A 57,671-nucleotide genomic window follows, 5' to 3' on the forward strand; every position below is an offset into this window, starting at 1 on the left:
TGACCGCTCAATTTTCAAAACTTTTACCTGTAAAGGTTTCAGCCTTTTTATTTCCAAGATTAAAGAGAGTAACTTTTACCAAAACTTAGGCTTTGTTGCATGAAAGTAGCGTTCTTAACATCCATTGCGTAGCTTAATTGCTCTGTTTGGCGGTTATTGATGTTCTATTTACTATTGTCCAATAGTTATTGCTCTGCACTGCCAAGCGATCGCTCTGTTTGGCGATTATTGATGTTCTATTTACTATTGTTCAATAGTTAGGGCTGACCGCTCAATTTTCAAAACTTTTACCTGTAAAGGTTTCAGCCTTTTTATTTCCAAGATTGATGTTCTATTTATCTATTGTCCAATAGTTACAGCAGTTTCAGCGCGTTATTGTTGTAGATATGCACAAGCAAGTGCGGCAGCTATATACTTTCATGCAACAAAGCCCAAAACTTATATAGATTAGCGTACTTATTGCAGCATTTAGCAGCAAGGGAAAATCATCAATAACGATCGTATCAAACAAAAATACCATGAACAAACAAAAACAGAAAAGCAACAGTCCCGACAATACTGAAACTGCTACTTCCTGCTATCAAGCTGCTTTGAGAGTGTATACCGAATCTGCCTATCCGTTCTACTAAACTTACCCAAACTTACCCGTGCCGGAATTGCACGCAGCTCTGGAGTTAGCTTCCTGCTTTGCTGACGCAATGCTGCGCAAACACAGAAGACCACTGACCGCAGTCTGTAACTTATCTTCTCCACAGGCTTAAAATCGGCGGGAACTCTACCTACTGATAAGTGAGTATAGTAAATTTTTTCTTAACTGTCAAGTCCTCGCTTTCTAAGCGATCGCCTCTATCTAGAGGTTTTAATTGCAGCAAGAGAGAATCATCAATAATTATCGTATCAAACAAAAATACCATGAACGAACAACGCCTAACAGCATACGCACAAATAATTCAACAACTCTTAGAATGTTCCGAAGACCGAAAGGCAGACTTACTGCAAAACCATCAAGACTTAATCGATAAGGAATTCATCACCTTCATGCAGCAATATGCACAATATCTGGCAGAAGCAGGCAATAAAAATAACGCCCGACGGCTAATGAATATGGCTCAAAAACTAACGCAACGGTTAAATCAATCGCAAAATCCTGTTTCTTACACTACCCTACTGCAACAACTACTACAAGCAGAATCGGAAGTTAGGGCAGGTAAAGCAAACAAAAGCATCGTCTACCAAATTCTAGACAATAACCGACATCTCCTCAATGAAAACCTCGCCCACATCCTGCCACAATACGCATCCGACCTCATTACCAACAACTCTCCTGAAACTACGGATACTACTGTTGCATTAATCAAAAACCTGAGTTTTCATATTTGGCAGTTTCCAAGGGGAAACAGAAAAGCACAAATAGAAATAGCGATCTCCGGATATTTATTCACCCTCAGTCACCATGAAGAAAACACCAAAGATTGGGCAATGATTCAAGGCAACCTAGGATCGGCCTACTCTTACTCTAGTAGAATCAAAGGTAACGCAGCCGAGAACATAGAATCTGCCATTGCCTACTTCCAAGCTGCTTTGAGAGTTAGGAAACCTGAAACCTTACCAGCTCACTGTTTAAGAACTGCCTATAACCTAGCAAACTTCGCCTCAACACAAAAAAACTATCAACTCGCCATCGATAACTATGAAATAGCTATTGCCGCCATTGAGCAAAGTCGAGATTGGATACCCGACGAAATTGCTAGGCAAGAAATTTTGCGTAAGAATATATATGTCTATGAAAATATGATTCAAGCTTCAGTTAATGCCCAACAATATGACAAAGCTTTGGAAACTTTAGAAAGATTCCGCTGTCGTCGCTTACTGGATTTAATTCTCACTAAAGATTTATACAAAAATGGGGAAGTGCCTGAAGATATCCGCAAGTTAGAAGCAGAAATGGAAGAGAAACAAAGGGAAATTGACAATTTACGTCGGCAGTTAGAAACCCCAGAGGATAAGCAGGAAAAAGTTGGAGCGAGTCGCCACCTTACCCGCGATGAGTGGGATGATATTACGGAGGATATCCGAAAGTTAATAGCTGAAAAACGGGAAATTTGGCAAAAGATGCGTCGGTTAGACCAGGTTTTAGCGGACGGTATTCAAGCGCCGAGTGTTAGTGTGGAGAAAATGAAGGAGTTGTTGGAAATTAGGCAACAGGGAACAGGGAACAGGGAACAGAGAGAAGATGTTGCTCTCCTGAGTTTCTACACTACTAAAAATGACACTTATATTTTTATCCTCACTCAAGCAGGTGTTAAATTACATCGTTGTCAAGAGCAAGGTTTAAATAATTTGCAACAGTGGTTACAGGATAATTGGTTAACACCCTACTCCCAAATAGATAATTTAGCAGCATTTCAAGCAGCAGCAATTTTAGCCAACTGCGATATTGATGCCATTGAGTCTATTAACCCCAAACCATCTAATGTAGTAGTTAAACTCAAGGATAGTCGGGAAGAGAAAATTAGTCTCTCCGGCTTTAACGCATCCCGCAAACAACAGAAACACCAGTTATACAAACAATGGCAAGACAAAATGGAGGGAATGTTAAAAGAAATAGCAGACAGACTGCAAATAAACCAACTCGTAGAAAAACTCACAGACATCAAAGAAATTATCCTGGTGCACTTTATGTATCTGCATCAAATTCCGTTACCAGCATTACCCCTAGACAACGGCAAATATTTAGGCGATAAATTCCTGGTGAGAATAGCACCCAGCACCCAGGTATTAACATTTTGTCGGCAACAAGCACCATATTCGGAGTCAGACCTACCACGTTACGGTATCGTCGAAAATACCAGAGACGACTTACCATACACTCCCAAAGAATGCGAGTTAGTAGCACAAATTTATGGAGTCGCCCCCGAACACCATCTCAAAGGCAGCAAACAGGCAACCAAAGCTAAGTATAAACAGTTGTTGACGAGAGAGAAAGTATTAGGTTTACTCTCCAGTCACCACGCAAAATCTAATTTAACCGAACCTTTGGAGTCAAAGTTATTGCTAGGAGACACGGACTTAACATTAGGGGAGTTGCTGAATGCGAGCATCCGTTTCCCCCAGTTAGGAGACTTATTTCTCTCCTGTTGTGAAACGGCGTTAGGAAATTCAGAATTAACGGACGATATTTTTACCCTCAGTGCTGCCTTTTTATCAGCAGGAGCGTCGAATGTTATTAGTAGTTTGTGGGCAGTCAATGATTTAGCAACGACAATTTTATCATATTTTTACCACCGCAACCGCGCCGCAGGTATTTCTAGTGCGAATGCGTTATGGCAAGCACAGATGGAGTTGAAGGAGTTAACTTTGGCAAAAGCGGAGGAAAGTTTGGAGAATGCAGAGGAAGTATTAGAAGAGTTTGAAGAAGGGAGCAGAGAGTATGAGGAACAGGAGAAAATAGCTGATAACTGTCAGGAAGTTTTGGATTTAGTCAGCGAAGCTAAAAAATCAATAGGGGGCGAAAAACCCTTTAATCATCCTTATTATTGGGCAGGTTTTGTTTGTCAAGGAGAAGGGTGAATTCAGTTATCAGTTGTCAGGAGTCAGAATTCAGAATTCAGGAGGAAACAAGAGTTATGCTCAAGGAAAGAAGATAAGATGGTACGCTAAAAAGTAGCGATCGTGCTATTATGGGGAGTGTAGGGAGATCGAGAAAGATTTGGCTAAGTATTTAACCGAACATGATATAATATGAACAGGATTTACCGAGTGACACATATAAGACTTAAGCAGTACAACGTATTTTCGTCATTGCGACCTACAGGGTTTACGGAGCATTTCGTCCCGGAAAACAATCTCAAATCCTAATTTTTCGTACCTTATGCGTAAGTCCTGATATAGATATAGGGTTCTGGTGCGTTACGCTACCGCTAACGCACCCTACTGGACTACTGTTTTTTTCAATGGTATAATACAACAGACGAAAAACATGACAGCAATTATTCAAGCAAATAAACTAAATATGATTGATGTTGAGCATAAATTTAGTCTCAACCAAACAGATGATATTCAATTCTTTAGAGAATGGTTTGATAATTTACCCGAAATAACCGATATCGAAAAACAAGTATTAGACCGAGCAAAAGCAAATTATTTGAATGCTATTAAACATCGGGAAATTTCAGAAAATTTGGTAAAAATGACAGTAATTGCTCCCCTACTTGCTTGGGCAGATTTTTATCAGCTTCCTTTTGATATTGTAGATGAAAATTCTATTGATGTTTCTGTGGAAACACAGGATGAAATAATCAAAGGTCGGATTGATATAATAGTTTTTAAACATCATCTATGGTTATTAGTAATTGAGTCAAAAAATGCTGGATTATCTATAATTAATGGTATCCCTCAAGCCCTCACTTATATGATGACTAATCCTCATCCAGAACAACCAATTTTTGGATTAGTAACCAACGGAGATGATTTTCAATTTATCAAATTAGTTAAACAAAATCTACCTGAATATGCTTTATCTAAAAAATTCACAATTTCTAATCCCCAAACTAATGAACTTTATCATGTACTCAGTATCTTAAAAAAATTAGGTCAAGTTATCAATTAAACATTTACAATAATAAAAAATCAAATCAATAATTACCGAATAATTAATTATTAATAATTAAATAATTCGCGCCTTGAAGCCTCCCCTTTTAAGGAAAAAAAAAAGAAAATATTCGTTATATTCAATCAAGAACGGTTTTAACCAGAGGTAATTATCAATTATCCATTATCCATTAATGAAAGCATATTTTGGGCAAATGAGATACAGGGTAAATGATGAAAATATTGTAGTGAGGCAATCTAGCCATCTTCGGGGTGTACCTCGCGGGCAACGGGAAGCGCTGTATAAATTATTTCCCCCTACACAGAACAATCTTGGGACAATTCTTACTCCTATCTCCTCGCTCATTCCCATTTCTCCTGTCTCCTGTCTCCTGTCTCCTGTCTCCTACCCCTACTAAAAGACTTTCCATACACAAACCCTAATTATTATGTTAAAACGTCCTATATATCTCGACTGCAACGCGACTACTCCTCTTGATGAACGAGTATTAAAAACAATGTTGCCCTATTTCACCGAATATTTTGGCAACCCTGCCAGTATCACTCATCAATATGGTTGGGAAGCAGAAGCAGCAGTTAAAAAAGCTAGAGAAATTTTAGCTTCATCTATTAATGCCACCCCCGAAGAAATTGTCTTTACCAGTGGAGCGACAGAGGCAAATAATTTAGCAATAAAAGGAGTCGCTGAAGCTTACTTCAATAAAGGCAAACATATTATTACTATTGCCACCGAACATAATGCCGTTATCGACCCCTGTGTATATTTACAAAACTTGGGATTTGAAGTTACTTATTTATCTGTAAATACAGATGGAATTATTGATTTAACTTCCCTAATAACTGCCATACGTCCCGATACAATTTTAGTTTCTGTCATGGCAGCAAATAATGAAATTGGTGTCTTACAACCCTTGGCAAAAATAGGAGAAATATGTAAAGAAAATTCAGTAATTTTCCATACTGACGCTGCACAAGCTATTGGGAAAATTCCTCTAGATGTGCAGACAATGAATATTGATTTACTATCATTAACTGCCCACAAAATTTACGGTCCAAAAGGTGTTGGCGCTCTCTATGTGCGTCGTCGTCATCCCAGAGTAAAATTAGCACCTCAAATACATGGGGGCGGTCACGAAAGAGGAATGCGCTCTGGCACTTTGTATACTCCCCAAATAGTCGGTTTTGGTAAAGCTGTAGAAGTGGCAGTAACAGAAATGGAGTCAGAGGCAAAACGGTTAACTACTTTGCGACAACGGTTGTGGGAAAAGCTGCAAACAGTGGAAAATATTTTTCTCAACGGACATCCGACTCAGCGTTTGCCAGGAAATTTGAATATTAGTGTTGAGGGTGTAGATGGGCAAGCATTGTTATTGGGGTTACAACCTGTGGTGGCGGTCTCTTCCGGTTCCGCTTGTACTTCTGCAAAAATAGCACCTTCCCATGTTTTGGCCGCTTTGGGACGCTCAGAAAAATTAGCTTATGCTTCCGTGCGTTTTGGTATCGGGCGGTTTAATACTGCTGAAGAAATAGACTTGGTGGCCGAACACGCGATCGCCACTATTACATCTTTGGCGTTGATTAAATGTAATGATAATTAGACATCTACTCCACCCATAGGGAGTAGGCAGCTTTGCTGTAGGCAGTAGGGAACCCACCCGCGGGCCCCGACCATGGAGGGGAAAGAATTGATAATTTCTTTGGGATATAGATATTGATTTTTGATTCTTGGAGATGTCTATTAGCTGAAGGTATAGCGCTGCGCGCAGGGAACAGGGAACAGGCAACAGGCAATAGGGGGAATAAATTGCCGATAATATAAGACTTTTAGCTATTGGACACCTCCTGCAATTTGTAAATATGCCAGCGCGCAGCGCTATAAAATTGAAAAACTGATGTTTTGTGCCCAAAGTTAATCTCAAAATCATTACCACTCAGCAACGCCACATTTTTACGTCAAGCAACCGCAAACATATAGAACCCCCGATCGTATCTTCATAAATATGCGCGTTTTTTTAGCCTTGAGTCAGGAGACAGCTATACTGGAGACAGGAGACAACCCACCCCTAATATCAAATCCGGTTAAACAGCCATAGAATGGTTAAGTTAGGAGGAGTCAACCCACCCCTAACCCCTCCCAGGAGGGGAGGGGAAGTCAGGAGGACCTCCTCAGGAGGAGAAAGAATTACAAAGATAAACGTAGTTATGGCGATTGAAGATTTTTTTTATGTCCAATTAAACGGATTTGATATAACCCCTCCCAGGAGGGGAAGGGAAGAGGGAAGAGGGAAGATGTGGGGAGAAATAATACAAAAAATTCAACACTCCTTCAGATGATTTTTCCTCAAAATTGATGGGCGAAAAGACTTGACTACCATAATTATATAGAACTCAAATGGGTTCTATATAACCCATTTTATATCATCTCCGGTAGCATCGGTATTGTAAGCGCGAAGGTAAGGAAGAAGGAAGAAGGAAGAGGAAAGAAGGTTATTGAGCAAGAAAAAAACCTAAATTTCCTGTAGATATTCACCCTTGGGTTTACACAAACGATACCAAAAGTACATACCGCGTCCAAAGATATAGCAATGTGCGCTGGCATATTTACAAATTACAAGAAGTGTCCAATAGCTAAAAGTCTTATATTATAGGTTTTTTATTCCCCCTTCCGGAGCTGTTGCCTGTTGCCTGCGCACAGCGCTATATAGCACTACGCAAATAGGATGTGAACATTTATAAATGCTCAAAGTTAGTTAGGAATTACTTCTGACTTGCGCGTAGCGCTATACTCCCGTTGTTTGAATTACCAAACTACCTGTAACCTTTCTGCTGCCACTCTCTGATAAACCATATCTGTTTGTTTCGCTATCCTACCCCAACAGAATTTATATTCTAATTCCTGATAAGCATTACTAACCAATTTTTGCATATAATCAGAGTCTCTCAACACCTCTACAATGCCTTGTGCTAAAGAAATAGAATTACCAACTTTCGTGACAATACCTGTTCTACCATGTTCCACCACTTCTGGTAAACCACCCGTATCCGAAACTACCACAGGCACTCGCGCGGCAAAACTTTCTAGGGCAACAATACCAAAAGGTTCGTACAGACTGGGAAATACTGCACAGTCAGCGATCGCTTGAAACTTATCTAAATTTTCTTCAGACATAAACCCGGTAAAATTAAATCTTTCAGAAACTCCCAAATGCCATATTTCTTTTTTCCAAAGGTCTGTTTTTCCGCCACCGATCATAATAAATTTTACCCGGTCTCCCATTTCTGCAATTACTCTCGGTGCTGCATGAATTAACACAGAAATACCTTTTTCTGGGGTCATTCTACCTAAATAGTAGACAATTTTTTCTCGATCTTCTGCAAAATGCCTGCGGAAATTTACTGCATCAAACTCATCTCTACTTGGTTTTTTTTCAGCACAAATACCATTATAAATTATATCTATTTTATCACAAGGACTGTCTAAAGTTCTTGCTACTTCTAGCTTCATATATTTAGAACAAACAATGACTCGCCAAGCATTATAAACTAGCTCTTTTTCCTTCTCATTTATGTACTGTTGGCTATGATTATGAATACCATTGTGACGACCATTTTCTGTGGCATGAATTGTAGCTATTAATGGTAGTTTAAAGATATGTTTAAGAGCGATCGCTGCATCGGTGACTAACCAATCATGGGCATGAATTATATCAAAATTTTTCTCTTCTTTTATTAGTTTCCCTCCATGACGACCCATAGCTTCATTCATATTTGCTATCCAATGAAAGAAGTTTTGACTTGGTCCAACTGGCACTCTATGTACTTCTATCCCTTCTACAATTTCATACATTGGCGCTTCGCCAGACTTGACTGTGATTAAATGCACTTCATGTCCTAATTTCACCATTTCTGGATATAATTCTGCAACATGACGTGCTATGCCTCCAATAATTCTTGGTGGAAACTCCCAGCTTAATACAAGAATTTTCATTACTGCATAACTCCCATTTTTTACAATTCTTAATTTTTAGTAATTTTACTTCAAAGATGATTTTTAATATTTAACATTTTCTCAATAAATTACACGGATGCTTTAATTCAACTATTCTTGGCGATGTGAGTTAATTCTGGTTAATTACTATACCAAAAAATATACTTAATATAATAATGATGTTTATGCAAGTGAGATTTTTATCCCTGGACTATTTTATAAATTTTGTCAAGGCTATTAAATGACTGAAAGACGAACTTGATACTGGGATAGAATTAATATATACACGATCATTTCACTTAATACTAATAACTATTATTCCATTATCTTTTTAAGATATCATTAATTTCCCCTAACTCAAAATCTCAAGCAATCAATAAAAATAAGTATGATTATACAAGCATGAGGAATTATTAAAAAATATTAAGTAACTGCGATCGCTCTATTTAGCCTGTAAGTAATTCTCTGCATTTATCCCCTGAACTCTCAAAATATCAAAATCATAGAAGCCAGAGTTAAATTATAAATTATTGCCATTGCTGCGATGAATAGATCGAAATTTGATATTGTTCTTCCTTTTCGTCTCAAGTCTATATTAATTTCTGATGTTTTTTCGATAATTGATAAATTGTTTAACAATAAAATTGTAATTTCTTAACAAAACTCATTAAACACGGAAGCTTGAATCATCATCTCCTCCTATAATTTTTTAATTCTGGTTTACAACTGCTGAAACCATACTAATATTTAGTATATCACTTACCTTAATATCTCCCTTCTACTGCAGCATTAAAAATTTCTTTTTCTTCTGAGGTAAAATCATCAAGTATTGTCGATAATAACTCTGTTGACATAACTCTCTCAACCCTTTTTTTTTAGTTGTTCATCATTGAGAAATAGGAAAATTTGAGGTGACACTCTATCTAATAATTTCGAGAAAGTCTGAATAAGTTCATCTCGATCTAATTCCTGATCAAGACTATCATTTTCCATTGTTTGGTCAATCATTTATGATATTCTTTTAAGAACTGTATTATTTTCCACGGAAGCTTGAGTTATCATCTCCTACTATAACTTTTTAATTCTGGTTTACAACTGCTGAAACTATATCACTCTGCATCATCTAAATGATGCCAATAAAAAACAATTGTTCCACAATTTATATCGGTGGTTAAAGTCTGATGGGTTATTCTCTTATTTCTCTTTTACACATTGAGAAAAATGTGGTTTTACAGTATCTTTAATTTCCCTATAGACGCTCTCTAGTAGATCATTCCATAAAACAACAATTATTAAAGCATTGTTTTTAATTTCAGATTTTATTTCTTTTAATTTATGCAGCAATGAGCTTCCTGACCGCTCTTTTTTTTCAGTAGAATAAGACCTTTGCAAGACAATGGAACAATCTAATTCTGTTTGTTGTTTAATTTCCTTTTTTAAGTCCTTCAAAAAAATTCGCGATCGCCTCGTTTTAATGTGTCAGGATATAACAAGATAGTGTCAGGAAAAGGAAATTTAGAGTAAGACTTATTTCTGTATAGAGCTGATAATTTACTTGAAGCCCATTTTGTTACTTGATCGTCAAAATCTTTACTTGTTTTTTGAGGAATATTTGAACTCAAGAAAGGTTTATGAAGTTCACCACCACCGTACTCTAAATTTGGAGGGATAAAGACCGTTCTCTCTCTTTTTAAATATTTTTGTTTAATTTCAACTGGTTGATTTTCATACTCCACACCAGATAATTCATCGATAAAACTTGAAATTATACGAACTCGTTTATCAGGACTAACTTGAGGACAAATAGGCCATTTTCGTAATCCTTCATACTCCGTTGTAAAAATTGGAAAAAGACGTGAAATAGGAACAGCTATAAATCTATCTTTATCCAAACGATCTTTTACAAAAACTGCCTCCTCGTGAGGAGATATTTTAAGTTGTGAATACTTTTGACAATAATATTCATAAACAGTCTTACCCAAGTCTTTAACAGTATATTGATTTATCGTTTTTCCTGTAGTACCTACATAACGACTAGCATCTTCAATTTTTACATCCAAAGTTTCTTTAGCCACTTCGATAAAATAAGTCTTATCAGGTACATCTGTTATTTCTAATATCTTTCCTACTTCTGGACTATTTCCATCAGGAATTAGAAAAGCTGGATAACCAAAACGTTTAGTAGGATAAACAGGACAAAATAGTTCTTCTCGCCATAATTTATCCGCCCATCTTTGAAGTCGAATTGGTTGATTATTAGCTTTAGGAATCTTTTCAGTTACTTTAAGTATCCGGAAACGATAGACTTCTTTTTCAACACCTCTTTAATTATAATTGATAATCAAGTCAATAAAAACCAAATCGACTTATGCTTTAGTTTTAACTATTAGTACCCAATAGCATTTTTTAGTATTAGTTTAAGTTCTAATGAAATTGGTAATCTATCAATTTATCTACATAGATTTGATAAAGGTTCACCATCTGATTTTCTCTGTAGATAAACTCCTTTCAACAAAGCTTCTAACCCATACTTTGTCAGTGCATCTGATGCGAGTCCTATTACTCCCAAGAATACGATACCACCAATCATTCCTCCGGGTCCTAACATTGCTAATGCTGCTGTAATTGCTGCAGCACCAGTGAACCCCGTCGTTGCCATTGCAATTAAAAGTATAACACCGGGTAATCCTACACCTGCTATCTTTCTTACAGCTTCATCCATAACTATTTTTTCTTGTTATTAAGTAAAGATTTTTTCTTAGTATAAGAAAAACTGTCTAAATATTTCCTCAGCAATAGTAAAATCACGGAAAACAAACTTATTTTTTATTAATAAAAACAAGAATAATATCATGTCCGGTAGCATCGGTATTGTATAGCAAGGGTAGGGAACACCGGAGCTGGGAACAGGGAACAGTCAGGAATACTTAAGAGCAAGAAAAAAACTTAAATTTCCTGTAGATATTCACCTTTGGGTTTACACAAACGCGCCCCAGCGGACATGATATAAATCCTGAAAAATACTGAAGGGAATTGCTATGAAAATTTAAAAGGTTCCCTATTTCTAGAGAACCTCTTTAATGATAGTTGAAATTTTGAGATAGCTAATAGGCAGATATAGCACTACACACTACAATTAAGACAACTATAAAACTTTAAAGCTTATTATCTGTAAAGTTTTAACTCTAGATGACTGCTGACTGCTGAATGCTAAATGCCGATCGCTATGAAAACTAACCCAATACTTCCTTAGCTTTAGCAACAATGTTATCAACAGTGAAACCAAACTTCTCCAGCACAACACCACCAGGAGCAGAAGCACCAAAAGTATCAACACTCAAAGTTGCACCTTCATCAGTCACATAACGATGCCAACCAAAACTAACACCAGCTTCCACTGCCAAACGCTTCTTCACAGCAGCAGGGAACACAGACTCTTTATAAGCTGCATCTTGCTCTTCAAATAATTCCCAACATGGCATAGAAACCACCCGTACTTTCTTACCTTCCTCACGGAGTTTTTCTGCAGCGTCAACACATTGGTAAGTTTCTCCACCAGTACCAATTAAGATAATATCTGGAGTACCTTCGCCATCACTAATAATATAAGCACCTTTAGCAACCCCATCAATGGAACTACCAGCTAAATTAGGTAAACCTTGGCGAGATAATGCTAACAGAGTAGGTTGAGGATGAGAAGATTTAGCCTTTTCCACTGCAACCTTGTATGCACCAGAAGTTTCATTACCATCTGCAGGACGCATCACAAGTAATTGTGGAATCAAACGTAAAGATGCAATATGCTCAACTGGTTGGTGAGTCGGTCCGTCTTCACCTAAAGCGATAGAGTCGTGAGTCATTACCCAAATAACACCAGCTTCAGCTAAAGCAGACAAACGGATGGAGTTCCGCATATAGTCAGTGAACACCAAGAAGGTTGCACCATAAGGAATTAACCCAGAACCATGGAGAGCAATACCATTACAAATTGCTCCCATACCATGTTCCCGAACACCAAAACGCATATTTCGGTTTTGATATTGACCTTTTTGGAAGTCTCCTAAACCTTTGAGTAGAGTCTTGTTAGAAGGAGCTAAGTCAGCAGAACCACCAATTAACTCTGGTAAAACTCCAGCTATAGCATTTAGTGTTGCACCAGACTGGTTACGAGTTGCATCCTTCTTGCTTTCAGGAGTATATTTAGGAAGTGCATCTGCCCAACCTTCAGGTAACTTACCACTTACCATCCGTTCCAAAGTAGCTGCATCTTCAGGATATTTGGATTTATAGTCGGAGAAAAGTTGATCCCATTCTTCCTGATATTTTGCTCCTCGGTCAACTGCTTGGCGGAAATGACTCAGAGCATCCGCAGGCACTTCAAATTCTGGATATTCCCAACCAAGATTTTTCCTAGTAGCTGCTACTTCATCAGGTCCGAGTGCTGCACCGTGAACATCGTGAGTATCAGCTTTATTAGGAGAACCATAACCAATAAGAGTAGTAACTTTGATCATGGAAGGTTTATCAGTAACCGCTTTCGCTTTTTCAATTGCTTCGGCGATCGCATCTAAACCAGTATTACCATCAGTAACGTGCTGAACGTGCCAACCATAAGCTTCAAAACGCTTACTTACATCTTCAGTAAAGGAAATGTCTGTATGACCGTCAATGGAAATATGGTTATCATCATAGAAAGCAATTAACTTACCTAAACCCCAGTGTCCCGCTAAGGAAGCAGCTTCACCAGAAATACCTTCCATGTTACAACCATCACCCATGATGACGTAGGTATAGTGGTCAATTAGGTTACAGTCTGGCTTATTGAATGTAGCAGCTAAATGGGCCTCTGCTGCAGCTAATCCTACAGCGTTAGCAATACCTTGTCCTAGTGGCCCGGTAGTAACCTCGATACCTTCAGTGATGTGATTTTCTGGGTGGCCAGGAGTTTTAGAATCCCACTGACGGAATTGTTTAATTTCTTCCATAGGTACGCTGTCAAAACCTGTGAGGTGCATGAGAGCGTAAAGTAACATACAGCCGTGGCCAGCAGAGAGAACGAAGCGATCGCGATTTAACCATTTAGGATTTTTGGGGTTAAAGCGCATGAACTTATCCCAGAGGACAAAGGCCATTGGTGCAGCACCCATGGGTAGTCCTGGATGGCCAGAATTAGCTTTTTGAACTGCATCAATTGCTAAGAAGCGGATTGAGTTAATACAAAGTTCTTCCAGTGATTGAGTTGTAGCAACCATAGTTATTGTTTCTATATATTGAAATGTGTGAATGCCGGAGCGAATAAACCAGATATTTGTCCACTGTCATACTACAGTTATACTGCTCTGGAATTGTTCTCAGACCATATACATTACAGATCATCTCACTGTAGGGATCTCTAGGCAAGGGAAGTTATCAAGTCAAAAATTTTAAGGCCCTTATGAAGTTAAACTTATGGTGTGGACTTTAGTTATTATTATGAGGTTAAGGGTATGAAACAGTCTATAAGGTTTTATCTCCCAGCCGCATTCCTAAAAGTATTAATATCTAATGTTTGGAGATACCTAGATGAATCAAGATAACACTACTATAGAAGAACGTCGCTTTGATGATATCCAAACTTGGATGTCAACAGGAAAAGGTACAGATTTACCCGAAGTCTTACAGGGTATCTACTTTATGGATGGAAACGATCTACCAGAGGATTGTCTGACTCTGAATGCTTCTGCTTCATGGAATCCTGAGACTCTAACCTTGTCAGTGAGGACTCACGATCCCTTTCAATGGACATTTCATCCTTCAGTTGCTGGACGAAGACTTCTTCAGCAGAATAAGTCCCAAAAATTGCTCATCAAGATACTTTTTCAGGATAATACTTTGAGACGGGCAGATGTGATTCCCCAATTTTATGGAATACAATTTCCTCGCTGGATTCTTGGCTTTGAGATGATCCAAACGGAAGATAGTGTCGATGGTATGACCTGGTATCGCAGAAATAATATCTTTTTTGGTTTGATTCCTGCAGGGAGCTATATTCTCAGGAAGATTGTGGATAAAAATGGCCAAAAAACTCCTGCTTTTCACGATATGCTTGCTAAAGTTCAGGAAACTTGCATTGTTGTGACTAAAAGTAATAAGTAGCTTTTGCTGAAAAAGTCTTTTGGTGAAGTTAGGGAATAAAGTTATTCGATTGACTACTCCCCTAGCTGAAGCCTAGGGGATTCTAAGTTGATACTACGCAACTTCAAAATCAGCAGTTTCTTCAAATAGTCCAACTTATGGGGAGTCACCAATGACTCAATGCTGCAACTCTGGTTAAATTTGATCGGGTGTTAAAAAGTTTTTAGTGTTACTTAGACATTTTATGGTATAAAAAATGCCTGTTAGCTCCGCATTCCGCCGGAAAACCCGCTTGCTGTTAATAATTCATGCCTTTTTGAGGTAAAAAACCCTGCATGTCTATATTTGAGAATATTTTATGACTCTGTTTTGTCTAAGTTCCACCCATTAGAAGATGTTGTTTAAGTTCCCTTCTCCTTAAAATCAAGATACAAATTATACTAAAATAAGCTTAGTATTTTCTAACGGAAAGAGCAAAAGATGTCTGAAATCCAACTAGCAAATTCTTTATCTAAAAATAGCGAACAAAACACCGCCACGAGTCTAGTCAAATTGGCGGCTTTTTTAGTAGCGTTGTACATCCTAGAGCGTGACAGCCCAGCTGAATATAAATATAATTACAGCTATCTCAATCCTCTGGCGATGACAAATGTACCAAGATACAAAATTATAGAGAAAATTGTAGGTTTTCCTGTAATAAAGCTACCTAAAGGCACATTTCCAACACTGCAATGGCTGATCAAGTTAGCCGAGAATTAGAACAGCAAAAGTATATTGCTACTCCAGTAGCACTATTTGCCGTTCCACCTACTGATAGTTGGTCTAGGTCTTTATTTCCTGTTGCCATTAGTTATCAACGAACAGCTATTAGCACTGAATGGATTTTGTTTACGCCCCTAGATGGGGAATCTTGGATGACTGCTAAAAACATAGTCCAAATGACTGATTCTAACTATCATGAACTCATCAGCCATTTAGGACGCACTCATTTAGTGGTGGAGCCTTTTATTGTCCCTACTAATCACTTACCCGAAGATCATTGTTTAAGAAAACTTTTGGTACCTCATTTCGAGGGGACTGTGCTGATCAATTATGGCGCTCATGCAATATTAGTTGCGCCTGGTGGTACAGTAGACTCTATATTAGCCAGCAGCGTCGGTGGCGATCAAGCTATGGCAGCTAAAGCTGCACAAAGTTATTTGTTTAACTTTAATGAAATTTCATTTCCCCAAACTTTATAAAATCGGGGTGTAGCCGATCCTGACAAGTTACCAACCTATCCCTACCGAGATGACGGGTTACTAATTTGGAATGCCATTGAAATTTGGGTACGGGATTATTTCAACATCTGCTACAGAAACGACTCAGCAGTTGAGAGTGATACCGATTTACAAACTTGGGGCTCAACATTAGTTTCTTTGCAAGGGGGACGGTTGCAAAACTTTGGTGATGATGGACAAGGCAAATTTAACACCATAAATTGTTTAGTCAAAACAATCTCGACAGTGATTTTTACAGCGAGTGCTCAACATGCAGCGGTGAACTTTTCTCAACAAGAAATGATGTACACGCCAGCATTTCCTTTGGCTCGCTATCTTCCAGCCCCAATAAATCCCCAAGATCCTGAGAGTTTCATCAAAGGTTTGCCTTCACTCAGTCAAGCTCAAAGCCAGATTAATACGCTTTATTTACTTGGCTCTGTCTATTACACCCAACTAGGTAAATATTCCCCATCAGCATTTCCAAATAATAATCAATTGCAAGCGGCTTTGAAGAAATTCCAGGATAATTTACAAGCTGCTGAGACCACAATTAAGGACCAAAATCGCCATGCTGACCGTTTAATGCCTTACGAGTTCTTCCTCCCTTCCCAAATTCCTCAAAGCATCAATATTTAGCAGATAGCAAAGTGGGGAAAATGCGATCGCTTTCCATCAGGCTATTCATCTACTAGAGTTGTCCCTAAATAGAGAAAAAAATCGCTCCAACCTAGACAGAGCAACAATTCCAACATCTTTTATCTCATGTCCGGTAGCATCGGTCTTGTATAGTAAATAGGCAACAGGCAACAGCTCATCTGGCAACAGGCAAGAAAAAAACTTAAATTTCTTGTAGATATCCACAAATAGAGGAAAAAATCGCTCCAACCTAGACAGAGCAACAATTCCAACATCTTTTATCTCATGTCCGGTAGCATCGGTCTTGTATAGTAAATAGGCAACAGGCAACAGCTCATCTGGCAACAGGCAAGAAAAAAACTTAAATTTCTTGTAGATATCCACGCTAACTTTTACACAAACGATACCAACAGACATGATATTAGTCGCCAATAGCTACAATCCTTATATAATAGAGTTGTTGGGAATTAAGCAAAAAAAATGGCTAAAACTCTTATTAGTCAAAGTTTATAGCGTTTTTATGTCTAAACTCCTGAAAAGCTTATATAGTAAGCTTTTGAGCATTGTTCAATTCTTATTTCCCAACAACTCTATTTTTCAAATAAGCGTGGGGGATGCCGAAAACGCAGATTTTAGCTGTTTGCGTAGCATCCCGCAGGGAAGCGCTGATAGCTTGTTAAAAAGCGTTTCCGTTCCGGAATCTCCGCAAACAGATACCATTATCTATGCACTACCTTTTTAGGCTGATAGCTGACAGCTAATAGCTAATAGCTAGTAAAAAAGGGGGTGCAAGCCCCCTAAATAATTTCTAGTCCTAACCTCTAGACATATTTCTTAAATGCTAGAGTTACATTATGCCCTCCAAATCCAAATGAGTTGGATAAAGCTGCTTCCACTTTGTGAGCACGACTTATATTAGGGACATAATCTAGGTCACATTCTGGATCGGGATTATCTAAATTGATTGTCGGTGGAATTTTGTCATGGGCGATCGCCATTACTGTTGCTATAGCTTCAATACCCCCAGACCCTGCTAACAAATGACCAGTCATTGACTTAGTTGAACTAATTGCTACCTTATAAGCACTTTCACCTAATGCCTTTTTAATAGCTTTTGTCTCTGTTGGGTCATTTGCTCCTGTACTGGTACCGTGGGCATTTATGTAACTGATTTGTTCTGGAGTTAAACCAGCATCTTTCATGGCCAACTGCATAGCTCTACTTGCCCCCTCTCCATCTGCAGCAGGAGCGGTCATATGATAGGCATCACAAGTCATACCATAACCAACTACCTCTGCATATATCCTTGCCCCACGACTAAGGGCACATTCCAATTCTTCTAGGAGGATAATTCCAGCACCTTCACCCATCACAAAGCCATCGCGATCGCGGTCAAAAGGACGACTTGCATGAGCTGGGTCATCATTACGCCTGGATAAGGCTTTAGCAGAAGCAAATCCTGCCAATCCTAAAGGGGTAATTGCAGATTCCGCCCCACCACAAATCATTGCTTGAGCAAATCCCCTTTGGATCAGACGGAAAGCATCTCCTACAGCATTGGACCCTGAAGCACAAGCAGTCACACAACAAGAGTTAGGTCCTTTGGCTCCAGTGTGAATTGCCGTTAGACCTGCGGCCATATTAGCAATCATCATTGGAATCATAAAGGGGCTACACTTAGAAGGACCACGAGTCAGATATATCTCTTGTTGATCTTCTAATACTTTTAGGCCACCTACCCCAGTGCCAATTATTACCCCCACCTGTTCTGCGTTTAGGTCATTGATTTCAAATTTGGCATCAGTTACAGCCTGTTTGCTCGCTGCAACTGCAAACTGGGAAAACCGGTCCATTCGTTTCGCATCTTTAGGACCAACATAGTCGTGAGGGTCAAATCCTTTTACCTCTCCAGCAATACGACATTTGTGTTTTGAAGCATCGAATCTGGTTATTGGGCCTATACCGTTTTTACCGCTTAATAACCCGTTCCAATAGTCAGATAGGGTGTTGCCAATAGGTGTTAAAGCACCCATTCCTGTGACAACTACCCGTTTCAACTCAGAATTTGTCATAATTTTCGTTTTCAGAAGTTCCATACCCAGAAGGCAGAAACTTTGGGTTTTTGATCGGGATGTTATGCTTTGGCTGTTAGTTCCTGTTCAATATGGTCCACAGCAGCTTGAACGGTAGAAATTTTTTCTGCTACTTCATCTGGAATCTCGATTTCAAATTCTTCTTCCAATGCCATAACTAACTCTACGGTATCTAGAGAATCAGCTCCTAAATCATTGGCAAAATTAGATTCTGGTTTGATTTCTTCTTTTGGTTTTTCTAGCTGGCTGGACACAATTGTCTGTACTTTGTCAAAAATGTCTTCTTGGCTCATAAAATTTTCTCCTTTTTAGTTTGGATGTCGCGTATACAATCTTATCTGAAAACTGAGACCCCTCTATTACGGCACACAGGCAAATGAGTTTTCTAAATGCCTTTTTTTATTTTGTGGTTAAATTTTGTATCAGAATAAGCTTTTAATTATAAATAAGTAACAAAGAAATTATATATACTAATAAGTTATGTCTATGATACTTATCTTCTTTATATAATTAGTTAATGTTATGCCTGTTCAAACACTGAAATATGCTTACTTCCCTGGCTGTGTTGCTCAAGGAGCTTGCCGGGAGCTTTACCAATCGACTCAAGTTCTTACTCAAGCTCTGGGAATAGAGCTAATAGAATTGAAAAAAGCTGCCTGTTGTGGCTCTGGTACTTTTAAGGAGGATTCTCAACTACTAGAAGATACTGTTAATGCCCGTAACATAGCTTTGGCCGAAGAGTTAAATTTAGCCTTACTAACCCACTGTAGTACTTGTCAAGGGGTAATTGGTCATGTCGATGAACGTCTCAAGGAATCTCAACAAGTCAATCCTGACTATGTAGATCAAATTAATGGCCTCTTACAAAAACAGACTTGTTCTCCCTATCAAGGCAGCACAGAGGTCAAACATTTACTTCATGCCCTGGTTGCAGATTATGGTCTAGAAGAAATTCAAAATCGCGTTACCCGTAAACTATCTGGCCTTAAATGTGCTGCGTTCTATGGTTGCTATCTACTTAGAGGTCAAACTAATTTGCCGTTAGATGACCCCTATCAACCAGAATCTATGGAAAATGTATTTCGGGCTATTGGGGCGACTCCAATTTATTACCGAGGCCGGACTCAATGTTGTGGTTGGCCTCTTTCTAGTTATGCCACTAATCAGGCTTTTCAAATGGCTGGAAATCATGTGAGCGAAGCTATTGACAAAGGTGCTGACTGTATGGTAACACCTTGCCCTTTGTGTCACTTAAATTTAGATTCTCGTCAACCAGAGGTAGAAAAAGTTATTGGACGTAAGTTAGGTTTACCAGTGTTGCATTTACCTCAACTGATAGCTTTAGCTTTAGGCGTTTCTCCAACAGAATTGGGTTTGGATCGTCATGTAGTCTCAACTCGTCCAGTATTAGAAAAGTTAGGACTTTGAATTATTTTGAAGAAGGAGTCAGGAGACAGGAGACAGGAGACAGAATGAATTTTATGGGAATTTAAGGAGTCAGAAGTAGGGGCGAAGGCAGTTCACCCCTATAATCAGAAATTTTTTTTGCTTTGGTCTGAGGAACTTGCTCCTGGCCTGAAACTTTTCAAGCAAATCCCCTAGTTGTTAATATTTACTTTTTCCTACAAATAAATTCGGAGGTGTGCTTCTCTACTCTGAAAAAGTTTGGTCATTCATCACTAATTTACCCGAACGTTGAGAAATTTTAAGTTTTTCAACAATGTTTATCAAGGATGAGAAGTGGTGCGGTAAACTAAGTCGAAGCATTCACTTCTAAAACTTGCTGTCTCATCTGCCTTTATGCAGGTACGGCAAAATCAATTTGTTGGGAGAATTTAATTCATGTCTCATTCAGTAAAAATTTATGATACTTGCATCGGTTGCACCCAGTGTGTTCGTGCTTGTCCATTAGACGTTCTAGAAATGGTACCTTGGGATGGTTGTAAGGCAGGCCAAATTGCTTCATCTCCTCGTACTGAAGATTGTATTGGTTGTAAGCGTTGTGAGACTGCTTGCCCCACTGACTTTTTGAGTGTCCGCGTTTACCTTGGCGCTGAAACTACTCGCAGTATGGGTCTGGCTTACTAATACTCTTTTCCCTCTATTGGTTTTTGATTTTAGATTTAATAGAGGGTGGGAAAACTTTAGATATAATAACTTAAAATTTTGTAGAGGGAATTAATAATTTTCCCTCTATTTTTTGTTAATTTCTATAATTATTACCGAATAATTAATAATTAAATAATTCGCGCCTTGAAGCCGACCTTTTTAAGGGGAAAAAAGTGCTAGAATATTTCCTTATATTCAATTCCGTAGCGGTTAAAACTTTCTTGTAATTATCAATTATCTATTATCAATTATCAATTAATGAAAGGAGTTTGGGAGGGTAATTTCAGTTATCAGTTATCAGTTATCAGTACCTCTGGAATAAGGAGGCTTGACCTTGGCGAATATTCTCTTCTCTTGGTCGATTAGATATGGCGAGGAGACCTCGCCATCTCTCGACCGCTTTTTTATCCCCTTAAAAAGGGAGGCGCATACCCACAATTTTCCGGTAAAATTATGGAAAAGCCTATTATTAAATAGGTTTACTCTGGCAAAATATTGATTCAATGGCAATTTTATAACTTATCTATTTTGTCAAGTTTTATCTTAAGAAATATGTTGATAAAACATAACCTTTTAAGGGGATGAAAAGAATAAACTTTAGTATTTCAAGCCTCCCTATTGCACAAAGTACTGATAACTGAAATGACACCCAATTCAAATGAAGTAATTAATTTTGTAGATCGTCCTACCAAGTACAACAAGATTGCTTCGGCAATGAGAGAACTTGTGGGTCAATTTATGCTAATTAAGGTGATTGAAGACTCTCCACCTTTTGCAGTTGAAAGGTTGGGAGTATTTTCCCGATCGGGACAAGGGCCAATTGTTGAAGAACTTGTAATGTATCTGCCTAATTCTCGTCATAGAGCTCATATCCATGATGAATCAGATGCAATTATCAAAATAATTACTGGAACTGGTGTTGTAGCAATTAACGGAAAGCCTATACTTTACCAACCAGGTGATGTGCTTGATTTCCCAAAAAGTATCAGCCATGGTTTTGAGGTAGGAGATGAACCTACGCTTTTCCTATCTACTCAAACGCCTGAAATTATCAGAAGTGATGGCTCTGTAGACTTTAGATATGCAGATTGAAAAGAGAGTTCTGCTTCGTGGTAAAAAATTACCTAATATTAAGATAATACTTGAAATATTCAGGTAAAAAAAAGTAGTTAAATGGACTTACAAGAGGCTTTAGAAAGATATCAAGGTACGAAACTAAACCTCAATTAATTAAGCAAATATCAACAGTGGGCTTTCTCTTTTTTCCATAATGAAGAATTTGTCTTGAACTCAAACCTTTCAGTAACTATACAGTTAGACTTGGTAAAACCTCGTGAGGTTTATCTCAAGGTTGGTTGAAGACCCGCGCTCTCCCGAAGGGGAGCGTCGGGATGAATGCGAGCGCATTCCGCAGGAAAAACCAATCAATTTTGCGGTGCATGCCAATAGTGTGTTAGACTTAAAACTTGGCTGCTGGGCTAGCAGTGTCAGTCTGTGGAGCGACCGTAAGACCGAAAAGAGGCTTGACCTTGGAGGCTGGTGCATTGAAGCAGAAAGACCTAATCAGCGATGGTTAGGAATCCCGCACTGTCTCGTAGAGCAGCGTCGGGAGGATGTCAAGAAAGGTCTTTTCAAAATGCCCAAGAAGCATCTTTTCAAGGTTATCTTGTATGGAATTTAGTCAAAGCTTTATCTCTAGAGTGGACTTTCTGTACGCGTAAAATTGACGAGGAGTGGTATCTCTTTAAAAATCTTCCAGTTTTTTTCCCTATTGCTGTTGGTGGGGAGGATAAATTTAAAGACGTAATTATTAACGATGTTATTTTCATGGATTGGACAAAGTTTTGTAGAGTATATCGAGACTCTATTGAAAACTCCAATATAGATGTTGGCTCTCTTCCTCCATTGACATGGGGGATTTCTCATTTTATTGGTAATTTACCCTACCTAAACTTTACATTATTTCAAATGCACAGTGGAGTTATGAAAACTAGTCGGTCTATGTTTTACTTTGGACAACGCCACAATTTGTAGCAACGACAGACTGTTCCGTTAAGCATTACCTTCGACCATGCTAATTGAGATCCCTATGTGTTGAACAATCTCATGCAAACCTATCAAAATTTGTTGATAACAGTTTAATTTAACTGAGGGAAACAATGTTGAAAAAGGTCGTAATTTAAAGAAGCAGTCAGCGGTCAGCAATCAGCAGATTTTTTTTGAGACTCCCTAGTTTGTGGAGCATTCCAGAACGGAAAGGAGATTTCAACTCCTCCGAGGGCGATCCGGCCGATAGGAAGCTGAGGATTTTTACCCAGAGCTGCTAAAAGCTGATAGCTAGTTAATTGGCGATGAACTTGAGAATTGTCCTAACAAAACCTGCAATTGCTATGGCAAAGAAAAAGCTAACTATCCTACGGGATAACTAACTTTGAGTAAGTATTATATATAGTCAAAGTTAGTCAGAATAAAAAATAAAATGTGTGGAATTGTTGGTTATATTGGTACGCAGTCAGCTACAGAAATTTTACTATCTGGACTAGAAAAACTAGAATATCGGGGTTATGATTCTGCCGGACTGGCCACTGTTTGGGAGGGGCAAATTAAATCTATTCGGTCTAAGGGTAAACTACACAACCTGCGGGAAAAATTGGCCGGAATAGAAATGCCAGCTAATATTGGTATTGGTCACACTCGTTGGGCGACTCATGGCAAACCGGAAGAATATAATGCTCATCCTCATACTGATGATACTGGACGAGTGGCAGTAGTTCAAAATGGGATTATTGAAAATTATCGGGAATTACGCAGAGAATTAGAAGGTCGGGGACATAAATTTATTTCTGATACTGATACGGAAGTTATCCCCCACTCAATCGCAGAATTTTTATCTAATTTTACTGAAGGCAACAGGGAAGCATTTTTAGAAGCTGTACGTCAGACTGTGAATAAACTGGATGGAGCATTTGCGGTCGCTGTTGTTTGTGCAGACTATCCCAACGAACTTATTGTTGCTAGACAGCAAGCACCTCTATCTATTGGTTTAGGACAAGGAGAATTTTTCTGTGCTTCTGATACTCCTGCTCTTGTATCCCATACTCAAGTTGTTGTCAGTTTAGAAAATGGTGAAATAGCTCGTTTAACACCTCTGGGGGTAGAAATTTATAATTTTGCAGGCGATCGCTTGAATAAAATACCCCGTATTCTTAACTGGAGTCCGATTTTAGTTGAGAAAAATATTTTTAAACATTTTATGCTCAAGGAAATTCACGAGCAACCAAATGTTATCCGGGGTTGTTTAGAAACTTATATTAATAGCGATTGGGATATTAATAACGATCATGTTTCTCCGACTAATTTAGAATTATCCCCTGCTCTATATCAAGACTTAGAACAAGTTGAAATATTTGCCTGTGGTACGAGTTGGCACGCTAGTTTAATTGGGAAATATTTATTGGAACAATTAGCGGGAATTTCAACTACAGTTAATTATGCTTCTGAAGCTCGTTATGCACCTTCTCCTCTGAAAAAAAATACTCTAACAATTGGTGTTACTCAATCTGGAGAAACAGCAGATACTTTGGCAGCTTTGTCAATGGAACAACAACGACGTTTAGATAAACCAGCCGAATTTTCATCAAGGTTGCTAGGAATTACTAATCGCAGCGAAAGTTCTATTGCTAACTTAGTTCACCAAATTATTGATATTCGGGGAGGTCTTGAAATTGGTGTAGCTGCTACTAAAACATTTGTGGCACAGGTAATGGCGTTTTATTTATTAGCTCTAGAATTAGGCTGGCAAAAACAATATTTATCTGGTGAAGAAATTGCAGGAATTGTTAATGGTTTGCGACAGATACCTGCACAGATGGAACAGATATTAGAAGCTCAAGATAGCCAAATAGAAGATTTTGCTCACCAGTTTAATGATACTCAAGATTTTATCTTTGTGGGTCGAGGAATTAATTTTCCAATTGCTTTAGAAGGCGCTCTCAAACTGAAAGAAATTAGTTATATTCACGCTGAAGGATATCCCGCTGGTGAAATGAAACATGGTCCGATCGCTTTGTTGGATGATAAAGTGCCTGTAGTTGCGATCGCTATGCCTGGTTTAGTATATGAAAAGGTACTTTCTAATGCTCAGGAGGCTAAAGCGAGGGATGCACAGTTAATTGGGGTGACTCCTGAAAGTACGGAGGCGGATGTGTTTGATCATGTGTTGGCAGTGCCTGCTGTGGATGAGTTGTTGTCTCCAATGTTGACGGTTATTCCTTTGCAGTTATTAGCTTATCATATTGCTGCTCATCGTGGTTTGGATGTCGATCAGCCGCGAAATTTGGCGAAGTCGGTGACTGTGGAGTAGGGTTTCAGTTATCAGTTATCAGTTATCAGTATTTTCTGTTGAAATACTTGACGTTTTAATCCCCCCAAACCCCCCTTGGGAAGGGGGGCTAAGAATTCAGACTTATGCTATAACTTTATTAAAATGGTATGAGTAGACTAAAAAGTAGGGACGTTGCATGCAACGCCTGGTTTATCATTTGTAAAAAAAGGAAAATGGAGTCATGTTAAAACACCTAAATCGAATTACTTTTGACCCGAAAATTATGACGGAAAAAACGGCGTTGCACAGTGACGAATGATTTGATATTTTTGATTGAATTGGATTGTGGATTAATCAATTGCTAGAATGATGAATATTAGGTTTTTTTTAGTCAAAATATAAACCAATTTTTGGCAATATCATTCCATAATGTGCAACCCCGGAAAAACTTGTATTCGAGGAATGCGAATACCTGTTTCTTTAATTCTGAATTTAGTTGCTAATGGGAAACCTAATCAAGAAATTTTAGAGGAATATCCTGATTTAGAATTAGACGATATTAAACAATGTTTGTTTTATGCTGCCTGGTTAGCTGAAGAAAGAGTTATTCCTATTGAAGAAAGGCAGGAGTTAAAATCGGTAAAATGAAGTTTCTAGCAGATATGGGTATTTCTCAAAGAACTGTAGAATGGCTACAAAATCGAAGTTATAATATTGTTCATTGCTTCCCGTTGTTATGAGGTATACCTATCGCGGGCAAGATGCCCCCACTAGAAGATTTTCACCATTTACACTTAATTGAGGGAAAAGATTATGAAACTAAATTTTCTCGAGCTAGTCGAGCAATTTAAAGAGCTAATTAAAATATTTTTTAAAGGGCAAGCTCCTGATTGGCTACTTGGATTAATTGACGTTGTTTTATTTGTTGCAATTATCCTAATGGGAATCTGGGGGGTGCTTTTTGTTTTTAGCCAGATCATAAAAATATGGATAGAGCAAATCAAACCGTTATATTACAATGAAGAGGAAAAACGCCGTCGTCGGAAGAGACAAAGATTTGCTGATTATATAGAGAGTGAAATTCGGCTGTTAAACAGTCGAGAGGAGTGGAAAGATTATCGTTTTACTGAGTTGGAAGCTGAGGTTGAGGCTGAAGGAAGGCGAGTAGGATTTTCGATACTGCCGTTTGTTCAATCAACTAAGAGGGGATTACGCCGCGAAAAGTCTCTTTCTAAATCCCTGAAATCAAGTCGTGAGAGACTGATATTAGTAGAAGGTGAACCTGGTTCGGGAAAAAGTGTTGCTCTCCGACACGTTGCTGAGAAGTTATCTCGACTGGCGATGAAAGATAAAAGTATAAAGTGTGTTATTCCTTTATATATCAATTTGAAAAAACTGGAACGTCGCTCTAACGTTAAAATTAACAGGGAGTTGATAGAATCTTTTGTCAAACAAGAGTTAAATCGAGTTAACGATCGCGACATTGAGGAATTCTTAGAAGAAGAATTTCAAAAAGGGGTTCGGGAAGGAACTTGGTTATTTCTTTTTGATTCTTTTGATGAATTGCCTGAAGTATTAAGCTCCGTTGAAGCAGATGCAGCGATTAGAAATTATGCTGAAGCGATCGACGATTTTTTGAGTGGATTTAATAAATGTCGCGGAATTATTGCTTCCCGTCAATTTCGGGGACCTAAACATTTGGGTTGGCCTAGTTTTCGCATTTTGCCTTTAGAAAGTCGCCGTTGGGAACTGATTCGCAAAGCAGAACTCAAACCGAGGATAGAGAAAGAATTAAGCGGAGAACTTAGAAATGCTCCCCAAGAAATTCAAAATATGACTAAGAATCCTATGTTTTTAGGTATTTTGTGCGAAGATATGCGAGATGGAGGTTCTTTTCCCAAAAATACCCATAGCGTATTTGAAAATTATTTAGAAAAGCGACTTACCCGCGATACTGATCGTTTGCAAAGGCGTTTTAAGCTGAAGCCTGCTGAGGTAAGAACAGCGGCAGAAAAAGTTGCTTTTTGTATGTCTATAGATCCTAGCTAATGAACCATTGAAGAAGGAGACAGGAGACAGGAGACAGGAGACAGGAGGAAAATTACTTATGGATTCGCTCCCCCAAGTAATTTTGAACACTCCAGTTGACGGTGGGGTATTAAACCCACAAAGAAAATGATAATCTGATATTTTTGCCCATATTTTCGTTAAAGTTATTGTGATAGATGATCGCCAAGTTGGTAAACTTAAAGAATTAGTCAGAGCGATCGCCCAAACAAGACCCAGACCCAGAATGAATTTAATAATAGTAGGTTCTGATTGGTCAATTCCCACAATATAGAATCCGGTTACATAATATATGGGTAGTACATTAGCAAAATTTTCATTTTGTGAAGCTTCAAAAAAATTTAGAGAGGAAGATAGATTGCATTCGGTAAAAAGCCGTGGTAGTATAAGTATATTGGGGGTAGTTCGCCCATATGCATGACTTTTTATTCAACACAAAAAAAAGATACTTTTAGACAAAAAGGAGCGATCGCTGAGAGTAGTAAGTGAAAGTTTAGTCATTTTGTGAAGCTCAAAAAAATTCCTAGGTAACAGAGCGATCGCCTTCTCTTCCCAAAAAAATCGTGATACTATAGATATATTAGGGGTTGTTCGTACCTACGCATGACTTTTTATTCAACCAAAAAACATTTCTTCAGCTATGAGAAATATTGTGCGATAGCATACGCTGAACTGGAGGTGATCGCTGAGAGTAGTAAGTGAAAGTTTAGTCATTTTGTGAAGCTCAAAAAAATTGAGAAAGTAAGGTAGGTTGCATTCGGAAAAAACCGTGATAGTGTAAATATAATGGTTGTCGTTAACCTCAAGACATGACTTTTTATTTAACACAAAAAAAAGATACTTTTAGACAAAAAGAGCGATTGCGTACGCTTAACGGAAGGTGATCGCCATCCCTCCTCAACTAATAAATAATTAAATTAACTCCAACGTTGTAGTTATTAGGAAAGACAAAAGCAAAATTTCAAGCTTTCAATCTTCCCTTTCCTATTATTTCAACCAAGGACGAGTAATTTCTTCTAACTGATTAAATTCTTCTTGACTCATCTCCCAACCAATAGCTCCTACATTTTGTCGAACTTGTTCAGAATTTTTACAACCAGCAATAGGAATCACACCATCTTGAAAAACCAACCAATTCAGAGCAACCTGAGCCAGAGTTTTGTCATATTTTTCACCAATTTGTTTTAACAAAGACATCACAGGATCAATTTTTTCCAAACCCTTTTTCTGGAAACGAGAGTCAAATTGACGAGCACCAGTCGGCGGTTTTTCCACAGTATATTTCCCAGTTAATAAACCTTGAGCCAAAGGACTATAAGCTAAAATTGTCACCCCTAACTCTCTAGCAGTATCCAAAATTCCTTTAGCTTCAATTTGTCGAGAAAGCAGAGAATATCTCACCTGATTAGTTGCTAAAATTACCCCTCGTTTTTCCAGAATTCCATGAGCTTGACGCATCTCTTCAGCCGAATAATTACTAACACCAACCGCTTCAATTCTGCCCTGTTTTACTTCATCAGCCAAAGCATTTAATAAAGTTTCCTGACTCATAAAAAAAGTAAACGGCCAATGTACTTGATAAAGAGTAACTTTCGGCAACATTAATCGTTTCAAACTAGCAGTAACAGCATCAGCAACAGACTCTGAAAAAAAACGCCAAGGTACAGGACCATATTTAGTAGCAATTTGCACAGGTTGTGCAGTTTTTTGCATAAATTTTCCCAGCAATTCTTCTGATAAACCATTGCCATAAACTTCAGCAGTATCAAAGAAATTTATCCCTGCTTCTAAGGAAGTTTGAAAAGCAGCTTCTACTTCATTAGCTCCATAATTATTGCCATAATTCCAAAAAAATTTATCCCCCCATGCCCAAGTGCCAATACAAATGGGATTAACAGTTATTCCTGTTTTACCTAAAGTAGTTGTTGCCATGTTCAAAAAAATCCTAATTAGTGTATAATGCTCAAAGCCAGACTAACAATTTTTAGTTAAATTTTAATCTAGATAGATGTTAATTTACCAAAAAATAATTCAGTTATCAGTCTTCAGAATTCAAAATAAAATTCAGTAAGGCTTATGTATGAATAACAGGGTTTAAAAGCCATTAAGTCATAAAATTGATAGTTTTCAATTAGTTCATAGCAAACAATGCTAGAATAATTATTTTGTCTTCTAGTTTGGTAAGCATTCAGCCATCAGCTATTGCTTTTAGTTTTAGATAAAAGCTTTACTAATTGAGTTAGAATTTATACTTACTATAAAAGCTGGCTGAAACAGTCTATATTCATTAAAATCCTCTGCTTTTGCTGAGAGCTAACAGCTAATAGCTGTTTGGGCAGCATTCCGCAGGAAATGCTTACTTAGTTTGTGGCAACTGACTCAAAAAATCAGGTCTCAAACCTCCCTTTTTAAGAGGATAAAACAGAAAATTTTGCATCTTCTCGCCTCCCTATTATAGGAGGTACTAAAAAAGGAAGCTATAGCAATCATAAATCATTTGTAAAAAATCTAAGAATATATAAAAAGTCTGAAAGTTTTACCGAATAATTAACGTTTAAAGCCTCTCCTTTAAAGGAGAAACAAAACAAATTTTTCCTTTGAGTCAATCCTATCAGTTTTCAAGGAGAGGTAATTATTAATTATTAATTATTAATTTTTGAACCCTGTTCCCTGTTCCTTAAATTCAAAGATTTTTTTACCCGCAACTGAAATAGGATTGCTATAACTGATATAGCAAGGAAGGAGTTGGTTAGGACATAGATTGATGATGAACCTCAGACAGAGAAAAGCTTTTGCCACTGTTCCCTGTTCCCTGTTCCCTGTTCCCTGTTCCCTGCTATAACTGAATTGACTCCTTATTCAATACTTAAATAATAATATAGTTATGACAATAAAAGATTCTTCCAGTCCACTCAAATTTATCAAATTAATCCAAGAAAATTTTCTATTTTTTAGATTAGGTTTATATCAAATGGGGTTAGGAACAATGTCAGTTTTAACACTCGGAGTTTTGAACCGAGTGATGATTACTGAATTAACAATTCCTGCCACAATCGTAGCATTTACTTTGTCATTATATCAATTTATGGCACCAGCAAGAGTTTGGTTTGGTCAAATGTCTGACGTTAAACCTTTGTTTGGTCAACACCGTACAGGTTATATGTGGATAGGGGCAGTTTTGTTTACTTTAACTGCTTTTATTGCCGTACAAGTTATGTGGCAGGTTGGTGATAGTTTAGAAGTCAATGGTTGGACGAATCCTACATTTTTTTGGGTGGGAATGTTGGGTTTAATGTTTATAATTTATGGTTTGGCTTTAAGTGCAAGTTCTACACCTTTTGCTGCATTATTGGTAGATATTTCCGATGAAGATAATCGTTCTAAAGTTGTCGGTATAGTTTGGTCAATGCTGATGGTAGGAATTATTATTGGAGCAATTACCAGTAGTATTTTACTTAAACAAGTTGGTGTGGGCGCACCATTAGAAACTGTCAAGGCATCTGTTAATAGTTTGTTTATTAAAGTGCCAGCAATTGTATTAATTTTTGCCTTTATTTCCACAGTGGGAGTTGAACAAAAATACTCTCGTTATCGTACTCGTTCAACTATTGCTAATCGGGAAGATAAAGTTACTCTAGGAACAACCTTAAAAGTTTTAAGAGCTAGTCGTCAAACAGGTTTATTTTTTACATTTGTATTTGTACTAATTATTAGTTTATTTATGCAGGATGCAGTTTTAGAACCCTATGGTGGAGAAATATTTTCGATGCCAATTTCTGAAACTACAAGATTGAATGCTGTATCGGGTATGGGCACTTTAATCGGATTAGGTACAACGGGATTTTTAGTAGTACCAAGATTGGGTAAGAAAAATTCTCTAAAAGTGGGATGTGTGGCAACAACAATTAGTTTTATTTTGATAGTTATGTCGGGGTTTACTGGCAACCCTTCTTTATTTAAGGGAGCTTTATTTTTATATGGTTTAGCTGCTGGTTTAACTACTACTGCTTCTCTGAGTTTAATGTTAGATTTAACTGTGGCAGAAACAGCAGGAACTTTTATTGGTGCCTGGGGATTAGCTCAAGCAATGGCAAGAGGATTATCTACAGTTCTTGGTGGTGCGACTTTAGATTTAGGTAGACTTTTCTTTAATATTCCAATGCTTGCTTATGGCTTAGTTTTTCTCATGGCAGGAATAGGAATGATACTATCAATTTTTCTGTTAAATCGAGTCAATGTACGAGAATTTCAAGATAATTCAAAACAAGCGATCGCTACTATTTTAGAAGGAGAATTAGATTAATTAATAATTAATAATTAATAATTAGGGTTTGCTGAAAAAATCTTTTAGTTAGGAGTAGGAGACAGGATAAATAGGAATGAGCGAGGAGGTTTGAAGAAGAATTCAGTATACAGGATTCTGGAGATAAATTAGGTTGGGGTTTGATGGATAAAAGTAGCAATTTTTTAGTATCTCCATCATTTTTTCTCTTCTTGCTCCCTACTTCTTACTTGTTATTACAGATAAATTGACCGATGAAATTTCCTCAAGTAATTCTGATTGACCATAATCTAGATATGTCTGATGTAAGCATTCAGCGGTCAGCCATCAGCTAGCCTCCTCCGGAGGAACTGCGCAATTAAATATTACTTTTAGTTTAGAATCAAAGCAATATTTAATTGTCTTACTACAAAAGTTGGCTCCCTTGTCCTTAAAGTCAGTTGTTAATTTAAACACTATCCTATATGAGATAGTCTTGTTGCTGGTAGCTGACAGCTAATAGCTGTTTGCGCAGCATTCCGCAGGAAATGCTTACTGTCTGATTTCTTAAAGCTTCTCTAGCCTAGCAACTTGATATAATCAATTTGTAGAGTGAAAAAAGGAGTAATACGAATGGTTGGTTATGACCCTGAATTCTTAGGTACAGACTTTCCGTTACCAATGCCTAGTTTTTCCCCAACTCTAGTTGGTAACGTTTTGAGAAAACCAGAGCTGCGAGACGATATATATGTAGATTATATTAACTTTACTGTCATTATGAATCGCGTGCGACGTTCGCCACTCGTAACTGCTCTCAATATTGACCAAAATCTGCTCAAAAAAGTGCAACGGAAGCGTGGATGGGATATTGATACTCGTGTAGGTAGGAAGTATCAATTAGACAACGATTATTATGCTAACAACGATTGGGATAGAGGACATTTAGCAAGAAGAGCGAGCGCTGCTTGGGGTAATTCCAAACAGGAGGCAAGAAGAGCTTCTGATGCAACTTTTTTCTTTACCAATGCTGCATTGCAACATGAGAATTTCAATCAAGATGAATGGCTAGCTTTAGAGAATTGGGTCAGGAATTTGACTCTCGATCAGAACGGTTTAATCACAGAATTTACTGGTCCCATTTACGGCGATTTTGGTAGAACAATTACTCCTTCTGGTCGTCAACCTGCGGTAGTCCCTTCTGGATTTTTCAAAATTGTATGTTTCATTAACGGACAAACACAGGAATTAGATGTGCGAGCATTTATCATGTGGCAAGATTCAGATGCTCTAGCAGATAAACGAGGAAAAGAGCTTTTTAACTTCCAACGCTATCAAGTCACAGTATCAGAAATTGAAGAATTAACAGGATTATTTTTTGACGACAAAATCTATGAAAAAAATCCTCTCCTGTTTAATGAAAATGAGGAAGCAAAAGAGAAATTAAATATAGATAGTTTTCCGGAGTGTATCCCTGTAGATGAACCAGAAGAAATGATTTCTCAGGAGACAAAACGACAAGATATCGGTGAAGAATTACCAGTTTATATTGCTGCTGCGATGGTGAATCCAAAAGGAGACGAACGTCAAAATGAATGGGTTTCCGTTATCAATCTGTCCCCAGATGAAATTGATTTAACAGGTTGGACACTATCAGATATGAAGCGGATTCCTCTTGAGTTGGATACAGTTTTGGCAGGAGAGCAACGGATACTAAAACCGGGAGAAGCGAGGCAAATTAAACCTTTAAATCCGTTGGCGCTTTCTAATAAAGGAAGTACGATTGCTCTTTATCAACCAATGGAAGGAAGCGAAAGAGGTTTGCGCATTGACCGAGTTTATTATACTCAAAAACAAGCTAGTGTAGAGGGAGTGCCAATTGTGTTTTCCTATCAAAGAAAAAACAAATCTTAACTTTCTTTTTACACATATAGCAATCCTAAATAGGTCGTGACAAATCAAAAAGTAAATCAAAAAACTGAAACTCTTATTTGTTCTCTGTTCCCTGTTCCCTAAAAAGCAGTAAGATTTTTGACACGAATAAAATAGGATTGCTATAGATTAGGTATACTCGATTTTTTGACCAACTTTAATTCTTTCCACACCAGAATAAATATTAAACTTTTTCCCCCGCAAAAATCCGATTAAAGTAATATTAAATTCCCTAGCTATTTCTACTGCTAAACTACTAGGCGCAGAAACAGCACAAACTATCGGCACACCTACAGTTATACATTTTTGTATAATCTCAAAACTCGATCGCCCACTCACCATAACAATATGATTATTCAAAGGTAATATACCTGCTAAAAATTCCGACCCTATCAACTTATCTAAAGCATTGTGTCTACCCACATCTTCTCGCAATTTCAACAATTCCCCTTGAGTATCAAATAAAGCAGCAGCGTGTAAACCACCAGTAGATTTAAACACCCTTTGAGCATTACTTAATTTCTCAGGCAAACTATAAATAACTTCCGCTGGAACTTCAGATTTTAAAGGAATAGCTGAAAAACCTTTAATATGCAGAGATTCTATACTTGCTTTACCACAAATTCCACAAGCGCTAGTTGTGAAAAAATGTCTTTCTAAGGTTTTTAAATTTGGGTTTAATTCTGATTTAAGGGTGATATTAACAATATTTTGCCGTTGTTCCCCGTCAATTTCTGGGTCTATACAATAACTAATTTTTTCAATATCTTCACGATTTTTGATAATTCCTTCACTATAGAGAAATCCTGCTGCTAAATCAAAATCTGCTCCTGGAGTTCGCATCGTGACTGCTATAGTTTGTTTGGGAAAAGTTAGGCGAATTTCTAAAGGTTCTTCTGTTGCTAATTGGTCGGAACGAGTAACAAAATTGTGATTGTCTACTACCCAAATTTGTGCTTTTGTTTTGCTACTTGGGGAATTTTTCATACTTAAGAAACAGGGAACAGTTTAACTGGGAACTAAGAACATTTGTAGGATTGTCATTTCAGTTATCAGTTTTCAGTACCTCCAGCTAAAGTCGGAGACTTGAAATACTAAATTTAATTTTTTTATCCTCTTAAAAGGGGAGATTTGAGAGCTGATTTTTTGTCAAACAGCTAGTCCTAATATAAAAAAAATTGAGGGGTTTTTCTGTGCCTAACTCTCCTGGTTTAATTGCTTCGGAAATGATTGATAATGCAGCAGAAGGAAAGTTAGATGTTTTGTTTTCTGTAGGGGGAAATTTTTTAGAAGTTTTGCCAGATCCAGATTATGTAGAAGCTGCTATAAAAAGATTACCTTTGAGAATACATCAGGATATTGTTTGTTCTAATCAAATGTTAGTTGAACCGGGAGAAACGGTAATATTGTTACCTGCCACAACTCGTTATGAAATTCCGGGGGGAGTAACAGAAACAACTACAGAAAGAAGGGTGATTTTTAGCCCGGAAATTCCTGGAAGGAGAGTTGGAGAAGCTCGCCCGGAATGGGAAGTTTTTGTGGATTTGGCAAAGTTAGTACGTCCTGATTTAGCAAATAAGTTAGAGTTTGAAAATATTTCAGAAATTCGTCAGGAAATTGCTTTAGTAATTCCGCAATATTCGGGAATTCAGCATTTAAAAGAACCAGGGGATAATTTTCAATATGGTGGTTCTCATTTATGTTTTGGTTGGAATTTTCCCACACCGAATAGTAAGGCTAATTTTTCAATACTTTCTCTACCTCAAGAAGAGTTAAAAGAGGGATATTTTTTAGTAGCGACTCGTAGAGGCAAACAATTTAATAGTATGGTGCAGTCAAAGAAAGATGCTATTACTGGAGCTATGCGAGAAGCAGTTTTAATTAATCCTATTGATGCGGAAAATTTAAGTTTAAAAGATGGGTATAAGGTACTGTTAAAGAATGATTTGGGTGAGTTTCAAGGAAGAGTATATTTAGCTCCGATGAAACCAGGTAATTTACAAATACATTGGCCGGAAGGAAATGTGTTATTAGATCAGGGTAAACGTTCTGTTGAAGGTGTGCCTGATTATAATGCTTTGGTCTGTTTAGAAAAGTTAGATTAGGTTAAAGTTTTGAAGATATTGAGTGGGTGAAAAGATGGAAAATTTTTGATTCAAGGAGGTTACTGATTTTTGAGTAATACTAAATCTCACGCATTCTTGCTACATCTTCTTGAAAGTAGGGAGTAGGTAGCAGGAAAGAAAGAATATAGTTTTTCTAATCCTGAGTATTTTGTTAAGTAAGCTTTCATTATTTGGACTCTGAACTACTGTGCCACATTTACATGGAATCTACTCTATCTTCCAAAGAGAAGTGATTTTTATTGATTAATTGTTAATTTAAGAATAAATTTCTATAGAAACTTTCTTGTTGAATAGAGTTATATAATCTCCTTTGAAGAGTGTGATAAAAAACTTTCTCCTCTTCCTTCTTTGTTCCCTCCTGACTCCTGACTCCTCACTCCTCCAAAGAGAGGTAATTTTTAGTGATTAATTGTTAATTTGAGAATAAATTTCTATAGAAACTTTCCTGTTAAATAGAGTTATATCATGTCCTTTTAAGAGCGTGATAAAAAATTTTCTTCTCCTCTTCCTTCTTTATTTCTTCCTGACTCCTGACTCCCCCTCCTGGGAGGGGTTAGGGGTGGGTTGACTCCTGACTCCTCCAAGGAGACGATTCATAAATTTTATCATTTTCTTTGTGGGTTTAATACCCCACCGTCAACGGGGGTGTTCAAAATTACTTGGGGGAGCGAATCCCCATGTAATTTTCCTCCTGTCTCCTGTCTCCTGTCTCCTGTCTCCTGTCTCCTTCTTCAATTTTAATAATGGTCTCTATCATTATAAAATATTAAAAATATTGATAGTAAACCTCTAGGCATTATTGCTTGGGCATTATCTAGAAAATCTCAAAATGAAAATCTAAAAATTCAAGGTAGAAAATTCAACTAATAACTTAAGTTTACTGACAACTTACAACTGATAATTGAAATGACTGATTAATATTCTTTCAATAAACTTTAAAACAAAAATCTAGTGGGATAACAAAGCTAAAATGACAGAATTCTGGAATCAAGTTTTAAACTTCGCAGAAACAATAACTTTTCGAGTAGGAAATCAATTATTAAAAGACTTCGGAAATGTCACAGCAGATGAAAAAGCTGACGGTAGTTTAATTACTAAATCCGATAAATGGGCAGATAGAGAAATTAGAGAAGCGATCGCTCATACTTTTCCCACTCATGGAATCTTAACAGAAGAAACTCAACAGATATTTCCTAGTAATGAATGGTGTTGGATTATTGACCCCTTAGATGCTACTACAAACTTTGCTAAAGGTATACCAATTTGGGCAACTTCTATCGCCTTATTGTATCAAGGTATTCCTATATTTGGTTATATACATTTGCCTCCATTACATCAATCTTATTATGGTTTTTATTATCAAGAAAATCAGACTTATTTATCGAACCCACCTATCACCAGAGCATTTTTAAATCATCAACCAATTCAACCAAATCAAGACAATATTACTGGTAATCATTTATTTAATCTTTGTTCCCGAAGTACCAAAATTTTACCTCAAATTCCCACAAAAATTAGAATGTTAGGCATAGCAAGTTATAACTTTTTACTTGTAGCTTGTGGTGCATCTATTGCAGGAGTTGAAGCTACACCTAGAATTTGGGATATTGCAGGAGCTTGGGTAATAGCAAAAGCTGCAGGTGCAGTGTGGATACCATTAGAATCTACAGATATTTTTCCTTTAAAAATTGGCAAAGATTATTCGAGTCATCCCTTTCCTACTTTGGTTGTCGGAAATCAACAATTAGTGTCATATTTTTTGCCTTTAGTACAACCTTTAAGAAAGTAGGAGAAGGAAGAAGGAAGAAAGAAGAAGGAAGAAGAGGGAAGGAGGAAGGTTGATTACCGAAAAATTAGGTTTAAAGCCTCTCCTTGTTTAAGGGTTGAGTATCCTCTATTGACTCCTGATATCATGTCTCATTAAATAATTGTAATAAACAATCTTTACCCAACCTGGTAGGGACGTTGCATGCAACGTCCCTACATTGCGGTTAATTAATGTTACTTGATATGACTCGTGACTCCTGACTACTTCTTCAAAGGAAATAGTAAAATTTATAGCAATACTAAACGTTTAAAGGTTTAGCATCCTCTACTGACTCCTAACTCCTAACTCCTGACTCGTGACTCCTGACTCCTTCTTCTTACCCACTCAACAATTCCATCTGCTAATACCTTTGCTAACTTCTGTTGTTCTTGAGAATTCATAATCCATTCAAATTCATAAGGATTAATCATAAATCCTAACTCCAATAATACAGAAGGAGCTATTGTCGGACGAGCTAAAGCTAAATTATTCCAAAATACCCCATAAGAAGGTCGGTCTAATTTTTCCACTAAATAATTATGTAAAAATACTGCCAAACTATGAGCTTGAGCATGATACCAAAAAGTACCTATTCCCTGAGTTTTTAGAGCATCGCCATAATCAGGTAAAGCATTATAATGAACAGAAAGTGCTAAATCTGGAACTTGTTGATTAATCATTTCCACGCGATCTTTAGGATATAAATCCTCTTCTGCTTTTCGTGTCATATATACTGAAGCACCTCGTGCAATTAACTCATCCTGTAATAACTTTGACACAATTAATGTCACATTTTTTTCCGGATAACCAGTAGGACCTCTTGCCCCTAAATCATTCTCACTACCATGTCCAGCATCAATCAAAATTTTCATTCCAGTCAGAGGTTTATATGCAGAACTAATTCCACTTTTGACTACCGGAGGATGTCGTAAAGTTAATCGCAAAGTTGTACCATCATACTTTAATTTATAACCCCATTGTCGGTCTGTTTTTAAATAAAATTTATATCTAACTGCCTGTTCATTTTCCACTGTTGAAGTTAGAATTGGGTGCCAGTCTAATCGTTCAATTAAAGGGTCATCATCCAGACGAATAGTATCAGTTTGAGCCGTAGTATTATGCAGAGTTAAAGTTAAATAGCGATCGCCCTGTTCAACTGTTATTGGCACCGGTACTTGCAAAGGAAATTTGATTTCTGTTGCACCTTGAACTTGACGAGAAATAGCACTCCTAATTACCGAACGCGGTGGTGCTGCATCTGTAGAGATCTTAGTCTCATCTGCTTTTATCCAACCTCCATAGTCAAGGCGTAAATAGTCTCCTTCTTTCCCTGTAATCAAAGCTTTAGTACCTTTTGGCAAGGGTGTCAAGCGGGAATAAGTGGTACTAGGTCCGGTTCTGGCAACTCCCTCTTCTACAGTCACCTCCGCCACCTCAAATGTAGTCGCAGAAAGAATAGTCACTTTTCCCGGTGCTTTTTGAGTCACCGTTTTCCCCCTGACACTTAGTTTAAATTCAGGTTGACCTAACTCTCCTGCTTTCTCTGCTTTCGCACAACCTTGATAATATTCTCCCACAGAGGGAACAGGTTGATTATCTCCTGTTAATACTGCCAAATTTCCTGGTAAATTTACTACTTGAGACTGAGAAAGTAAAGGAATAGTTTGGGCAGCTAATAAAACAGAAATATTAGCATTTGGAGGAGCGATCGCCTGAAAACAAATTAATTCTCCTGGCATTCTGGAAATATCTTTTGCTGGAGTCAAATAGTCTTGACCAAAAGCTATTCCTACTGGTAAAGCTGGTTGATTTGAATTGCGTGTTATTTTTAAAATAATCTCTTCATTTTGATGGCGAAAAGTAAATATATTTTCCCCTATTTGTAATGGAAAACTAGGAGCAAAATGACCAGATTTACTACGCTCATTAATTGGTTTTCCATTAACAGTAACTTCCGCTTCTGGAGAAGCTGTACCAATGAAGAAAATTCGGTCTGAAGTAGTTTTGTGATTGGCTGAAGGATAAGCAATAAATAAATCTTTTTGTCTTGACTTGGAGTCTTCTTTAAGTTGATTATTATCTTCATTATTTTGTGACATTACATCATGTGACATTGCATTAGGGCAAATGGTACTTATTACTCCTAACAATATCATTAATTCCAGGGTGGATAAGCCAATAATTTTCCTAACTACCTTGAAATTTATTGCTTTTCTAGCTATTAGCAATGGATTGAAATTTCCCATATTACTTTTTTGTTTTTTTGAGTTTATATTACTTGATTTTACCAAATTTTTCTGTTTGGGAATTTTGGTGTTAGTAAATTGAACACGCCAAGAGCGATGGAACGGGTAAAATCTCTAATTACCATAGAGTTTGATTTTCCATACAATCTCCAGAGTATCTTAGCAAACATAATACCAATGCCGATAACTGAATGCTTACTTAACTTTTAATGACTTGACAAAAGTTAACACAATTCTGTTGATTTATGTGCAGGTACTTAGTAGAATTAAACCCTAGTTGGAACTAAACTAATATTTCCAGAAGCTTCACTAAAAGCTTTGGAAAATAAACTTTCAAAAATATGAACAGTACGGGAGAAAAATGATTATGTCAATATCTATGGAAGAAGTTTATAAAATTGTTGGTCTGTGGTTTTTTCAAGATACTTTTGGGTGGCATTTGAGTGAGCTTCCTCCCAATGAGACCTATGAAGCACTTACGAAAGCAATGCTTATTTGTGCAAAAGGAGATGGGGTTCTTGCACCAGAAGAAAGAGACTGGATTATAGGTTTCTCTGCAGTTAGAGGAATGCAACCCACACTGATTGAGGAAATGAAAAAGTATGAAGCAACAGAAGATCTAGAAGAAGTTATTAGTCGTACACCTCAAGCAATTAAGGCAAAAAGAGCCGCTATATATTATGCGATTAAGGCTTGTTCAGCGGATGCTGAATATCATAAAAATGAGCAAGCATATGTTCGTAAAATGGCTGGCTTAATAGGTGTATCCGAAGAAGAAGTTACTCAGTTAGAAGCCATGTATTTTGAAGAAGAAAGACTGCGAGAAAAACGAGTTAAACTTTTATTTCCTGACGGTCTACCTTATAGCTCTTGAAGCCAAGGGAAAAAAACATAGACCTATTTTATCAAGCTGATTTTAAGCTACTACTTGGAAATACCTAATCTTCCACCAACACATGTCGGTTTAGTAAACAATTGTAAAGGAAACTTAGGGTTTACTCAAACCATGTGATACGATTTTCCTGATCGAAAGTGTAAGAGCTTCAGAATTTCTTTTAACATAACTTAAGATTCCATGACAGTAAAAACCAAAACAGAAGTTGATTATTTAATTATTGGTGCTGGTGCAGCGGGGTTACAACTAGCCTACTTTTTAGAACAAAATCAGAGAAATTACTTGGTTCTAGATGGTGCTGAAAAGCCGGGAAGTTTTTGGCATAAATTTCCCAGACACCGAAAGCTGATCTCAATTAATAAAGTCTACACAGGTTACGAGGAGAGAGAGTCACAACTAAGATGGGACTGGAATTCATTGCTTTGTGATGACGATCAATTCTCATTTAGTAACTACAGCAAACGTTATTTCCCAGATGCTGGAGATTATGCTCAATATCTGGAAGATTTTAGTAAGCACTTTCAACTTAAGATTAAATGTGGAACTAAGATAGTTAAAATCTCTAAAAATAACCAATTCTTTGTTACTGACGATCAAGGCCATGTTTATACCTGCCGCCGTCTAATTATAGCAACAGGAGTCTCCAAGCCCTATATTCCTGATATACCGGGTATTGAGCTGACCGAGAACTACTTTGATTTTCCCTTTGATCCTGAAGAATATGTTAATCAGAGAGTGTTAATCATCGGCAAAGGAACATCGGGTTTTGAAACTGCCAACCATCTAACCGAGACAGCAAGAGTAATTCATTTGTGTAGTCCCAACTCCATTAAATTTGCCTGGCAGACACACTTCTCTGGCCATTTGCGAGCAATTAATACACCGTTTTTAGATACATATATACTCAAAGGTCAGAACTCTGTACTTGATGCCAGCGTTGAGAAAATCGAATATAAAAACGGAGAGTATCTGGTCGATATGTGTTTCTCTCATGCTGATGGACAAAAAGCTGTATTCGCTTATGACCGCGTCCTTTGTTGCACTGGTTTTCAGTTCGATAGTTCCATCTTTGATGATACCTGCAAACCAGAATTAGATATTCACGACAAGTTTCCGACAATGACCAGCGAATGGGAATCTACCAAGATTGCCGATATGTACTTTGCTGGGACTTTAATGCAGGTGCGAGATTTTGACAAAACCAATTCCAACGTGATTCATGGATTTCGTTTTAATATTAAAGCCCTCAGTCAAATACTAGAACAGAAATATCATGACAAACAATTGCCATACAATACTCTACCGCTTCAGTCGCAAGCAATTGTAGAGAAATTAATTGAAAGGATAAGTACCAGTCCAGAACTTTTTCTCCAGCAAGGTTTTCTCTGCGATTTGATTGTGTTCTCGAAATCAAGTCAAACAGCAAATTACTATGAAGGTTTACCTGTGGATTATGTGCGCGATCGCGCAAGCAGCATTGGCTTTAGCAATGGGGATTTAGCTGAGAACGACCAGTACTATACAATTACGCTGGAGTTTGGTAAAATTGAAGGAGATCCATTCAGTGTCAAACGGGAGAAAGACCCAGATAAAGCATATTTAAGCGCTCACATACATCCAATTGTTCGACGCTTTACTAAGAGTTCTCTACTGTACGAACAGCATATTTATGAGCATTTAGAGAACGATTGGCGACCAAACCAAGAACGCGGTGAAAAATCTGTAATTCGCTCCCTAGAATTCATCGGTCAGTCTGACTATAGTCAGTTTCAAAGCACTTATGCTCAAAAACTTATTGAATTTTTTGAACAGGAAATTAGCTTTACCGAACCATTTGTTCCACCTGCTTTAGTCGGATCAACAAAATGACAATCAAACTGTTGAAAAAAGTCGTCTAATTCACAAAATATCTTGGTGATAAGGTGGTCTTAATTTAAATTATATTGTTCTGAGCTGAGACTGAATTCTTAAAGCCTACTCTCAGCTTTTTTTCTGGCTTTGTCCAATCTGCAGAGTATCAGTTTTCCATGGTTTAAAAAAAATTCAGTTTTTCAGCTAATATCTGAACGTGAGGTTCACTCAACAGTTTAATTAATGATAAACCTGCTATAGGGCGATCGCGTAGCGGTGCGTAGCACTATCGCCACCCTTCCTATTTCATCTAAAATCAAAAAAAAAATACATTACGCACGACGAAATTTACTATAAAAATCAGGAGTCAGGAGAAAATCATAGTGGTCATAATTCAATACGGTTTTGCACTTTGCACTACCAGAAATAATTGATAATATGAATATCGAGAAGCGGATATGGCGATCGCCCGATTATATAATTTATAATACTACCGGACGTTCAGAATTCAGGTAGAAACTTAATGGCAGAAACAACAGCAGATTTCAATGCAGATGTAGTTATTATTGGTGGTGGTATTGCGGGTCTGGCAACAGCTTATTACCTTAGCCAGAAACAAAATCTACAAATTATATTGTTAGAGAAAGACTCTATCCCTAATCCCAACAACAGTTCCTATGGCGATGAACGGATGTATCGCCGAATGTATTCTAATGAATATCTGTCAGAATTGCAAGAGGAAAGCTTGAAAGAGTGGAAAAACCTTGAAGCTCAACATGATTGTCAATTACTGAGACAAAATGGCTTGCTCTTCTACGGCGAAGCTTGGGATGAAGAAACAATAGAAGGTAGTATTCCAGGTGCTCGTCGGGTGATGGAAAAGAAAGGGATTCCATTTGAAGCCTTAAATGCGGAACAACTCCAACAACGTTGGCCAATGCGTCCTAAACCAGATTTTATCGGTTTGTTTGAAAGCACTTCCGGTATGGTTTGGTCTACAAAAGCTATTGAGCTATTTCGATCTCAAGCCGAAACTAATGGCGTATCTATTCACACTGGAGAAGAAACTGTTAGTCTCAACGTGACTATTTCCGGTTCAGTTGAAGTCAAAACACAATCAGGAAATATATTTATAGCCAAACAAGTTGTTTTAACGGCGGGACCTTGGACTAATGATTTACTCAGCTCATTTACAGATCCCCTCAATTTAGAAATTTGGCCGATGTTATGGGGACACTATCGGGTGGAAGAGACTTTACGAGATCAGTTCCCACAATGGTTCTGTTTTCAGCAAGAAAAGCCAGATAGTAACGATGGTGGACTCTACTACGGATTTCCTTGTCATACTCCTGAAACATCACTTATCAAAGTTGGGATTGATTGGTGTCCGCCAGAATTGCGGAGCAAAACCATGAGTACATTTGTAAGAGAACCCGATTCAGAGCTTGCGCAGTTACTCGATCAATTCCTTCGTAATAATTGGGATGGAATTAAGGAGTGTGTGGGTCTGTATTTTAGTCCATACACGATGACAAAAGATACTTTATTTGTGCTAGATCGGCTTCCCGGATATCCACAAATTAGTCTTTTTACAGGTGGATCGGGTCAAGCGTTTAAGTTTACACCACTTTTAGGCAAGTTGCTTGCTGAGTTAGTTTTAGATCAGCCCCCCTCTTTTGATTTATCTCCCCTCAGTGCTAGTCGGGAGTGTGTTAAGCCGTTGTCCACTGTTTCTGCATAATCTTTGAAAATTGCCAGGATGCCATGAATTGAGAGAACATTCAGCATCCTGGTTTTGCTTATTCTTTGTAAATGCGAAGATGGGTGTGTGAATAATCCATTGAAAACTGACTGGGATTTTCTCGAACCCTAGCGGTAAATCTTGCGTAAAATTGGTTGACAATATCTAAAACATCTTCATGGGAGCGATTAGTGAATGCATTTCGGAAAGTATGCTCACTCCAAGAACGAATTGTTTGGGTAAGTCCTTGGGCAAATTTCTCAGTGTCCCCATCTTCTTCGTACTGAGATCGATAAGGACAGGGAATTAAGATGGTTTGTATCTCCCCTAATCTTAACCCAGCTTGATAAACTTCACTTTGGGAATCTTCAAGACAGGCAATAAATTCAGCTTCTGTACGATAATAATTTTGGAATGTAGCACCAACATACTCCTCAGGCTTAATTAAACCCTCAATCTGCATTTGTTTCCAAATCTCATGGAGAACATCATGCATGTTTAAGTCTACCTGATTGTTGCCTAGATAACGCCCTTTTCCATCTGTGGATAAGTTGGCACTGACTATTTGTCCCCCAGATTTGAGTTCTTTCGCCCTCGCTAAGAGAATAGTAGTCCAGTCAAGCTGAGATTGGGCTTGAAAAATGGCTTTATCTTCTCCTTGGTCGCAAACATTAATATGGGTATGGTAATTTAAGTGCTTAGGCAACTTACTTAACCAGTGCATAGCTGTGGAGGAGAAACCAAAGTCTAGACTATTGGGGGGACAAACAGGTTGATAGAATGAGCGTGGAACCATTGAAACGACTAGATTTTGATCGTCTTGCATTAAAAAGGATGAAGTTTGACCCAAGGCATTAAAATCATTACTGGGTAAATCACTAAATATTGCTTCAATAAAAACCCCGCTATTTTGTTTTTTGATTGTATCAAAAATTTGCTGCCATAATCCTTGGGTAGTACCGCCATCTGCAATACCGTAATCAGCTAGTCTTACTTGTGAACTGTTTTGGATGGATTGGATTGCTGTTGTGACTAAATCCCCAGCAGCTTCGAGACAAAGTTTTGCTCCAAGTGTGTTGAGTGAGTAGTCAGATGCCATATAAATTGCCATGTCAGATATTCTCCAATGATGATGATTTTTTTCCTGCTTTTGGGTTTAATTTTTCTCTAAAAAATCTGGCATTTGACATCCCACTCTGGGTTGTTTATCTGCTGCTAAAATTAGGCTTGATATGACTTGTTCGTAGGATTCTTCGCTATTGGTTAGCTCTGTCACAAAAATCTTGACTTTTTTTTCAACTATTTCTTGAACAAATGCATAAATATAGCAGGGGTCTACTTGCTTGAAAATTGATGGGGCATAAAACTCGATTGAGTCGCAAATAACAGCACCAGCACTACTAATTGATTCCGGAATAAAAGTGATGGATTTTGCCTGTAAAATATCAAGTACCGAAGGTTCACTTAGGGGAACATTAGCAGAACCAACAATATATTGACACTGCAAGGAATCAGCAATCTCTGGTGTAATTAGACCACTGATGGAACAAGGAACTAATGCATTACAGGGAATATCCCACCAGTTATGATCCTGTGAGATATTCTTGCAATTTGGAAGATCGGCTCGCTGGGGTACTATATCATAAGTCATGATACTTGCTCCCAGTTTTTGGAGACCTAGAGCAGTAGCTTTACCCACCTTTCCCAAACCATGAACCAGAAAAACTAAGCCCTCAAGATTTTTTCCAAAAATACCTTGAATACTACCCACTACACCATAAGCTGTGGCAATACTCGGGTCAACTTGAGAATCTAGAGATGCCAGAATATAAGGACAGTGGTTTCTGAGATATTCCATGTCCTCCAAGGAAGTATTCAAGTCACAACCAGTGTACATCAAACCGTTAAGCTCATTCAGCATAGAACCGATAAAACTCAATAGCTCTTTCTTGCAGGCTTGACAATCGGCCATCGCTACAACAATTTTACCACCGCTAAAACCTGTATTGTACAGACGATGTTTATTGGTCATAACGAGGGACAAATTTCTACAGTCCTCCCAAGCAAGTGTCTGAGATTTATAAGTTTTGACCCTCAATCCACCGTTACTGGGATGACTCAGGGTTGGTCTGTCTAACCCAATAAAGCATTGCAAACCATCTCTATCTTTCTGAATAATTTTCATCTAAACTAAATTTGTTCTATTTATTATGGTGGATTATATTACAAAGGTTAAAAAAAAACATCAATTCTCTGACAAATTTGTTCCTGTCTTTCTTGCTTCTTCTAGCCAGCTATCAAACTTATCTTGATTTTTCTTGACCCATTCTTCTGCATGGCGACGGATATCTTCTGAGTTACTTTCACCATCTTGTACGAGTTTTTGTTGAGCGTTAACATCTTCAATAGGAATTGAAACCAGCTCAAACAGACGTTTGGCGGCTGGATTAACTTGCAAAAATTTATTGTTTGCTACTATCCGCACTCTATCAACCGCAATACCTAGATTTTTTCCATCTAGCATAGTTTCTTGTTCCGACACTTCTCCCTGTTCTTCTGGTAGAGAAGTAAAAGGTACTTCTAGCCAGATTGCATCCTTACCAGGTTCTAACACTGCAGGTATCCAATGGGGAGTGTAAAGATAATAGAGAATAGGTTTTTCCAGTCGGTTGCGAGCTACTACATCTGCCAACAAAATATCATAATTACCTTGATCGTGTTCAACGGTATCTCTCAGTCCATAGACATCCAAGTGATGCTCAATCACTAATTCACAACCCCATCCAGGATTACAACCTGCTAAGTTAGCTTTGCCATCACCATCTGAGTCAAAAAGTTGGGCAATTTTGGGATCTTTAAGTTGCTCTAAGCTGATAATTTTATATTTATCAGCAGTTTTTTTGTCAATTTGATACCCTTGTAAAGCATTGTCAACAATAATTCCCACCCGCTTGAATTTATCTTCGCCTCCGTTTTCTATAAAAAATTTATTTTGGAGTTTTTCCCAATGATCGGTGTAGAAATCTAATTCTCCGTTACTAACAGAAATATGCACTACGGGAACACTGAGCTGTTTGACGGGTTCAGTTTGATAACCAAGCTTTTCTAGACCAATATTAATAATTTCTGTTAAAAATGCTGCATAGGTTGTGATACTAGAGCCAGAGCTTACTTTTACCCCTTTACCCGGCATCGTTTGGTCTGTTGATTCAGGATTAGATTGGATAGTCGGTTGACAGGCAATTAAACTGATTGACAGAAAAGCTAGAACTATTTTTAAGCAGTGTTTTTTTCTTTTTCGTTTCATTTTCGTTTTTTAAGCTAGTTTTAGTCAAGCAATGGCTTAATTTTATTCCATAGAGCTAGTGGGTATCCTAATGGTGTTTATGAGAGACCTGACATCAAGGTATAAACCATAAAATTTAAAAAATCTCAAAGCTATACACAGTATGATTTTAGGCAATTCAATTTAACACCATATCATAAAATGAAGCTAATTGATTTGAGATTTTTCCATTCGCCAAATGGAGTTTAATTAGGGTTTGCTGAATAAAGTCTTATGGGTGAGGGTAGGAGACAGGAGACAACCCACCCCTCGCCCCTCCCCCTCCCAGGAGGGGAGAAATGGGAATGAGCGAGGAAGTAGGAGTAAGAATTCTAAGAATGATTTTTCTGCCCAACTATGCGCCTAAAATACGCTCCTTTTTGAGCGTGAAGAGCTGAAAACCAGGTACTTTTTTCGACCAAAAAAAGGCTAAAACCTTTATCTGTAAATACTTTTAGATTTAATCAGCAAGCCCTAATTATATAAAATATTATTGTCAGTATTTAATAAGTAGTCAGAAAAATTACACTCTCAAAAATCTTGCGGACAATCTGGAAAAAGTTGGCCACGATGAAATTAACCGTTATTTGAACAATGTTGAAACACGGGAAAGAAATTTTGTGGCGTTGCTGAGTGGTAATGATTTTTAGATTAAGTATCAACGCAAAACATAAGTTTTTCAATTTTACCTTCAGCTACTTACCATTACATTTCAGCAACGCCCAGTTTGCTGATGGAGCAGTAGAGCTTGATTTTGTTCCTGGTAACCATGTTACGATGATGCGAGAGCCAAATGTTCCGGTTTTAGCTGAAAAGCTGAGAGCTTGCCTGGCAAGAGTAAATGATAAAGGGTGACACAATGACTACTGCAACAAGTTATAAACAGACGCCATATGGCAAGAGGATGTATAACGTCACTAGACCTATCAATACTGATGTAGCGAGAAACTATCTGAAAGTAATAGTGGCGATCGCTAGTGCTGATGGTGAGTTAGCACAGAAAGAATTAGATTGGTTTCTGGAAGAACAGCAGCTGCTGGGAACACCATCTGACCTGATCGAAGAAAATGTCCTAAATTTCGATGGAAAAAATGCGGACATCGAAGAGCTATTGGGCGGTATGCATTATGATTTTTCTCTAAATTTTCGCTGTTGTATGTTGTACCAAGCGATCAAAATGAGCCGTGCCGATGGAGTGTATCACGAGAAGGAAAAAGCCGCTGTTGCTCGAGCCGCGCAACTGTTAGGAATTGAACAAAAAGTACTTGTTAGTATTGAGTCTTTGGTAGAAATAGAAGAGTCGGCAGCTCGGCTACGATTTGCGATCTTTGAAACTGACGTTGAATAGTTTAGCGTACTAGGTTAACATCTCCCCCGGTGAAACAGGGGGGCAAAAGAAAGTTTTGTGTAAGCATTTAGCTTTCAGCTTTCAGTCATCAGTTTATGCGCTTTTAGCTGACGGCTGACTGCTTACAGTTTTGTTCCCTGGGGGGCTAGGGGCAATGATGAATGACTACCTCTTCTACAACTTCCCTAAATCCTAACTCTTAACTCTTAACTATTGCCTACTGCCTACTCCCTACCCTAACAAAAAGACTTTCTATATGCAAACCCTAATTAGTATTACTAAATCGTTTGGAAAAATTGTCGATCGCCTGTTGTAGATCGTCTTCTGTGAGAGACTGTAATACACCGAAAGTAAATGGTTGTTGATTAATATATTGTAGATAAGACCCACTTAGATATGGTAATGATTGAGATTGATTTATCAGATAAGCTTGAAAAAAGGCTAAACCTAGTACCTGGATAAAAGGATAAGCTAAAGTAGGATCGGGACCAATTAATTTGATTGGTAGTTCTATAGAAACTTCCTCTTCTTCTTCTACAGCAATAAACGAAAAGTGAGTTGCTGGTTCACTAATAACTAAATATTTATCTGTAGTAGTTAAGCTAATGAATGGATAAATTTGCTCTGGAATTGGTGGAGCAAAAATATCTCTAGTACTAGCAACAATCATCAAGGGTATTGCAATTTTACTAATTTTTTCAGGTCCAAATACACCACTACTAATTGGATTTATTGCAATAGCTGCTGTGATACGTTCATCTCGTAAATTTTCGGTTATTTCTGCTGGTAAATTACTCGTTTGACACTGTAATAATAGAGATAAATTAAAGATAAATTTAGTATCTTCAGATTGGCAATCTTTTCGTAGATCTTCTAGGTCTAGGGGAGCACCTGCAAGACTTAAAGCAGTATAACCGCCAAAAGATTGACCTACTATTCCCACTTGTTTAAAATTTAGCTGACCTCGCCAGATTGGATCGGAGTTTATTTTTGCCTCTAATTCATCCAGTAAATATTTAATATCTAGTGGGCGATTAATAAATTCCATTCCATCTACAGGTCTGCTAAAACCTGCAAAGATATTTTCAAGTTTTTCTGCATTTGAACCAATATGTTCTGGTACTATTACTGCAAAACCATGAGATGCTAAATGTTCGGCAAGATAGGCAAAGCTATTTAGGTCTGAACCTAAACCATGGGAAATAACTATTACAGGAATTAATTTATTTCCAGAACTTTTTGGCAGATAAATATTTGCTGGAGAAGAGCGGTCGCGATTAGGATTTCTAAAGGTAATAGATTGTTTTTCCCATCTTATATTTCCTGGTTGTCTTAAATCTGGAAAATTATTAAAATCAATTTTATTCTCACTAAGCGATCGTTCTTGAGCTTGATTTTGTAGCTCTATTACAATCAAGCGTTCTTCTACAAATCTTTCGATTAATTCTTCAGTTAAATTGATACCTTCTTCAAGTTCTATTAACAAATCTCCAGGAAAATTTTTCAACACATTAATAATAGTCAAACCATCTGGTTCTGCAAGAGCTAACTGAAAAGCTGTTTGGAGAGCTGCACTCCCATTTTTATTTTCTCCAGTTTTCAGGATTTTACCTAATCTTTTCAGAACTTCTTGTCCTGCTGGTTCTTCCATAAATGTGTTGACAATAGTAGGATTAACATCAAAACGGTTTTGAAAAAGTTCTCTTAGTTCTTGTTTTTGTTTTTTCAGAACTGTCTGTATTTCTTTTGTTTCTTCTGTTGTGAGCAGCTCAGAATAAAAGGTAAATTCTTTGCTAAATTCTCCTTCTTTAGCAAACCTTTCGATAGATTCAATTGGTATTTTTAGTTGAAAAGGTGGCAAAGAAACTACGATTGGATCTGTAATGTCGAGAGCAGGAATAGAAATTATAAGATTTTCGGCAGCAGAGGCAGAAATAGTGGTAAAAATAGGTGATAATATAGTTAATCCAGCAATCAATATCGAGTTCTTTTTAAACATTTTTAACAAAGCTGATTTATGTTTTAAATTACAGATTTTTATCTGCTGTAATTGAGCTATCTTAACGCCTAAAAAAATGAGGCTATTCCTAGAAATATACTGTGATTTTAACCAATAAAATACCATAAATAACTCCTATTAAATCCAAGTATTATATTGTGCCATAAAATCTCATTTTGATCTATAATGCAGTAATTAAAAGAGAGAAATAGGCAGATATATCCACAAGCATTATTTTTTTAACTAGTATAATATAATAGGAATAAAAACTATTATTATTCTACAGAAAAAAGAAAAGCCTGTAGTTAGAGGTCTGATTCTTACAGTGCTAAAGTGCAACTACAAACAAAGATTTTTTTTGCAGGATTTTTCAAACCAAAAATATAATCAAATATGATAAAATCTAACATTCTTACCACTGTTACCTAATACCATTTCTAAATAGTAAGTGGTTGTGCAAAATTAATTACACATTTATACAAATTGAATTCTTGAACTTCTAAAGAGCGCAGAGAATTGGGATAGGTAAATAATTTTGCTTAGGTACTTAATGCTATATTTGATTACCATCTCCCCATGTCCCCATCTCCCTACCTCCCCATTAGTAAGAGGTCGTTTGTAAAGAATTATGAAGTGTTTTTACCCCTGGCAAATTGGGTATTTCAGCCTATAAATCTGGGATAAATAACCAAGTTGTTACAGTTTAAAGGTCAATCATTGTATACTACAAAACTTTACAAACAGTCTCTAAAGATATATAGCAAACTTTTTGAGATTTGGTATAATTCATTTTGAGAAGGTGTATCCTAGTCTACTAAATGAAAAAAATAAATCTGCTATAATCAAAGGCTGGTAAATAATAGTTGAATCAAAACTCTATGCGGTTAGAGCAGTTGCAAGCATTTCTTTGTGTTGCAGAAACAGGTAGCTTTCAACAAGCAGCGCGAATATGTAACGTCACTCAATCAACAGTTAGCCGACAAGTGCAAGCTCTAGAAAATCAAGTGGGTACTCCCCTATTTCACCGTAGCAGTCAAGCCAAACTCACTCTAGCAGGAGAATGCTTATGGCCTTACGCTAAGAAAATTTGTCAAGCTTGGGAAAGTGCTACCCAAGAAATAACAGAAATGCTTGCCGGAAAACAACCAGAACTTTGTGTTGCAGCTATTCACTCTGTTTGTGCTGCTTACCTCCCTCCAGTTTTGCAAAGATTTTGTCGCCACTATCCAGAAGTAAAATTGCGGGTAACTGCTCTAGGAAGCGATCGCACTTTGAAAGTTCTCAAAGACGGTCTAGTAGATATAGCAATAGTAATGAATAACCGCTTATTTACTACCAGTCCAGAAATGGTAGTAGATGTTCTCTACACTGAACCGATAGAAGTATTAATGGCAGCTAACCATCCCCTCACAAAATACGAACAAATTCCCTGGACTGAACTTATTCGCTATCCTCAAGTAGTTTTCAAAGATGGCTACGGAATGCAAAGATTAGTTAAAGAGCAATTTGAGCGACTAGGGGCAAAACTCAATGCAGCATTAGAACTAAATACCCTCGATGCTTTCCGAGGAGTAGTACGACAAGGAAATTTAATTGCTCTGCTACCTCATTCAGCTTTAATAGATGTTAAACTCGACCCCACTCTTGCCATAAAAACAATAGGAGTAACTCCGAGTACTTCTAAGGTATCATCAATAAGAGATTCTGTTTGGAGTCGTGAGGTGGTGGTGGTGACAACTAGCGATCGGATACAAATTCCTCCGATAGAATATTTCTGGGAGCTAGTAAAAGAATTAATTCCACAGCAAATTAATCAAACCACAGTGTTGAAGAAGTCAGTAGTCAGGAGTCAGTAGTCAGGAGAATGTTAGAGCTGGGGTTTAAATCTTAACTTTAGCATTAGACATCTCCTCCAAAAGAGGGAACAAGGGATAGGTAATATCATGTTCGGTTGAATACTTATAATATCTGTAGACCAAAGGCAGAAGGCAGAGGGCAGCTATGCTGAAGGAAAAGAGCAAGGTTAGAAGGCAGAAGGTTCATTATAACTGACCCGTCCGTTAGCGTAGCTCCCCCGGAGGGGAACATGATATAACAAGGAGAAATAATTGATAATTTATGGATAAGAATTGATTTTATTTTGAATTTTCACGTCAATGTCTATTGACATTACGGGTGACAGTGGAGTATGGCACTACGCAAATAGGGCGCGGACATTTATAAATGCGGATGCGACCCCGCGACGACGACGGCTCGCTTGCGGAATGCTGACTCCTGTGAGGGAACGCGCACCAAGCAGCTCAAAGTTAGTCAGGGATTACTTTTGACTTTTGACTTTTGACTTGCGCGTAGCGCTATATTACAGCACTTTTTAGGAAGCGTGAGGTACAGTTTTAAGGTTAATCTTTTTTTCCTACTCCCTACTCCCTACTTGCTACTCCCTAAAGTCCTAAAATTTTGTACCCGATCAACTCCAAAACTGCTGTAAACTAACTAAACAAAATCAAAAAATAAATACCTAATTAACCAGAGAGAAAAATTAAATGAGCGATCGCTTTCGAGAATTACTCAGAACCATTGGTAGTGGCCCCCATACAGGGAAAAATTTAACCCGCCAAGAGGCAGCAGCAGCAATGCGGATGATGTTGTTGAAAGAAGCAAAACCAGTCCAGGTCGGTGCTTTTTTAATTGCTCACCGTATTAAACGGCCTACTGGAGATGAGTTGGCAGGAATGTTAGATAGCTATAACGAATTAGGGCCAAAACTGCAAAGTCAACCATCGATGGGTGTAGTGACAGTATTAGGTTGTCCTTATGATGGGCGATCGCGTACTGCACCAGTTACCCCACTCACAGCTTTAATTTTGGCAACAGCAGGAATATTTGTTGTGATGCACGGTGGAGCGCGAATGCCGACAAAAGAAGGAGTACCTTTTATTGATATTTGGCAAGGGTTAGGGGTTGAATGGGAAAAACTATCGCTGGCACAGGTGCAACAAGTATTTGAACAGACTGGTTTAGGCTTTGTTTATCTACCAAAACATTTTCCCCAAGCAGATGCTTTAGTAGAATATCGTCGAGATATTGGTAAACGACCGCCTCTAGCAACAATGGAGTTAATTTGGGTTCCCTTTTCAGGAGAAGTTCATTTGGCTGCGGGATATGTTCATCCTCCTACAGAAGGTATGTTTCGAGGAGCATTGGAATTACAGGGTGTGAAAAATTATACAACAGTCAAGGGGTTAGAAGGAAGTTGTGACTTACCTCGCGACCGGACAGCTATTATTGGGGTATCGATGCCATCTGACAACTCTGCCACATTTGAACGTCTGTTGTTGCATCCGAGTGACTATGGTTGTGGAGGAAAGGAGGTTTCATTAAGCTCTACTGCGGAGTTAGTAGAGCAAATGCAAGAAGTTTTGCAGGGTAAGGTGAGTCAGTTAATGTCAGCAGCTATTTGGAATGGAGGTTTTTATTTATGGCGTTGTGGAGTTTGCTCTGATATTTGCGAAGGTTTGTCTAAGGCGGAAAGTTTATTAAGTAGTGGTGAAGTAGGGGAGAAGTTGAGAGAAATTCAAGCTAAAGTTCAGGTGTGAGGAGTTAGGAGTCAGGAGTCAGGAGTCAGGAGGGAAGAAAGGAGGAATGCATAGGAATTAACAAAGTCAAAAGTTATTTTTCTAACGGGGATTTAAACCCTCCCCTCCAAAAATATTTCTCCTTAAAAGGTAAGGTTGCGCGACTCATATTATTTTTATAAAGGAGAATAGTATTGATAATTTCAGTATTTCTTTGGTACTGTCGGTACTGTCAGTCCTTAAATTTTATTATAACCGATCCGTCCGTAATTCGTAGCTCTCCCTCCGGGGGAACATTATATAAAACAGAAAAAAACGATATAGGTTGGATTCTTTAACCTTATTATATCGTCAGCAGTGCGTAGCGTGGTTTTAACCTGTATAGCACAACAGCTAATGAATCCGGGGTGTTTTAACCCCTGGAGAACTCAAAGTTAAGCTTAATATTATGAAATCATCCTTAATTGTGATAATTTATAGTGTAGTTACAATTTTATCTTTTACATCCAATTTCGATGCAATAGCAGTTATATATCCACCATTAAAACATTCATCAGAATTTACAAATACTAATACTATTTATCTTGCTAATAGCTGGTATAAATATACAGCTAAAGATGATTCTTATACAGTTTTTTTTCCTGGTCAACCAGAAGAAGAAAATTTATCTGTTGATACTTCTTTGGGAAAACTTAATGCCTTATTAGTTTTCTACCAATACCCAGAAAAACAACGATTTTTTTCTGTCTCTAGCATCAAATATCCAGTCGATCCTAGTCAATATAATCTTGAAAAAGGATTAAATGGAGCGCGAGATGGAGCAGCAATCAATTCTAACTCGATAATAATTAGTGAAAAGAAGATTAGCTATCAAGGATTTCCAGGTAGAGAAATAATTTTACAGTCAAAAGTAAAGCCTAATTTGAGATTACTTTTAAGAATATTTATCGACCCTAGCAGACCAACATTATATAGTTTACAAATAGTTGCTGAAGATGGAAATTTAGATTTTCCAGAGGCTAAAGCTTTTTTAGATTCTTTTAGTATTATTAATACTAATGATTCCCTCTCAAAATTCAGTGTTAAATATGGAATTTAATTAGACTTGATGTAGCTTTAGGTTTTTCAAAGGTCAATGATTCTGAAAAAAGAGGTTTTATGGCTGTTCTATAGATATGGGTGAGAGAAAAGCCAGGCTGAGTTGGGGCAGGCCAACTTGAAAAAGTGATCAGCACTCAGCAGTAAACCTTTAGAAGGGGAATGTTACCCCTGCGCGCACCTTCCGGTTTATAGAACCCATTTAGTATCTGGGGAGATGGGGAGATCGAGAAATATTTGGTAATGGTTGAAGATGGAACATTTTTTTATACCGAATTAAACGGATTTGATATTACAAATTGAAGTACGGAATGTGGGATATATGGTTTATGATTTGGTCATTTATTCAGATATTCCCACTAAAATTAGTTCCGTTCCGTAAGTCCTGAATAATGAAACTCGATCATAATTATTATTTATTCAATGTTATAATTTATTCTGGCTACAAACATACTTAAATTACTAACGGTAATTCGGCTAATATTTGGAAAAAAAATGTTTAACACCACGCTAAATAACAGTTTAACAAAAGACTTAATTACTTTTTGTTTGAACTCAAAGAAAGGAAAAAAAAGATATCATGTTACACGACTATATATGTATAAAAAATTAGAAAACTTATTGACTAATGAAGATGACAAGACTAAAAAAATTTTGGCCGTATCTGGCAGTGCTAACTTGGCAAAAGTTTTAGGGTTAAAACTAGCGGAAGTTTATAATACGAGTTATCCAGAATGTAATCTAACCAATCTAAATTATGAAGATAATTTTTTTGATTTTTGCGTTTCAGACCAAGTTTTAGAGCATGTTGCTGAAAATCCTTACAAGGCTTTTGAAGAAAGTATTCGAGTTGTTAAACAAGGAGGATATATATGTCATACAACTTGCTTTATCAACCCAATACATGGTGGAAAAAATTTCGATGATTACTGGAGATTTACTCCTAAAGCTTTGGCGTTAATGAGTGAATCCCACAATCTTAAAATAGTTGAAGTTAATGGTTGGGGTAATCAAGAAGTATGGTCTTATATTCAAATGGGTTTTAGAGGTCATAAAATTCCCGAAGATCCAGATAATCCAATATATCAATTAGCAATGAAAAATGAGCGCTCTTGGTATATAGTTACTTGGATTTTGGCACAAGTTCAATAATCATTAAACAGAAGTCGATCTAGCTCAAGATTTGACCGATATGGGAAATATCAAAATAGGACGTTAAACGAGTTATGAAATAGCTGAGTAGAGTAATAGATAATTAGGGTTTGCTGAAAAAGTCTTATGGGTGAGGGTAGGAGTCAGGAGTCAGGAGTCAGGAGTCAGGATTTAGGGGAATTATAGAGGAGGTAGGAGCTAAGTTTTGTAAGAATGATTTTTCTGCCATAATCGTCCCAAAATACTAGCTTTTTGAGCTTTTTCCACCGAAAAGCTAACACTTTTTTAGACCTAAAAATGCTACAACCAATATCAGTCAATGCTTTTAGATTTAATCAGCAAGCCCTAATTAAACCAATCTTTTCATCAAACCTTATTTAGCAATACTCGACTACTCAGGAATATCCCACACTTTTTTAGCTAATTGAGTTAATATTTCTTGTCGAGTTTCAATTGCGTGGGAATCCCATTTAATAAAGGTCTTTAAATCTTTTACCGCTAAGTCAATAGTTGTATTATTCCCAACAGAAATTTTTTCAGCAATAGTTCTAGTCAATAGAAATCTTGACTTAGTATAGCCTAATTTTTTTCCCGTAAAACTCATATTAGTAATAGCAGATTTAATCGAACTTTCTAACAAAGTCAAATTACCTAAAAGTTTACTATAACTTTCTATTTCACGAGGTTTATCGAAAGATAAAATTACTTTTTGAGTAGGATATTCTGGTAAAATTTGTTCTACATCTAATTTCAAAAGATAATTGCTTAAATCATCAATTCCTCCCCCACTACCCCAAGCAGTTTCATCTATGTATTGTGTTAGTTTGGCTAAAATATATTTAATTTGATAAGGTTGAAATGATGACTTATTAAGTTTATGAAATGCTTTCTCAAATTTATCTGCCACTACCTGCTTGCTAGAAAAAAATTGAATAGCAATAAATTGATTAAATTCTGATCTTGATGTGATTTGACGTAATTCACTAGCCCACTTAAGAATCATGCCATCGAATGCCTTTTGATTGCGATCGCTAGTCAACATTGCCACAAATAATAAATTTTCTACCTGCCGACATAATTCAATAAAACAATATTGAGGCAATTGATAAGCAGC

The 57,671-nt window shown here is 37.4% G+C and carries 50 protein-coding genes and 1 pseudogene (1 of these 51 cut by a window edge); 31 read left to right on the forward strand and 20 right to left on the reverse strand.

What is annotated here, in order from left to right:
* Positions 1-779 precede the first annotated feature (779 nt).
* The gene (locus tag F6K06_RS05195) at positions 780-914 is read right to left on the reverse strand and encodes a hypothetical protein (RefSeq protein WP_275670479.1); all 135 of its coding nucleotides are present in this window, start codon (positions 912-914) and stop codon (positions 780-782) included.
* Here F6K06_RS05195 and F6K06_RS05200 point away from each other — a divergent pair.
* Both F6K06_RS05200 and F6K06_RS05205 read left to right on the forward strand, forming a co-directional pair.
* Positions 913-3,570, forward strand: a complete 2,658-nt coding sequence (locus tag F6K06_RS05200) for a CHAT domain-containing protein (protein WP_287240627.1) — start codon at positions 913-915, stop codon at positions 3,568-3,570. The genes F6K06_RS05195 and F6K06_RS05200 overlap by 2 nt on opposite strands.
* A 409-nt stretch (positions 3,571-3,979) precedes the next feature.
* Entirely contained in the window at positions 3,980-4,609 is a 630-nt protein-coding gene (locus F6K06_RS05205) for a type I restriction endonuclease (RefSeq protein ID WP_124147863.1), read from the forward strand.
* 289 nt (positions 4,610-4,898) lie between these two features.
* Here the strand turns inward: F6K06_RS05205 and F6K06_RS05210 are convergent, their stop codons facing one another.
* Positions 4,899-5,021 (reverse strand): hypothetical protein, encoded by a 123-nt coding sequence (locus tag F6K06_RS05210; protein WP_275670478.1) that lies wholly within the window; start codon positions 5,019-5,021, stop codon positions 4,899-4,901.
* An 18-nt stretch (positions 5,022-5,039) separates the two neighbouring features.
* On the opposite strand from F6K06_RS05210, the gene F6K06_RS05215 reads away from it, so the two are divergent.
* Positions 5,040-6,209, forward strand: a complete 1,170-nt coding sequence (locus F6K06_RS05215) for an IscS subfamily cysteine desulfurase (RefSeq protein ID WP_124147862.1) — start codon at positions 5,040-5,042, stop codon at positions 6,207-6,209.
* A 496-nt stretch (positions 6,210-6,705) separates the two neighbouring features.
* Positions 6,706-6,945: a hypothetical protein gene (locus F6K06_RS05220; protein ID WP_287287114.1), complete on the forward strand. Its 240-nt coding sequence runs from the start codon at positions 6,706-6,708 to the stop codon at positions 6,943-6,945.
* A 466-nt stretch (positions 6,946-7,411) separates the two neighbouring features.
* Here the strand turns inward: F6K06_RS05220 and F6K06_RS05225 are convergent, their stop codons facing one another.
* The 7 genes from F6K06_RS05225 to tkt all read right to left on the reverse strand — a co-directional run bounded on the left by F6K06_RS05225 (position 7,412) and on the right by tkt (position 13,851).
* Positions 7,412-8,599 carry a glycosyltransferase family 4 protein gene (locus F6K06_RS05225; RefSeq protein WP_124147861.1) on the reverse strand — a complete coding sequence of 396 codons (1,188 nt, stop codon included), beginning with the start codon at positions 8,597-8,599 and terminating at the stop codon, positions 7,412-7,414.
* A 486-nt stretch (positions 8,600-9,085) separates the two neighbouring features.
* On the reverse strand, positions 9,086-9,238 hold the full coding sequence (locus F6K06_RS05230; RefSeq protein WP_287276482.1) for a hypothetical protein: 153 nt from the start codon (positions 9,236-9,238) through the stop codon (positions 9,086-9,088).
* A 222-nt stretch (positions 9,239-9,460) separates the two neighbouring features.
* Positions 9,461-9,607 carry a hypothetical protein gene (locus F6K06_RS05235; RefSeq protein ID WP_161564767.1) on the reverse strand — a complete coding sequence of 49 codons (147 nt, stop codon included), beginning with the start codon at positions 9,605-9,607 and terminating at the stop codon, positions 9,461-9,463.
* A 186-nt stretch (positions 9,608-9,793) separates the two neighbouring features.
* On the reverse strand, positions 9,794-10,048 hold the full coding sequence (locus tag F6K06_RS05240) for a hypothetical protein (RefSeq protein ID WP_124147860.1): 255 nt from the start codon (positions 10,046-10,048) through the stop codon (positions 9,794-9,796).
* Positions 10,045-10,674: a hypothetical protein gene (locus tag F6K06_RS05245; protein WP_287240623.1), complete on the reverse strand. Its 630-nt coding sequence runs from the start codon at positions 10,672-10,674 to the stop codon at positions 10,045-10,047. Before F6K06_RS05245 ends, F6K06_RS05240 begins: the two co-directional genes overlap by 4 nt.
* 374 nt (positions 10,675-11,048) lie before the next feature.
* Positions 11,049-11,321 carry a hypothetical protein gene (locus tag F6K06_RS05250; protein WP_124147858.1) on the reverse strand — a complete coding sequence of 91 codons (273 nt, stop codon included), beginning with the start codon at positions 11,319-11,321 and terminating at the stop codon, positions 11,049-11,051.
* Between the two features lie 511 nt (positions 11,322-11,832).
* Positions 11,833-13,851, reverse strand: coding sequence for a transketolase (gene tkt / locus F6K06_RS05255; protein WP_124147857.1), 2,019 nt, complete (start codon positions 13,849-13,851; stop codon positions 11,833-11,835).
* A 310-nt stretch (positions 13,852-14,161) separates the two neighbouring features.
* Between tkt and F6K06_RS05260 the strand changes: the two genes are divergently transcribed.
* From F6K06_RS05260 to F6K06_RS05270, 3 genes and pseudogenes are all read left to right on the forward strand, one after another.
* Positions 14,162-14,734, forward strand: coding sequence for a hypothetical protein (locus F6K06_RS05260; protein ID WP_124147856.1), 573 nt, complete (start codon positions 14,162-14,164; stop codon positions 14,732-14,734).
* 459 nt (positions 14,735-15,193) lie between these two features.
* Positions 15,194-15,472 carry a hypothetical protein gene (locus tag F6K06_RS05265; RefSeq protein ID WP_124147855.1) on the forward strand — a complete coding sequence of 93 codons (279 nt, stop codon included), beginning with the start codon at positions 15,194-15,196 and terminating at the stop codon, positions 15,470-15,472.
* A 155-nt stretch (positions 15,473-15,627) separates the two neighbouring features.
* Positions 15,628-16,611: pseudogene (locus tag F6K06_RS05270) on the forward strand (lipoxygenase family protein).
* Positions 16,612-16,656: 45 nt separating this feature from the next.
* Here F6K06_RS05270 and F6K06_RS05275 read toward each other — a convergent pair.
* On the reverse strand, positions 16,657-17,028 hold the full coding sequence (locus F6K06_RS05275; protein ID WP_124147854.1) for a hypothetical protein: 372 nt from the start codon (positions 17,026-17,028) through the stop codon (positions 16,657-16,659).
* Between F6K06_RS05275 and F6K06_RS05280 the strand changes: the two genes are divergently transcribed.
* Positions 17,027-17,353: a hypothetical protein gene (locus F6K06_RS05280; RefSeq protein WP_124147853.1), complete on the forward strand. Its 327-nt coding sequence runs from the start codon at positions 17,027-17,029 to the stop codon at positions 17,351-17,353. The genes F6K06_RS05275 and F6K06_RS05280 overlap by 2 nt on opposite strands.
* 79 nt (positions 17,354-17,432) lie before the next feature.
* On the opposite strand, the gene fabF is transcribed toward F6K06_RS05280, so the two are convergent.
* The gene (gene fabF / locus F6K06_RS05285) at positions 17,433-18,683 is read right to left on the reverse strand and encodes a beta-ketoacyl-ACP synthase II (protein WP_124147852.1); all 1,251 of its coding nucleotides are present in this window, start codon (positions 18,681-18,683) and stop codon (positions 17,433-17,435) included.
* 62 nt (positions 18,684-18,745) lie between these two features.
* Positions 18,746-18,997: an acyl carrier protein gene (gene acpP / locus F6K06_RS05290; RefSeq protein WP_124147851.1), complete on the reverse strand. Its 252-nt coding sequence runs from the start codon at positions 18,995-18,997 to the stop codon at positions 18,746-18,748.
* Between the two features lie 229 nt (positions 18,998-19,226).
* Between acpP and F6K06_RS05295 the strand changes: the two genes are divergently transcribed.
* From F6K06_RS05295 to F6K06_RS05335, 9 genes are all read left to right on the forward strand, one after another.
* Positions 19,227-20,132, forward strand: a complete 906-nt coding sequence (locus F6K06_RS05295; protein ID WP_124147850.1) for a CoB--CoM heterodisulfide reductase iron-sulfur subunit B family protein — start codon at positions 19,227-19,229, stop codon at positions 20,130-20,132.
* 414 nt (positions 20,133-20,546) lie between these two features.
* On the forward strand, positions 20,547-20,792 hold the full coding sequence (gene psaC / locus F6K06_RS05300) for a photosystem I iron-sulfur center protein PsaC (RefSeq protein WP_006616272.1): 246 nt from the start codon (positions 20,547-20,549) through the stop codon (positions 20,790-20,792).
* A gap of 663 nt (positions 20,793-21,455) precedes the next feature.
* A complete protein-coding gene (locus tag F6K06_RS05305; RefSeq protein WP_124147849.1) occupies positions 21,456-21,905 on the forward strand; it encodes a cupin domain-containing protein in 450 nt (149 codons plus the stop codon).
* A 477-nt stretch (positions 21,906-22,382) separates the two neighbouring features.
* Entirely contained in the window at positions 22,383-22,847 is a 465-nt protein-coding gene (locus F6K06_RS05310; protein WP_287240574.1) for a hypothetical protein, read from the forward strand.
* 445 nt (positions 22,848-23,292) lie between these two features.
* Positions 23,293-25,176 carry a glutamine--fructose-6-phosphate transaminase (isomerizing) gene (gene glmS / locus F6K06_RS05315; protein ID WP_124147847.1) on the forward strand — a complete coding sequence of 628 codons (1,884 nt, stop codon included), beginning with the start codon at positions 23,293-23,295 and terminating at the stop codon, positions 25,174-25,176.
* Positions 25,177-25,566: 390 nt separating this feature from the next.
* Positions 25,567-25,785: a DUF433 domain-containing protein gene (locus F6K06_RS05320; protein ID WP_287240571.1), complete on the forward strand. Its 219-nt coding sequence runs from the start codon at positions 25,567-25,569 to the stop codon at positions 25,783-25,785.
* 165 nt (positions 25,786-25,950) lie between these two features.
* A complete protein-coding gene (locus F6K06_RS05325) occupies positions 25,951-27,186 on the forward strand; it encodes an NACHT domain-containing NTPase (protein ID WP_287240568.1) in 1,236 nt (411 codons plus the stop codon).
* Positions 27,187-27,193: 7 nt separating this feature from the next.
* A complete protein-coding gene (locus F6K06_RS05330) occupies positions 27,194-27,316 on the forward strand; it encodes a hypothetical protein (protein ID WP_287240566.1) in 123 nt (40 codons plus the stop codon).
* Positions 27,317-27,355: 39 nt separating this feature from the next.
* Entirely contained in the window at positions 27,356-27,478 is a 123-nt protein-coding gene (locus F6K06_RS05335; RefSeq protein ID WP_287240563.1) for a hypothetical protein, read from the forward strand.
* 713 nt (positions 27,479-28,191) lie between these two features.
* Here F6K06_RS05335 and F6K06_RS05340 read toward each other — a convergent pair.
* On the reverse strand, positions 28,192-29,136 hold the full coding sequence (locus F6K06_RS05340) for an aldo/keto reductase (RefSeq protein ID WP_287240560.1): 945 nt from the start codon (positions 29,134-29,136) through the stop codon (positions 28,192-28,194).
* A 952-nt stretch (positions 29,137-30,088) separates the two neighbouring features.
* Here F6K06_RS05340 and F6K06_RS05345 point away from each other — a divergent pair.
* Both F6K06_RS05345 and F6K06_RS05350 read left to right on the forward strand, forming a co-directional pair.
* Entirely contained in the window at positions 30,089-31,507 is a 1,419-nt protein-coding gene (locus tag F6K06_RS05345; protein ID WP_124147843.1) for a BCD family MFS transporter, read from the forward strand.
* Between the two features lie 570 nt (positions 31,508-32,077).
* Complete coding sequence (locus F6K06_RS05350; RefSeq protein ID WP_287323186.1) at positions 32,078-33,376, forward strand: DNA/RNA non-specific endonuclease; 1,299 nt, start codon at positions 32,078-32,080, stop codon at positions 33,374-33,376.
* Positions 33,377-33,523: 147 nt separating this feature from the next.
* Here the strand turns inward: F6K06_RS05350 and fdhD are convergent, their stop codons facing one another.
* Positions 33,524-34,381 carry a formate dehydrogenase accessory sulfurtransferase FdhD gene (fdhD, locus tag F6K06_RS05355; RefSeq protein ID WP_124147841.1) on the reverse strand — a complete coding sequence of 286 codons (858 nt, stop codon included), beginning with the start codon at positions 34,379-34,381 and terminating at the stop codon, positions 33,524-33,526.
* 206 nt (positions 34,382-34,587) lie between these two features.
* Here fdhD and F6K06_RS05360 point away from each other — a divergent pair, with 206 nt between their 5' ends.
* The gene (locus F6K06_RS05360) at positions 34,588-35,499 is read left to right on the forward strand and encodes a molybdopterin dinucleotide binding domain-containing protein (protein ID WP_240039215.1); all 912 of its coding nucleotides are present in this window, start codon (positions 34,588-34,590) and stop codon (positions 35,497-35,499) included.
* A 991-nt stretch (positions 35,500-36,490) separates the two neighbouring features.
* Complete coding sequence (locus F6K06_RS05365) at positions 36,491-37,309, forward strand: inositol monophosphatase family protein (protein ID WP_124147840.1); 819 nt, start codon at positions 36,491-36,493, stop codon at positions 37,307-37,309.
* A gap of 320 nt (positions 37,310-37,629) precedes the next feature.
* On the opposite strand, the gene F6K06_RS05370 is transcribed toward F6K06_RS05365, so the two are convergent.
* Positions 37,630-39,426, reverse strand: coding sequence for an N-acetylmuramoyl-L-alanine amidase (locus F6K06_RS05370; RefSeq protein WP_287240679.1), 1,797 nt, complete (start codon positions 39,424-39,426; stop codon positions 37,630-37,632).
* 514 nt (positions 39,427-39,940) lie between these two features.
* Between F6K06_RS05370 and F6K06_RS05375 the strand changes: the two genes are divergently transcribed.
* The 3 genes from F6K06_RS05375 to F6K06_RS05385 all read left to right on the forward strand — a co-directional run bounded on the left by F6K06_RS05375 (position 39,941) and on the right by F6K06_RS05385 (position 44,060).
* The gene (locus F6K06_RS05375) at positions 39,941-40,447 is read left to right on the forward strand and encodes a TerB family tellurite resistance protein (protein WP_168186749.1); all 507 of its coding nucleotides are present in this window, start codon (positions 39,941-39,943) and stop codon (positions 40,445-40,447) included.
* A gap of 201 nt (positions 40,448-40,648) precedes the next feature.
* Positions 40,649-42,337, forward strand: coding sequence for an NAD(P)-binding domain-containing protein (locus F6K06_RS05380; RefSeq protein ID WP_287240551.1), 1,689 nt, complete (start codon positions 40,649-40,651; stop codon positions 42,335-42,337).
* 505 nt (positions 42,338-42,842) lie between these two features.
* On the forward strand, positions 42,843-44,060 hold the full coding sequence (locus F6K06_RS05385) for an FAD-dependent oxidoreductase (protein WP_287240548.1): 1,218 nt from the start codon (positions 42,843-42,845) through the stop codon (positions 44,058-44,060).
* Positions 44,061-44,118: 58 nt separating this feature from the next.
* Here F6K06_RS05385 and F6K06_RS05390 read toward each other — a convergent pair whose 3' ends face one another.
* From F6K06_RS05390 to proX, 3 genes are read right to left on the reverse strand one after another with little or no spacing between them, the layout of a single operon-like run.
* Positions 44,119-45,171, reverse strand: a complete 1,053-nt coding sequence (locus tag F6K06_RS05390) for a hypothetical protein (RefSeq protein WP_287240545.1) — start codon at positions 45,169-45,171, stop codon at positions 44,119-44,121.
* A gap of 45 nt (positions 45,172-45,216) precedes the next feature.
* Positions 45,217-46,245 (reverse strand): Glu/Leu/Phe/Val dehydrogenase dimerization domain-containing protein, encoded by a 1,029-nt coding sequence (locus F6K06_RS05395; protein WP_287240542.1) that lies wholly within the window; start codon positions 46,243-46,245, stop codon positions 45,217-45,219.
* A 60-nt stretch (positions 46,246-46,305) separates the two neighbouring features.
* A complete protein-coding gene (gene proX / locus F6K06_RS05400; RefSeq protein ID WP_124146765.1) occupies positions 46,306-47,367 on the reverse strand; it encodes a glycine betaine/L-proline ABC transporter substrate-binding protein ProX in 1,062 nt (353 codons plus the stop codon).
* A gap of 235 nt (positions 47,368-47,602) precedes the next feature.
* On the opposite strand from proX, the gene F6K06_RS05405 reads away from it, so the two are divergent.
* The 3 genes from F6K06_RS05405 to F6K06_RS05415 all read left to right on the forward strand — a co-directional run bounded on the left by F6K06_RS05405 (position 47,603) and on the right by F6K06_RS05415 (position 48,733).
* Positions 47,603-47,752 (forward strand): hypothetical protein, encoded by a 150-nt coding sequence (locus F6K06_RS05405; protein WP_287240540.1) that lies wholly within the window; start codon positions 47,603-47,605, stop codon positions 47,750-47,752.
* A gap of 272 nt (positions 47,753-48,024) precedes the next feature.
* Complete coding sequence (locus tag F6K06_RS05410) at positions 48,025-48,240, forward strand: hypothetical protein (RefSeq protein ID WP_124155648.1); 216 nt, start codon at positions 48,025-48,027, stop codon at positions 48,238-48,240.
* A 4-nt stretch (positions 48,241-48,244) separates the two neighbouring features.
* On the forward strand, positions 48,245-48,733 hold the full coding sequence (locus F6K06_RS05415) for a TerB family tellurite resistance protein (protein WP_124155649.1): 489 nt from the start codon (positions 48,245-48,247) through the stop codon (positions 48,731-48,733).
* Between the two features lie 265 nt (positions 48,734-48,998).
* On the opposite strand, the gene F6K06_RS05420 is transcribed toward F6K06_RS05415, so the two are convergent.
* The gene (locus F6K06_RS05420; protein ID WP_161565107.1) at positions 48,999-50,732 is read right to left on the reverse strand and encodes an alpha/beta hydrolase; all 1,734 of its coding nucleotides are present in this window, start codon (positions 50,730-50,732) and stop codon (positions 48,999-49,001) included.
* Positions 50,733-51,610: 878 nt separating this feature from the next.
* Between F6K06_RS05420 and F6K06_RS05425 the strand changes: the two genes are divergently transcribed.
* The 4 genes from F6K06_RS05425 (at position 51,611) to F6K06_RS05440 (ending at position 56,557) form a co-directional block, all read left to right on the forward strand.
* Positions 51,611-52,588 carry a LysR family transcriptional regulator gene (locus F6K06_RS05425; RefSeq protein ID WP_124146768.1) on the forward strand — a complete coding sequence of 326 codons (978 nt, stop codon included), beginning with the start codon at positions 51,611-51,613 and terminating at the stop codon, positions 52,586-52,588.
* Positions 52,589-53,275: 687 nt separating this feature from the next.
* Complete coding sequence (locus F6K06_RS05430; RefSeq protein WP_124146761.1) at positions 53,276-54,328, forward strand: anthranilate phosphoribosyltransferase family protein; 1,053 nt, start codon at positions 53,276-53,278, stop codon at positions 54,326-54,328.
* Between the two features lie 427 nt (positions 54,329-54,755).
* Positions 54,756-55,406 carry a hypothetical protein gene (locus tag F6K06_RS05435; protein WP_124155751.1) on the forward strand — a complete coding sequence of 217 codons (651 nt, stop codon included), beginning with the start codon at positions 54,756-54,758 and terminating at the stop codon, positions 55,404-55,406.
* A gap of 494 nt (positions 55,407-55,900) precedes the next feature.
* Positions 55,901-56,557, forward strand: coding sequence for a methyltransferase domain-containing protein (locus tag F6K06_RS05440; RefSeq protein ID WP_287240535.1), 657 nt, complete (start codon positions 55,901-55,903; stop codon positions 56,555-56,557).
* 391 nt (positions 56,558-56,948) lie between these two features.
* Here F6K06_RS05440 and F6K06_RS05445 read toward each other — a convergent pair whose 3' ends face one another.
* Positions 56,949-57,671 carry the final stretch of a DUF262 domain-containing HNH endonuclease family protein gene (locus F6K06_RS05445; protein WP_287240532.1) on the reverse strand. It continues 1,059 nt past the right edge of the window, so only the last 723 of its 1,782 coding nucleotides appear in the window; the start codon falls outside the window, past its right edge; its stop codon occupies positions 56,949-56,951.

Source organism: Okeania sp. SIO1H4, assembly GCF_010672695.1.
GTDB lineage: Bacteria > Cyanobacteriota > Cyanobacteriia > Cyanobacteriales > Microcoleaceae > Okeania > Okeania hirsuta.

Coding starts and splice junctions, on each gene's coding strand:
- F6K06_RS05415 (WP_124155649.1), top strand. CDS start 48,245: ATGACTACTGCAACAAGTTATAAACAGACGCCATATGGCAAGAGGATG.
- F6K06_RS05345 (WP_124147843.1), top strand. CDS start 30,089: ATGACAATAAAAGATTCTTCCAGTCCACTCAAATTTATCAAATTAATC.
- F6K06_RS05325 (WP_287240568.1), top strand. CDS start 25,951: ATGAAACTAAATTTTCTCGAGCTAGTCGAGCAATTTAAAGAGCTAATT.
- F6K06_RS05435 (WP_124155751.1), top strand. CDS start 54,756: ATGAAATCATCCTTAATTGTGATAATTTATAGTGTAGTTACAATTTTA.
- F6K06_RS05340 (WP_287240560.1), bottom strand. CDS start 29,136: ATGGCAACAACTACTTTAGGTAAAACAGGAATAACTGTTAATCCCATT.
- F6K06_RS05275 (WP_124147854.1), bottom strand. CDS start 17,028: ATGTCTGTTGGTATCGTTTGTGTAAAAGTTAGCGTGGATATCTACAAG.
- F6K06_RS05310 (WP_287240574.1), top strand. CDS start 22,383: ATGGTTAGGAATCCCGCACTGTCTCGTAGAGCAGCGTCGGGAGGATGT.
- F6K06_RS05195 (WP_275670479.1), bottom strand. CDS start 914: ATGGTATTTTTGTTTGATACGATAATTATTGATGATTCTCTCTTGCTG.
- F6K06_RS05370 (WP_287240679.1), bottom strand. CDS start 39,426: ATGTCACAAAATAATGAAGATAATAATCAACTTAAAGAAGACTCCAAG.
- F6K06_RS05390 (WP_287240545.1), bottom strand. CDS start 45,171: ATGGCAATTTATATGGCATCTGACTACTCACTCAACACACTTGGAGCA.
- F6K06_RS05205 (WP_124147863.1), top strand. CDS start 3,980: ATGACAGCAATTATTCAAGCAAATAAACTAAATATGATTGATGTTGAG.
- F6K06_RS05305 (WP_124147849.1), top strand. CDS start 21,456: ATGACACCCAATTCAAATGAAGTAATTAATTTTGTAGATCGTCCTACC.
- psaC (WP_006616272.1), top strand. CDS start 20,547: ATGTCTCATTCAGTAAAAATTTATGATACTTGCATCGGTTGCACCCAG.
- F6K06_RS05425 (WP_124146768.1), top strand. CDS start 51,611: ATGCGGTTAGAGCAGTTGCAAGCATTTCTTTGTGTTGCAGAAACAGGT.
- F6K06_RS05380 (WP_287240551.1), top strand. CDS start 40,649: ATGACAGTAAAAACCAAAACAGAAGTTGATTATTTAATTATTGGTGCT.
- fdhD (WP_124147841.1), bottom strand. CDS start 34,381: ATGAAAAATTCCCCAAGTAGCAAAACAAAAGCACAAATTTGGGTAGTA.
- acpP (WP_124147851.1), bottom strand. CDS start 18,997: ATGAGCCAAGAAGACATTTTTGACAAAGTACAGACAATTGTGTCCAGC.
- F6K06_RS05430 (WP_124146761.1), top strand. CDS start 53,276: ATGAGCGATCGCTTTCGAGAATTACTCAGAACCATTGGTAGTGGCCCC.
- F6K06_RS05225 (WP_124147861.1), bottom strand. CDS start 8,599: ATGAAAATTCTTGTATTAAGCTGGGAGTTTCCACCAAGAATTATTGGA.
- F6K06_RS05440 (WP_287240535.1), top strand. CDS start 55,901: ATGTTTAACACCACGCTAAATAACAGTTTAACAAAAGACTTAATTACT.
- F6K06_RS05235 (WP_161564767.1), bottom strand. CDS start 9,607: ATGATTGACCAAACAATGGAAAATGATAGTCTTGATCAGGAATTAGAT.
- F6K06_RS05295 (WP_124147850.1), top strand. CDS start 19,227: ATGCCTGTTCAAACACTGAAATATGCTTACTTCCCTGGCTGTGTTGCT.
- F6K06_RS05385 (WP_287240548.1), top strand. CDS start 42,843: ATGGCAGAAACAACAGCAGATTTCAATGCAGATGTAGTTATTATTGGT.
- tkt (WP_124147857.1), bottom strand. CDS start 13,851: ATGGTTGCTACAACTCAATCACTGGAAGAACTTTGTATTAACTCAATC.
- F6K06_RS05320 (WP_287240571.1), top strand. CDS start 25,567: ATGTGCAACCCCGGAAAAACTTGTATTCGAGGAATGCGAATACCTGTT.
- F6K06_RS05420 (WP_161565107.1), bottom strand. CDS start 50,732: ATGTTTAAAAAGAACTCGATATTGATTGCTGGATTAACTATATTATCA.
- F6K06_RS05280 (WP_124147853.1), top strand. CDS start 17,027: ATGATATTAGTCGCCAATAGCTACAATCCTTATATAATAGAGTTGTTG.
- F6K06_RS05410 (WP_124155648.1), top strand. CDS start 48,025: ATGATTTTTAGATTAAGTATCAACGCAAAACATAAGTTTTTCAATTTT.
- proX (WP_124146765.1), bottom strand. CDS start 47,367: ATGAAACGAAAAAGAAAAAAACACTGCTTAAAAATAGTTCTAGCTTTT.
- F6K06_RS05260 (WP_124147856.1), top strand. CDS start 14,162: ATGAATCAAGATAACACTACTATAGAAGAACGTCGCTTTGATGATATC.
- F6K06_RS05210 (WP_275670478.1), bottom strand. CDS start 5,021: ATGGAAAGTCTTTTAGTAGGGGTAGGAGACAGGAGACAGGAGACAGGA.
- F6K06_RS05250 (WP_124147858.1), bottom strand. CDS start 11,321: ATGGATGAAGCTGTAAGAAAGATAGCAGGTGTAGGATTACCCGGTGTT.
- F6K06_RS05200 (WP_287240627.1), top strand. CDS start 913: ATGAACGAACAACGCCTAACAGCATACGCACAAATAATTCAACAACTC.
- glmS (WP_124147847.1), top strand. CDS start 23,293: ATGTGTGGAATTGTTGGTTATATTGGTACGCAGTCAGCTACAGAAATT.
- F6K06_RS05395 (WP_287240542.1), bottom strand. CDS start 46,245: ATGAAAATTATTCAGAAAGATAGAGATGGTTTGCAATGCTTTATTGGG.
- F6K06_RS05365 (WP_124147840.1), top strand. CDS start 36,491: ATGACAGAATTCTGGAATCAAGTTTTAAACTTCGCAGAAACAATAACT.
- F6K06_RS05265 (WP_124147855.1), top strand. CDS start 15,194: ATGTCTGAAATCCAACTAGCAAATTCTTTATCTAAAAATAGCGAACAA.
- F6K06_RS05215 (WP_124147862.1), top strand. CDS start 5,040: ATGTTAAAACGTCCTATATATCTCGACTGCAACGCGACTACTCCTCTT.
- F6K06_RS05220 (WP_287287114.1), top strand. CDS start 6,706: ATGGTTAAGTTAGGAGGAGTCAACCCACCCCTAACCCCTCCCAGGAGG.
- fabF (WP_124147852.1), bottom strand. CDS start 18,683: ATGACAAATTCTGAGTTGAAACGGGTAGTTGTCACAGGAATGGGTGCT.
- F6K06_RS05375 (WP_168186749.1), top strand. CDS start 39,941: ATGTCAATATCTATGGAAGAAGTTTATAAAATTGTTGGTCTGTGGTTT.